Source organism: Sphingobacterium lumbrici, assembly GCF_006476045.1.
Taxonomy (GTDB): Bacteria; Bacteroidota; Bacteroidia; order Sphingobacteriales; family Sphingobacteriaceae; genus Sphingobacterium; species Sphingobacterium lumbrici.
Genome location: NZ_SRZY01000011.1, coordinates 575722 through 633392 on the forward strand (window position 1 = coordinate 575722; position 57671 = coordinate 633392).

Genomic DNA, 57671 nt, shown 5'->3' on the forward strand with positions numbered 1-57671 from the left:
CTAAAGTTTGGATCGCGCATAAGTCTCAGGTGCAAAGGAATAGTGGTCTTTACGCCTTCAATAACAAACTCGCTGAGTGCACGTTCCATCGTATTGATCGCCTCTTCACGTGTTTGTGCAACACAGATCAGTTTCGCAATCATAGAATCGTAATTCGAGGGGATAGTATATCCTGCATATACGTGGGTATCTATACGTACACCATGTCCGCCAGGCGAGTGGAAATTTGTAATTTTACCCGGAGAAGGGCGGAAATTGTTAAATGGATCTTCGGCATTGATACGGCACTCAATCGCATGCATGGTAGGCTCATAGCTTTTTCCTGAAATAGGAATACCAGCAGCGACTTTAATCTGTTCTTTGATTAAATCGAAGTTGATGACTTCTTCTGTAACGGGATGCTCTACTTGAATACGTGTATTCATTTCCATAAAGTAGAAGTTACGGTGCTTATCTACCAAAAATTCGATAGTACCGGCGCCTTCGTAATTTACGGCTTGTGCTCCTTTTATAGCAGCCTCTCCCATACGTGCACGTAAATCTGGCGTGATGAAAGGGGAAGGGGCTTCTTCAACAAGCTTTTGATGGCGACGTTGGATAGAACAATCTCTTTCAGATAGATGACACACTTTGCCATATTGATCTCCAATTACCTGTATTTCAATGTGACGTGGATCTTCAACGAATTTTTCGAGGTAAATTCCATCGTTTCCAAATGCTGCTCCTGCTTCTTGACGAGCCGAATCCCAAGCGGGTTCAAATTCTTCATCTTTCCATACGATACGCATGCCACGTCCACCACCTCCGGCAGTAGCTTTTAGAATTACGGGGTATCCGATTTCATTTGCAGTAATAATACCAGTCTTTACGTCAGGAACTAACCCTTCCGATCCTGGGATGGTAGGTACTCCTGCTAACTTCATGGTCTCCTTTGCAGAAGATTTATCACCCATTCTTTCAATCTGTTCAGCGGTAGCACCAATGAACTTAATGCCATATTCGGCACAGATAGCAGAAAATTTAGCATTTTCAGATAAAAATCCGTAGCCTGGATGGATTGCATCTGCATTTGTTAATTCTGCAGCTGCAATAATATTGGGGATATTTAGATAAGAATCTTTACTCGCTGGAGGGCCGATACATACGGCTTCATCCGCGAAGCGAACATGAAGACTGTCTCTATCGGCAGTGGAATATACCGCTACACTTTTGATACCCATCTCGCGGCAGGTGCGGATGATACGTAGGGCAATTTCTCCTCTATTAGCTATTAATATTTTTTTAAACATAAGGAATAAATGAGGTAACCTATTGACGAATTACTTCGTGTAACTAAATTTAGTTGATAATAAATGCAACTAATATTATCTTGGATCAACTAAAAATAAAGGTTGATCGTATTCAACAGGTTCTGCATCGTTGATTAAAATCTTGACGATTTTTCCAGAAACTTCAGATTCAATTTCGTTAAATAACTTCATTGCTTCTACAATGCACAACACTTTACCCGGCGAAATTTCGTCACCTACGTTCACAAAAACTCCTTTATCTGGTCCTGGTGAACGATAAAATGTACCAATCATTGGAGACTTTATGGTAATAAAGTTTGCTTCTTCATTAACGGCTGTTGCCGCTGTTGGAGCTGGAGCACTAACAGCCGTTGGTGCTGCTGCTACGGGCGGTGCCGCTACAACGGGAGCTGCGGTCGGAATTGAAGCCGTTACATACGTAGGCTCTTGATTGGTTTTTATTGTTATCTTGAAATCCTTTTCTTCAATTGATACTTCATTCACACCTGATTTTGATACAAATTTGATCAGGTCTTGAATTTGTTTGATATCCATACTCATATTGGAAGGGTTTGATTTAATGTTTTCTATAAAATTAGCTCTTAAACTTAGATAAATTTGTTTTTATATACAAATTATTCATCAATGTTCGTTTTTATGGCATGAATGAGCGCTAGGCGGTTTATCGCTTTACCTTCGGCGAGCTCGCAGGCTCGGTTCTTCTCTGCCTTTAAAAAATAAATTATTGAGGAAATATAATAAAAAAGATTGGCTTAATAAGCCCATTTTAAATAAACTGATCCCCAGGTGAATCCTCCACCAAAAGCAGCTAATATTAAATTGTCTCCTTTTTTTAATTTATCTTCCCATTCCCATAAACACATGGGAATAGTGGCACTTGTTGTATTTCCGTATTTATGGATATTTACCATTACTTTTTCTTCAGGTAAACCGGCACGCTCTGCCGTCGCATCAATGATGCGTTTATTTGCTTGATGTGGTACTAACCAAGCTACATCTTCAGAAGTTAAGTTGTTTCGTTCCATTACTTCGGCAGCAACATCGGCCATATTTGTAACAGCGAACTTGAATACGGTACGACCTTCTTGGTAGGCATAGTGCAGTCCGGCTTCAACGGTTTGATGTGAGGCAGGGTATAACGAGCCTCCGCCTTTTATGTTAAGAAACTGTCCGCCGGAACCATCTGTTTTTAAAAGTGAATCTTGAAAGCCATTACCTTCGGTATCTGGTTCCAATAGCACGACACCACAGCCATCCCCAAATAAAATGCAGGTATTACGGTCCGTATAATTTACAACGGAAGACATTTTATCAGCACCTACCACAAGGACCTTCTTATGTTTACCCGATTCGATGAATTGTGCTCCTGTAGTTAATCCGAATAGAAAACCAGAACAGGCTGCTTGCAAATCGTAGCCCCAGGCATTTTTTGCACCTATTTTGTCGGCTAAAATATTGGCTGTAGCAGGGAAAAGCATGTCGGGAGTACTGGTGCAGAAAATGATTAATTCAATCTCTTCTGCTGAGATCCCTCTTTTTTCCAACAATCCTTTTACTGCCGGAACAGCTAAATCAGAGGTGGCTAAGCCTTCTCCTTTTAAAATACGACGTTCTTTGATGCCTGTGCGACTGACAATCCATTCGTCATTCGTTTCTACCATTGATTCCAACTCTTTGTTGGTCAGGATATAATCAGGTACATAACCATTTACAGCGGTAATAGCCGCATGAACTTTAGACATATATTTTTAATTGAATGCAGACTTGATCTTATCAATAAATTTTGATACAATCATGTCTTTTGATAGTAATACCATATTTTTAATAGCCTCAGGAGTAGAGATGCCGTGCCCTATTATTACGGGTGCATTTACACCTAATACCGGGCTTCCCCCATATTGCTCATAGTTGAACCTATCAAAAAAATCATCTTTAATTCCCTTTTTTAAGGTCACTACATAAAATGATTCAGCAAGTTTTAAAACGACATTGCCTGTATAGCCATCACATACATAAACATCTGCATGATCGGTAAAGAGGTCTCTACCTTCTGCATTGCCTATGAAATTGATTTTGGAATTTGTTTTAAGTAGTGGATAGGTTGAAATTGTTAAATTGTTGCCTTTTTCTTCTTCTTCACCAATGTTTAGAAGACCTACTTTTGGATTTTGCACACCGTACACATATTCGGAGTAAAGACTTCCCAGAATGGCAAATTGATTTAACATTTCGGGTTTGCAATCTGCATTGGCTCCTACATCAAGTAAAATGCCGAAACCGCTTTTTAATTTTGGTACATTCGTCGCAATAGCAGGACGCATTACTCCGGGTATAGTTTTTATACTGAACATTGATCCAACGAGCATCGCACCGGTATTACCGGCTGAGGCAAAGGAATCTATCTTACCTTCTTTCAGGTACTCAAAGCCTCTTGATATGCTTGAATTTGGCTTCTGCGAGATTGCTTTTGTAGGATGTTCGTGCATGGAGATGACCTCCGGAGCGTGTACATAATCAAATAAAGATGAATCTGCTCCAGTCTCTTCAATACGCTTTTTGATGTCAGCCTCGTCGCCGAACAACACAATATGTTGGTCTTTATCGAGTGATTTTTGCGCTTCTATAGCGCCTAATATTGTAGCATTAGGGGCATAATCTCCTCCTAATACGTCTAAACCAATCCTCATTCGTTATTATTTATCTAAATCAATAATACGCAAAAAACATCCCAAAGTAAAGCATAAAATTCAAATTTTACGTTTATTTGGGATGTTTAATTTTTAAAGATATACTTTAGACAACTGCAGTATTTTCAATAATTAATTTACCGTTGTAGTATAAATTGCCATCTACAGTATACGCACGGTGAGGTAAGTGAACTGCTCCAGTTTCTTTACACACTGTTAATGTAGGTGCTTCTGCCTTATAATGTGTTCTTCTCTTGTCTCTTCTCGATTTCGAAGTCTTACGCTTTGGATGTGCCATCTCGTATTTTGTTTTTTAATTGTTCTTAATATTCTTTAATGCTGCCCAACGTGGGTCTATTTTCTCTTCTTCACTTGATGATTCTTCTTCCTGTTGGTTGCTGTTGTTGATTTTTGACAACATTTCTGCATCACAAGTAAGATTTATGCTTTGCTCACTACACTTCGCGTAATAGGGGACCCTGACATTAATGTATTCGTATAAAAGACCTGCAATATCCAATTCATAATCTGTCTTAGATAGTACAAGTACTTCCTCCGTGTCGTTATCCCATTCTTCATTTACAAACTTGACTATCAAACGCTCGTTAAATTGTAGCGGAGAGTCAAACTCATTAAGGCAAACATCACATGTTAGTTTTATCGTTCCCTCGATACTAAAGGTGACTATTAACATGGTTTCCTGTTTCTGTAATTGAACCAGGGCTTTTAACTTGCCATTTTTTACTAATGAATGCGCGTAGCAGTCAAAGAACTTATCATCTATTTCAAACTCAAAATCGTGCTTTCCCGCAGTCAAGCCTGAAAAAGGTATTCTATATTGTTTTAGATACTTCACAATCTTGTATTTGAGCCTGCAAAATTAATCTTTTTAACTATACTTTGCAATTTTTTATGAAAATACTTTTTTAGCCTTCTTCACCATAGTATTTGGTGCCCAATTCTATTTTCTCCCGGCCATTTGCCATTCGCCATTTATTGGTGTCGCGGAGCGAGTAGGCACAGCCGCAATACTCCTGCATGTAAAACTTCTCCCTTTTGCTAATCTCCAGCATGCGTGCAGCCCCCCCTTTTTTGCGCCAGTTGAATGTCCAGTAATCCATATTAGGATACTGGGATGCTGCGCGAAGCCCACAATCATTGATCTGTTCCATGTTTTTCCAACGTGAAATGCCCAACGAACTCGATATGACATCGAATCCATTCGCTGCCGCATACTCCGCTGTTTTCTCAAAACGCATATCAAAGCACATGGTGCAACGAATGCCTCGCTCAGGCTCGTGCTCCATGCCCTTCGCTAGATCAAACCAATTGTCTACATCATAATCTGCATCAATGAATGGAATATTATGTTTTTCTGCAAAGCGAATGTTTTCATCTTTACGGATATCATATTCTTTACGCGGATGGATATTTGGATTGTAAAAATAGATTGTAAAATCAATATTCGAGGAAATCAATGCTTCCATTACTTCTCCTGCACAAGGGGCGCAACAGGAGTGTAAAAGTAGTTTTTTGCCAGCATTTGGGAGACTTAGTGTTTCCCGTGTCAGTTCGTTATTGCTATCCATGGTTTTTATTTCAGATGTTACAATTTTAAGTAAATACGATGATATTTTAAAACATAATATAAACTTGTGGCGTTATTATTGCTTTTTTCGTTTAAATCGCATGTACATAAAACTAAATTACGAATTGTGTTTTTTTTGCTATTCGGTTTTAGTGAATGCAAAGCATTTTATCTAAGTTTGTAACACTAATAAATACGAATCATTATAATGAATAGATATATATATGTAATAGTATTATTGATCTCCCTGATTTGTGTCAGCAGCTGTCAACGTGACGATGACGAACCAATTAAGGCCCTTAAGCCTATTTCAAGGTTATATGTTTCTACCTCTGAATATGAGGATAACTCGACCACGACTGCGTTGAGTAATGTTTTCGTTGTGACACCTGCCGATTCAGCGGATTTTAAAGTAGACCCACTATCTACTTTTTCGTCTGCGGCTAAAGGAGGAAGAATAATACATTTTAGCCCCTTTGCTAGGAGTATTTTCCAGAGCAGTATGAATTCGTCTGCATATCAGGATACGTCGATTTATGTGATGAATGTAAGTGATAAGGGGGTGATATCAAATGGTAACGTAATTGGGAATCGGAGATTCAATAATGTGCGGGGATTGTGGTATTATGTTCATACTGTCGCCGGAAATACAACAGGAGTCACTGATAATTATTTGTTGATAACCAATTTAGGCGCGGACACGATAAGTCTGTTTGTCATTGATCAGCCTAAAAATAAAAGAAACTTTACGCTACCGAAGTATGAACTAAGATTAGACTATCGCCCATGGGGTATTCAAATGGAGTCCTCAGATCTGTTGCTTGCAAAAACCGGAAATAATGGGGGAGTAGTTGTTTATAAGGATTTTCCTTCATCATTTGGTGTGGATACCTTGTTGAATGTCAACCCCTCTTACGAATTAAGCGTTAGCGGAGCGAATAATATTAGGGGAATATCGTATTCTAAACATAAGGATATATTAGCACTTACGGATTACACGGGTAATTCTGTGGGCGATGGTCGTATTTTTATCTTTGAAAATTTCTCGCAGTATACCAGTTCGGGAACAATCGTACCAACGCGTATCATTACAGGGGTTAACACGAAGCTTCAACAGCCACTAGACGTTGCAATAGATACACGTGAGGGTGATAGTGATGACAATTTGTTTATTTATGTAGTGGATGCCGGCCCTGATACGAAAAATGTCTTACGGTTTAAGTTGCAGGATCAGGGGAATGTCGCTCCGGATCAAATACTCGAAGGGCTGGGAGGGAAGACGCCGCGATCTATTTCGCTTGATGCCCGAGGAGTGAACCGGCTTTAATTTTCTTCTAGGATTTGAAGCAAAAGGCTTATCTCGTCTTTTTTTTCTGTATTCCCTTGATTCTCATAGGCAGTCATTAAATTACGTAAGAATCGTTTTACGATGGCTAAGTTGGAACATGGCAAGATATAGTCATCTGATGGGGGAAGGTTGAGTTGTTTAAGGAAAGAAAAGATGTCTTCCTGTTTCATGATTTGTCCCCTATTGAAGACGTTGATATAAAACAGCGGTATGTTTTCAGTGTCATTATCGACGTACGCAACCACAAAATGTTTAGGTAGATTTATTCCGTAAATCGGAATATCTAGCTTCTGAGCAACGATCGCATAAATGCAGGATAATGTGATTGGATTGCCCCTCTTGGATTCTAATACTTTATGGATAAAAGAGTTTTGTGGATCGTGGTAATTCGTTGTATTGCCGGATAGTCCAAACTCCCTAAATAAGATGTTATTTAATAGTTTTACTTTCTCAATTGGGCTCATATCATACATGAGATGGTACCAGGCATTTCTGCGCAATTCCGCAATCTGAAAGTGTACGATGTCTTCATCAAGAGCGGGGTATTGATATCGGTTGATGATAAGTAATCCTTCTAATAAATCATCACTGTTACTTATTTTCCATAGTTGGAGTTCATGTTTTATCTGATCAAATTGAATCCGATGTATAATGTTCTCGATCCGCGTTTGTGACAGCACGTCAAACGATGCTTCCCAGGATTCTTCCAAAAGAGGTATAACTTCCGGGCCACAAGTCACAAGATGCTGCTCAACCTGACTGAATATTTCACTGTCAGGATCGTCTAGTAAAGAAATCAACGCCTTTAGTTCCTTCTCCTTCATAGTCGAATTTAACGAAAAATTATTTAGATAACAAGTTGTCGCTTGAATTGTGTTGATTTTGGTGCTTTAAAGGTCGGTTTCCAATGAAGGTAAGGGAAGTGTGTTTGTTTTGCAATTTTGAGATAGTAGACGAGACATCGTGTTCGGCTTATAGTCGTTATATGTTCGGGAAAGAGTCATGGCCTCTTCGTAGCAGATAGAAGATGTGTCCGTGCTAACTCCGTAGTGAGTCCGTGCTGAGTCCGAGTCTAGCACGGATTCGAAGTGGTTTTAGTGTGCTCGCATAGTTGATATACTTGCTGTATGGTGCGAAGAAAGGATATCTCAGGTGCTAAGCGGTATCAAATAGGTGCTAATACACGGACTCAGGGTATTAAAACAGACACATCGTAAATTCTTTGGAAAACAATAATTAAGTTTGTCGCGATGTTATTTTTCTTTCGGTCGATATTGCATTTTATATTGTCTAATAGTAGACACGGTACACATTCCCCTTTTGTTTATAGGTTGGCAGATGAGGTGATTTACGCATCAGCTAAACAGAAAGCTACAGGGGGTAGTAAATCTGATCTTCTTATTGAAGAAATTGCAGCATATTATGGAGTAGCAATAAAACAGGATCAATCTGTATGGAGTGGAGCGCTTGATGTTTCCATTGAAAAGCTAGATTTAGAGGAGGTTGTGGACCTACAGCATCATTTTACATTTCTGTTTTTAAGGGATATACATAAGAACGCGTCTACCACAAAAATGTGGAATCTGCTAAGTAAAGAAGATTCCATTACCATTACGATAGATCTGTTCTATTTTGGAATAGTGTGTCATCGGGAAGGGCAGCGTAAGGAGCATTTTAAGCTCCGTTTCCCGTTTTGGAAATACTAAAAGGCTTCACTGATGCTTAGGTAAAAGCCAGACTGTCTTTTTTCTCCCGATCTCTTTTCTCCATGTGCATAATCCAGTCGGATCGTGCTGTTGTGCTCTAAACTAAAGAAATAACGTATCCCTCCGCCAAATGAAGGTACTAGCCGTAGGTTGTGCTGAGGGGAGAACGTGCTTCCTGTACCACCAAAGACAACAGCTCCGAGTCTTGGAATTATTCTATAGCGTAGTTCTGCCTGTGTAGCCGTGTAACTCTTGTCTTTATAACGTCCCAGATAATACCCTCTCATCGTCATGTCACCTCCTAGATCTCTAAAGGCGTAGAAAGGTATGTCTTTGCCGAAGGAAGTTCTGTATAGTGTCTGGATAGCGGTTGTTAATTTGGGCGTGAGGGGATAGAAGTATCTGACATCCAATTCGATTTGACTGCCTGTGAAATTATCTCCGTCCCAGAAGTTGGGAGCATAAGCATATTTTATTCGGCTGTAAAGGCCCGATGTGGAGTAAGTTGTGTTATTCCGGGTGTCGAATAATGCAGATGCCCCTAATGCGATGTATTTTCCACCTGTTTTGCCTAACACTTCATTTGATTCGAAAATGCCTCCAGGCTCTTCATCCGTAAAGGAGAAATGTTCAAAATTCGCATTTACTCCAAGGTAGAGCTTTGGCGATATTTTCTTTTCGATATCGAACTTCGCTCTGAAGAGTTCTTGGTCGATATAGTCTTCATCTATGAGTAATGTTTTGTTGCCAATACCGTAAAAATTGAACGGCCAATCTCTAAATCTTAATTCGGAAATAATATGATAGTCGTTGTTTTTCGTCCAGATATCTGATGTTAGTTTGATGTTTTTCTGTTGCTTGGTGGTCATGGTTGCCATCAGTGTCAGATTAGATGTGCGGCTGTTTAAATCCGATTTGTCGGTATAAAAATTATAGGTAGAAGCGAATCCGTATTCAAATCCTGATTCTTGTGCGTAGCCTATAGCGGGTAAAGCGATGAAACTTGCTCCTCTGGAGGAATCTTTTTTAGATGATAAAAACTGTTTGATAGTCCTTTTTATAAAATTATTGTTTTCTTGGGCGACTAAGGGGAGGGATAATAAAGTGCAAAGACAAAAAATAAAATTTCGTTTCATGTAGTTTTGATATCATTTTTACGTGTTTCAAACTTAGATAAAATGCTTTGCATTCACGAACCGAATGTAATGAGTTCATTGATGCCATTGAAAGCAAATATAAATAAATAACCGCGAAGCGCTCATGTCTGCTTTTAAAGGCAGACACAAATGAATAATGCTTAATAAAAAAGTACTAATGAAATATAATCCAAATATTTCGGAATAAGAAGATGGAATTGGGATTGAAAATTATTTCGTTGCATATCAGTGCAATGAAAAGAATGAGTGTGTTTTTTTTGGAAAATAATTTTGTAAAGTCCTTTTAGTGCCTATCTTTGCGTCATCGAAAACAAAATAAGGGTTATACTTGAATTCGTTTTTGAATCGTTCTTTTAAAGAAAAAACTTTTTTTAAAATACTCTTGCAAAAGTGAAATTAAATTTTGATTTTTGCACTCGCTGTTCGAGAGAACAGATTGTTCTTAGAGATTATATTAAAAGAAGAAAATATTAGCCTCCTTAGCTCAGCTGGTAGAGCAACTGACTTGTAATCAGTAGGTCATTGGTTCGATCCCGATAGGAGGCTCTAAAGCGACGTAAGTTGCTGGTCTGGAGGGGTTCCAGAGCGGTCAAATGGGACGGACTGTAAATCCGTTGCTTCGGCTTCGAAGGTTCGAATCCTTCTCCCTCCACACTAAATAGTTTGCGGATTGTTGCAGGTGAAAATCTTGCTACAATTACGCGAACGCAAGCGGAAGTAGCTCAGTTGGTAGAGCGATAGCCTTCCAAGCTATAGGTCGCGAGTTCGAACCTCGTCTTCCGCTCTTTAATATCAAGATTTTAAGTCTCTATCTTTCATGATAATCATGTAATGTAAGGTGGAGGCAATAATCTGTAAATAAGCTTTTGATAAGAAGCCGAAGTAGCTCAGGGGTAGAGCACTTCCTTGGTAAGGAAGAGGTCGTGGGTTCAAATCCCATCTTTGGCTCGAATAATTTAAGTTTGTTGACTTTGTAAAGAATTTAATAAAGAAATATTTAATAATTACTAATTCGCATAAACATGGCAAAAGAGAAATTTGACCGTAGTAAACCACACTTAAACATTGGTACAATCGGTCACGTTGACCACGGTAAAACTACTACAACTGCAGCTATCACTAAAGTATTGGCTGATAAAGGTTTATCAGAAGCTCGTTCATTTGATTCAATTGACTCTGCTCCTGAAGAAAAAGAACGTGGTATTACAATTAATACAGCGCACGTTGAGTATTCAACAGCTAACCGTCACTACGCACACGTTGACTGTCCAGGTCACGCGGATTACGTGAAAAACATGGTTACTGGTGCTGCTCAAATGGATGGTGCGATCATCGTAGTAGCTGCTACTGACGGTCCTATGCCTCAAACTCGTGAGCACATCTTATTGGCTCGCCAGGTAGGTGTTCCTGCATTAGTTGTTTTCATGAACAAAACTGACTTAGTTGATGACGAAGAGTTGTTAGACTTAGTTGAAATGGAAGTTCGTGAATTATTATCATTCTACGAATACCCAGGTGATGATATTCCTGTAATCAAAGGTTCTGCTTTAGGTGCATTGAATGGTGAGCCTGAGTGGGTTGAAAAAATCATGGAATTAATGGATGCTGTAGATAACTACATTCCAATTCCTCCACGTTTGACTGAGCTTCCTTTCTTGATGCCAGTAGAAGATGTTTTCTCTATCACAGGTCGTGGTACTGTAGCAACAGGTCGTATCGAAAGAGGTGTAATCAACTCTGGTGATCCAGTTGAGATCTTAGGTATGGGTGCTGAAAACTTAAAATCTACAGTAACAGGTGTGGAGATGTTCCGTAAAATATTAGATTACGGTGAAGCTGGTGATAACGTAGGTTTATTGTTGCGTGGTATTGAGAAAACTGATATCCGTCGTGGTATGGTTATCTGTAAACCAGGTTCTGTAACTCCTCACGATCACTTCAAAGCTGAAGTTTACGTATTGTCAAAAGCTGAAGGTGGACGTCATACTCCATTCTTTAACAAATACCGTCCTCAATTCTATTTCCGTACAACAGACGTTACTGGTGAGATTTCACTAGCTGAAGGTACTGAGATGGTTATGCCAGGTGATAACGTTACAATCACAGTTAAGTTGATTTCTCCTATCGCTATGGAAAAAGGTCTACGTTTCGCTATCCGTGAGGGTGGTCGTACAGTAGGTGCTGGTCAGGTAACTGAAATTTTATAGTCTTTATAGATTATACTAAATATAAAAATAAGCTAATTGGCTGATGCTGATTAGCTTATTTTTTCTAAGAGATCTGGGGTCGCTTAGCACTAAAAAAAAGTAAATAATATTTGCTGTAATGTATCGTAAACACTATATTTGCAGCATTGAAATAATAACTACACGGGCATAGTTCAATGGTAGAATAGAGGTCTCCAAAACCTTCGATCAGGGTTCGAATCCTTGTGCCCGTGCTAACATAACTTAAGTAACTACTAATGGCTAAAGTACTTGATTTTTTTAAAGACTCTTATGTTGAGATTACGGAGAAGGTAACTTGGCCTACTTGGTCTCAGTTGCAAAATCATGCAGTTGTTGTACTTGTTGCATCTGTTTTAATCGCACTGATTATTTTTGTGATGGATAAAGCTTCAAGTAACGTGTTAGAGGTGTTGTACGGTACAGCTTCTTAATTTTATCAATCAAATATCTATGGCTGATCAAAGTTTGAAATGGTACGTAGTGCGTGCTGTAAGTGGTAAGGAAAAAAAAGTAAAGCAATATATAGAGGCTGAAGTAAGTCGTCTTGGTATTCAGCATTTGGTTCCTCAGGTTTTAATACCTATGGAAAAATACTATCAAATGCGTGATGGTAAAAAGGTGGCTAAAGAGCGTAATTACTATCCTGGATATGTGCTTATCGAAGCTGCTTTAGATGGTGAGATCGAGCACGTAATCAAGAATTTGAATAGCGTAATCGGTTTCTTAGGAGATAAAGCTGGTAATGCTATTCCACTTCGCCAAGCTGAAATAAACCGTATTTTGGGTAAAGTGGATGAGATGGCTGAGCAAGGGGAGACTATTAATGTTGCCTATTACGTAGGAGAAGCTGTGAAAGTGGTAGACGGTCCATTTAATGGCTTTACTGGTGAAATTGAAGAAGTTCACGAAGATAAAAAGAAACTAACGGTAATGGTTAAAGTTTTTGGTCGTAAAACTCCATTGGAACTTAACTATATGCAAGTAGAAAAGGAATAAGATATTTTTTGTATAAAGAGAGCCCTTCTGAAAAATCAGAAGGGCTCTCTTTATATATAATGGGATAAGAAATATTTGTATATTAATTTGTTTGTGATTAATATATTGTATATCTTTGCACCTCATTTGGTTGCAAAACCATGTTTTAAGATCAGATGAATAAATGTTACGTTATTTGCTTCCAACTTACTAACAAACATTTAACACATTAAATTTATAACAAAATGGCAAAAGAAGTCAGTGCGTTAGTAAAATTACAAGTTAAGGGCGGTGCAGCCAATCCATCTCCTCCAGTAGGACCTGCTTTAGGTGCTAAAGGTGTGAATATTATGGATTTCTGTAAGCAGTTCAATGCTCGTACGCAAGACAAACCCGGTCAGGTTTTACCTGTTGTCATTACTGTTTATGCAGACAAATCATTTGATTTTATCATCAAAACTCCACCGGTAGCTATTCAATTGAAAGATGCTGCTAAATTAAAAAGTGGATCTGGTGAGCCTAACCGTAAAAAAGTTGCTTCGGTAACTTGGGAACAGGTTGAGGTTATCGCTAAAGATAAAATGCCGGATTTGAATGCATTTACTGTAGAGTCAGCTATGAAAATGGTAGCTGGAACGGCGCGTAGTATGGGTATCACTGTTTCAGGTGACGCTCCTTGGAAAAATTAATTAACGAAATCAGTTTAAGAAAGTGGCTAGATTAACAAAAAATCAAAAAGCGGCACTATCCAAAATTGAAGCTGGTAAGGCGTATTCTTTACAAGAAGCTGCGGCTTTAGTAAAAGATATTACGACAACTAAATTTGATGCTTCAGTGGATATCGACGTTCGTTTAGGCGTAGATCCACGTAAAGCGAATCAAATGGTTCGTGGTATTGCGACATTACCTCACGGAACCGGTAAAACTGTGCGTGTTTTAGTATTATGTACTCCTGATAAGGAGGAAGAGGCTAAAGCTGCTGGTGCGGATTACGTAGGTCTTGACGACTATATCAGCAAAATCGAAGGTGGTTGGACTGACGTTGACATCATTATTACCATGCCTAGTGTAATGGCAAAAGTGGGTAAATTGGGGCGTATTTTAGGCCCGAGAAACTTAATGCCAAATCCTAAAACTGGTACAGTAACTACAGAGGTAGGTAAAGCTGTAACAGATGTAAAAGGCGGTAAGATCGATTTCAAAGTTGACAAAACCGGTATCATCCACACTTCAGTTGGAAAAGTGTCTTTCCCTGCGGAGAAGATTTATGATAATGCTTTAGAGGTATTACAAACTATTGCAAAATTAAAACCTTCGGCAGCTAAGGGAACATACTTCAAGAGTATCCATATCTCATCAACAATGAGTCCCGGTATTCATATCGAAACTAAATCAGTAGCTGGAATTTAATCATGAGAAAAGAAGAAAAACAAGAAATTGTTCAAGCTTTGGCCGAACAGATTAAATCTTTTGGTAATTTTTATATTACTGACACAGCTGATTTAACTGTTGACAAGATCAATGGAATTCGTCGCAAGTGTTACGAGCAAGGGATCATCATCCAAGTGGCTAAAAACTCATTAATTGAGAAGGCGCTTGTTGAAGCAGGGATCGATTCAGAAGAATTGCGTAGTGTACTCAAAGGTGCTTCTACATTGTTGTTCTCTGAAGTAGGAAATGCGCCTGCGAAGTTGATTAAAGAATTGCGCAAATCAGGTGACAAGCCTGTATTAAAAGCAGCATATATTCAAGAAACAGCTTTCGTAGGTGACGATCAATTGAATGCATTAGTTACCCTTAAATCTAAGGATGAGCTTGTTGCAGACATTATCGCAGCGCTTCAATCACCAGCGAAGAATGTTATTTCTGCACTTCAATCGGGCGGAAATACTATTTCAGGTTTAGTAAAAGCTTTAGAACAAAGAGGATAACGAACGCCTCAATAAATTAAAAGTTCGTAATATTAATTAACAACATTTATTAAGTAAATTCAAAAAATCAAAATAAAATGGCAGATTTAAAACAACTTGCTGAACAGTTAGTAAACTTAACAGTAAAAGAAGTTAAGGAATTAGCTGATATCCTAAAAGACGAATATGGTATCGAGCCTGCTGCTGCTGCTGTTGCAGTTGCTGCTGCTCCTGCTGAAGGTGGTGCTGCTGCGGCTGAAGAGAAAACATCTTTCGATGTAATCTTGAAAGAAGCTGGTGGTCAAAAATTAGCAGTAGTTAAATTAGTTAAAGATTTAGCTGGTCTAGGTTTGAAAGAAGCTAAAGATTTAGTTGACGGCGCTCCTAAAGAATTAAAAGCTGGTGTTTCTAAAGACGAAGCAGAAGCTTTGAAAAAACAATTAGAAGAAGCTGGAGCTGTTGTTGAGATTAAGTAATCTCACATAGAGCCCTAAAAGGTTAGACTCTGATAGACTATCTATCAGAGTCTATTCCTGTTTTATACTATAAGTCTTGTGAAGAGGTAGTGCTGGCTTCTTTACATTTACAACAGAACAGCACAGTTAAGCTCAGTTTTTTTAAACTAAAATCTTATTCCCTTGGCAAACAGTAATATTCAAAAAGAAAGAGTAAATTTTGCTACAAGTAAGAAGGTAATTGATTACCCCGATTTCTTGGATGTGCAATTGCAGTCTTTCAAGGAGTTTTTTCAATTAGAAACTACTTCTGATAATCGCCATCAGGAAGGGTTGTACAAGGTTTTCGCGGAAAACTTCCCTATTTCTGATTCAAGAAACATTTTTGTGCTCGAGTTTTTGGATTATTTCATTGATCCACCTCGCTATGATATCCAAGAGTGTATCGAGCGTGGTCTGACGTACAGCGTGCCGTTGAAGGCAAAATTAAAATTATCTTGTAATGATGAAGAACACGAAGATTTCGAAACGATCGTACAAGATGTATATTTAGGTACAATTCCTTACATGACTCCCAAAGGTACATTTGTTATCAATGGTGCTGAACGTGTTATTGTATCTCAATTACACCGCTCTCCTGGTGTATTCTTTGGTCAGAGTAGACACACAAATGGTACTAAACTTTATTCTGCTAGGGTAATTCCTTTTAAAGGTTCTTGGATCGAATTTGCGACAGATGTGAACAACGTCATGTACGCCTATATCGATCGTAAGAAGAAATTCCCAGTTACAACTTTATTACGTGCAATCGGTTTTGATTCGGATAAAGATATCTTAGAATTGTTTGACCTTGCAGATGAAGTAAAAGTTAGTAAATCTGGTTTAAAGAAATATGTTGGTCGTCGTTTGGCGGCTAGGGTATTAAAAAAATGGATTGAAGATTTCGTGGATGAAGATACAGGTGAAGTTGTATCTATCGATCGTAACGAAATTATACTTGAACGCGAAACTGTCCTAGAAGAAGATCACATTGACTTGATCATCGATGCCGGTGTAAAATCTATTATTTTGGCTAAAGATGATGATTCAAACAATGCAGACTATTCTATTATATATAATACCTTACAGAAAGATACGTCAAATTCTGAAAAGGAAGCGGTAGAGCATATCTATCGTCAATTGCGTAATGCGGAACCACCTGATGAAGAAACTGCTCGTGGTATCATCGACCGTTTATTCTTTTCTGATAAACGTTATGATTTAGGAGATGTAGGTCGTTACCGGATCAACCGCAAGCTTCAATTGGATACGGCTGCCGAAACGAAAGTATTGACACGTCAAGATATTATCGCGATCGTGAAATACTTAATTAACCTGATCAATTCTAAAGCTGAGGTAGATGATATCGATCACTTGTCAAATCGTCGTGTACGTACGGTAGGTGAACAGTTATATGCTCAATTTGGAGTTGGTTTAGCTCGTATGGCGCGTACAATCCGTGAGCGTATGAATATCCGCGACAACGAGGTGTTTACACCTACGGATTTGATTAATGCACGTACACTGTCGTCGGTGATTAATTCGTTCTTCGGAACGAATCAGCTTTCTCAGTTTATGGATCAAACAAATCCGTTAGCCGAGATAACACACAAACGTCGTTTGTCAGCTTTAGGTCCAGGTGGTCTGTCGCGCGAACGTGCCGGTTTTGAGGTGCGTGACGTTCACTATACACACTACGGTCGTCTTTGTACGATTGAAACTCCAGAGGGACCAAATATCGGTTTGATTTCTTCTCTATCTGTACATGCTAAGATTAACAACTTAGGTTTCATCGAAACTCCTTACCGTATTGTAAGAGATGGTAAAGTTGTTGTGGATGAACCAGTGGTATATTTATCTGCGGAAGATGAAGACGGTAAAACTATTGCGCAAGCAAATGCACAATACGATGATAACGGTAACTATTTAGAAGCTAAAGTAAAAGCGAGGTATGAGGGTGATTTCCCGATTATCGTGCCTGAGAAATTAGACTATATGGATGTTGCCCCTAATCAGATTACATCTATTGCGGCGTCTTTGATTCCTTTCTTGGAGCATGATGATGCCAACCGTGCCTTGATGGGATCTAACATGCAACGTCAAGCTGTTCCATTGTTACGTCCTCAAGCTCCTATTGTAGGAACCGGATTAGAAGGCCGCGTGGCTTCAGATTCTCGGACATTAATTAACGCAGAAGGAAACGGTGTCGTAGAATACGTAGATGCACAAGAAATAAAAATTCGTTACGAACGTAACGAAGATGATCGTCTAGTTTCATTTGACGATGATATTAGAACATATCGATTGATCAAATTCAAGAAAACCAATCAGAATACTTGTATCAACTTAAAACCTATCGTTAGAAAAGGGCAAAAAGTTACTAAAGGTCAAGTGCTTTGTGAAGGTTATGCGACTGAAGATGGTGAATTGGCATTAGGACGTAACTTAAAAGTAGCATTCATGCCTTGGCAGGGATACAACTTTGAGGATGCGATCGTAATTTCTGAACGTGTGGTATCTCAGGATATTTTCACTTCATTACACATTGAAGAATTCGAATTAGAGGTTCGTGATACAAAACGTGGTGAAGAAGAATTGACGGCGGATATTCCTAACGTATCGGAAGAAGCTACTAAAGATCTGGATGAGAATGGTATCATTCGTATCGGAGCGGAAGTAGGTGAGGGTGATATTTTGATCGGTAAGATTACACCTAAAGGTGAATCAGATCCTTCTCCGGAAGAAAAATTATTACGTGCTATATTCGGTGATAAGGCGGGCGATGTTAAAGATGCCTCTTTAAAAACTCCTCCTTCGATTAAAGGTGTTGTAATTGATACTAAATTATTCTCACGTGCTAAGAAGATGTCTAAAGAAGTCGAAAGAAAAGCTTTAGAGAAATTGGAAGTAGCACACGATAAGAACCTAAGATCACTAAAAGAGCGCTTGGTAGACAAACTATTTACTATTGTAAACGGTAAAACCAGTCAAGGTGTTTATAATTCTTATCGCGAATTATTGGTAGCAAAGGGTGCGAAATTTACGCAGAAAATCCTAACGGATTTGGATTATGCACACATCAATCCAACAGGTTGGACTACTGATGATGAAAAGAATGAGATGATTAAAATGTCTCTTCATAACTACAATATTAAGTATAACGAAGAGTTAGGAGCTTTCAAACGCGATAAATTCGCGATCTCGGTAGGGGATGAACTTCCATCAGGTATTGTTCAAATGGCTAAAGTTTACGTGGCAAAGAAACGTAAATTGAAAGTAGGAGATAAGATGGCTGGTCGTCACGGTAATAAAGGTATTGTCGCACGTATCGTACGTGATGAAGATATGCCTTTCTTAGAAGACGGAACGCCGGTAGATATCGTATTGAATCCATTAGGTGTACCTTCTCGTATGAACTTAGGTCAGATTTATGAAACGGTTCTTGGATGGGCAGGTCAAAAATTAGGAATGAAGTTCGCTACGCCAATCTTCGATGGTGCTGAAATGGGCCAAGTAGAGGAGTGGGTAGCAAAAGCGGAATTGCCTAAATCAGGCCGTACCTATCTTTACAACGGGTTAACGGGAGAGCGTTTTGATCAACCTACTACTGTCGGCGTGATTTACATGTTGAAATTAGGTCACATGGTAGATGATAAAATGCACGCACGTTCGATCGGACCTTATTCATTGATTACACAACAACCATTGGGTGGTAAAGCACAATTTGGTGGTCAGCGTTTCGGTGAGATGGAGGTTTGGGCATTGGAGGCATTCGGTGCATCTAATATCCTTCAGGAGATCTTGACTGTGAAATCCGATGATGTAGTAGGTCGTGCTAAAACTTACGAAGCAATCGTGAAGGGTAACAATTTGCCAACTCCATCGGTACCAGAATCGTTCAACGTATTGGTACATGAGTTGCGTGGATTAGGTTTAGATATCACATTAGATTAATCAAGCAAATAGGGCTTAACGGATGGAACCATCTGTTAAGCTTCTTTAAAGCTTTAACTTTTGAATAAGTATGTCTTACAAAAAAGATAATAAAATTAAAAGCAACTTTACATCGATCACGATCAGCTTAGCGTCTCCGGAGACAATTTTGGAACGTTCAAGTGGTGAAGTTGTAAAACCAGAAACGATCAACTACCGTACGTACAAACCGGAGCGTGATGGTCTATTCTGTGAGCGTATCTTCGGTCCGGTAAAGGATTACGAATGTCACTGTGGTAAATACAAACGTATCCGTTATAAGGGTATTGTATGTGACCGTTGTGGTGTTGAAGTTACAGAGAAAAAAGTGCGTCGTGAGCGTATGGGGCACATCTCTTTGGTGGTTCCTGTTGCACATATTTGGTACTTTCGTTCTCTTCCCAACAAAATTGGTTACTTATTAGGTCTTCCTACTAAGAAGCTAGACATGATCATCTATTACGAGCGATACGTGGTAATCCAAGCAGGTATCAAAGAAGATGATGGTATTTCTTATATGGATTTCTTAACAGAAGAAGAGTATTTAGATATTTTAGATACTTTACCAAAAGAGAACCAATACCTGGATGACAACGATCCTCAAAAGTTCGTTGCGAAAATGGGTGCTGAAGCATTGGAAGAGTTATTGAAACGCATTGATCTTGATCGATTGTCATACGATTTACGTCATCAGGCAGCTAATGAAACTTCTCAGCAACGTAAAAATGAAGCGTTAAAACGTCTTCATGTTGTGGAGGCATTCCGTGGTTCAAGAGATCGTATTGAAAATCGTCCGGAATGGATGATCGTAAAAATCGTTCCTATTATTCCACCGGAATTACGTCCTTTAGTTCCTTTGGATGGTGGCCGTTTTGCGACTTCGGATTTGAATGACTTATACCGTCGTGTGATTATCCGTAATAATCGTTTGAAACGTTTGATCGAAATCAAAGCTCCTGAAGTAATTTTACGTAACGAAAAGCGTATGCTTCAAGAAGCTGTTGACTCGTTGTTTGACAACTCACGTAAAGTGAATGCTGTTAAGACAGAAGGTAACCGTGCCTTGAAATCGTTATCAGATATCTTGAAAGGTAAACAAGGCCGTTTCCGTCAAAACTTATTAGGTAAACGTGTCGATTATTCGGCTCGTTCGGTAATTGTGGTTGGTCCTCATTTGAAATTACACGAGTGTGGTCTTCCTAAAGATATGGCTGCAGAGCTTTACAAACCATTTATCATCCGTAAGATGATTGAAAGAGGTATTGTAAAAACCGTAAAATCAGCTAAAAAAATCGTAGATCGTAAAGATCCGGTTGTATGGGATATCCTTGAAAATGTATTGAAAGGACACCCTGTATTATTAAACCGTGCACCTACGCTTCACCGTTTGGGTATTCAGGCTTTTCAACCGACTTTAGTAGAGGGTAAAGCCATTCAATTGCACCCGTTAGTGTGTACAGCGTTCAACGCCGATTTTGACGGTGACCAAATGGCAGTCCACTTACCATTAGGTAATGCTGCAATTTTGGAAGCCCAAATCTTAATGTTGGCGGCACATAATATTCTTAACCCTGCTAACGGTTCTCCGGTTACTGTACCGTCTCAAGATATGGTATTGGGTCTTTATTATATTACTAAAGGCCGTAAATCGGATGAAAACCGTAAGATGAGAGGTGAAGGAAGTATATTCTATTCTCCAGAAGAAGTTATTATCGCTTTAAATGAGGAACAGGTAGATCTTCACTCGTGGATTAAAGTTAAGACTCAGGTTAAACTAGGTGAAGATCAGTATGGTCAACAAATCATTGAAACGACTGTAGGGCGGGTAATCTTTAATCAGATTGTTCCTCACGAGGTAGGTTATATCAATGAGATCTTGACGAAGAAATCACTTCGTAATGTCATTGGAGAGATCGTGAAAAATACGGGTATGGCTCGTGCAGCGAAATTCTTGGATGATATGAAAGAGTTAGGATTCCAAACAGCCTTTAAAGGTGGTTTGTCATTCAACTTGCAAGATTTGAATATTCCGGATGCTAAAGCTGACTTGATTGCTCAAGCTACTAATGAGGTAGAAGAGGTAATGGGTAACTATAACATGGGTTTCATTACGAACAATGAGCGTTACAACCAAATCATCGATATCTGGACGCGTATCAACAACAGGTTGACTGCGCACGTGATGGATATCTTATCAAATGACAACCAAGGTTTCAACTCTGTATATATGATGTTGGATTCTGGGGCGCGTGGTTCAAAAGAACAAATTCGTCAGTTGTGCGGTATGCGTGGTTTGATGGCTAAACCTCAGAAATCTGGTAATTCAGGTGGTGAAATTATTGAAAACCCGATTTTATCAAACTTTAAAGAAGGTCTTTCCGTATTAGAGTACTTTATTTCTACACACGGTGCGCGTAAGGGTCTTGCCGATACGGCATTGAAAACGGCCGATGCGGGTTACTTAACGCGTCGTCTGCATGACGTTGCTCAAGATATGATTGTCGTAGATCACGATTGTGGAGGTTTACGTGGTATCTATACTACTGCATTGAAAGATAACGATGATATCGTTGAACCATTATACGATCGTATCTTAGGTCGTACACCACTTCATGATGTTTATCATCCAGAAACGAACGAATTGATCGTAGCTGCGAACGATGATATTACCGAAGAAGTTGGGTATGCAATAGAAGAGGCTGGTATTGAAGGTGTTGAAATTCGTTCGGTATTAACTTGTGAATCTAAACGCGGAGTATGTGCTTGTTGTTATGGCCGTAACTTAGCTTCCGGTAAACGTGTACAAATGGGTGAAGCTGTCGGTGTAATTGCCGCACAGTCTATTGGTGAGCCGGGTACGCAGTTAACACTTCGTACGTTCCACGTGGGTGGTACAGCATCTAACATTGCCAACGAGTCAACTATCATTGCTAAATACGAAGGTATTGTTGAATTCGAGAATGTTCGTACCGTTGAGAAGCAAGGTGAAGATGGTCCATATCAAGTTGTATTGGGACGTTCAGGTGAGATTAAAATCGTTAGTGGTGAAAACAACAAAGTTCTCTATCAACAAATCATTCCTTACGGTTCGAACTTGTTCGTAAAAGAAGGAGACAAAGTTGAAAAAGGAGCCAAACTTGTTGACTGGGATCCATATAATGCGGTAATCATTTCCGAGTTTGCGGGTAAAGTGGAGTTTGATGCCATTATCGAAGGTGTTACTTTCCGTGAAGAATCCGATGAGCAAACAGGTCACAAAGAAAAAGTAATCATTGAAACTCGTGATAAGACGAAAAACCCTACTATCAAAGTTGTTGATTTGAAAGGCGAAGTAATCCGCTCGTACAACATCCCTGTAGGAGCTCACGTTTCGGTATCTCATGGTCAAAAAGTAAAAGAAGGAGCTATCTTAGTTAAGATCCCTCGTTCTACCGGTAAGACGCGAGATATTACGGGTGGTCTTCCACGTGTAACGGAGTTATTCGAAGCGCGTAACCCATCTAACCCAGCGGTAGTTACTGAAATCGATGGTGTTGTATCATTAGGAGGTGTTAAGCGTGGTAACCGTGAGATTTCGATCGAATCCCGTGATGGACAAGTGAAGAAATATTTGGTTCCGCTTTCGAAACATATTCTGGTACAAGATAATGATTTTATTAAAGCAGGTATGCCTTTGTCAGACGGTCAGATTTCTCCTGGAGATATCTTATCTATCAAAGGGCCGGCAGCCGTTCAGGAGTATATCGTAAATGGTATTCAAGAGGTTTACCGTCTTCAAGGTGTAAAAATCAATGATAAGCACTTTGAAACGATCGTTCACCAAATGATGCAAAAAGTTCATATTGAAGATCCGGGAGATACACGTTTCTTAGAGAAAGAAGCTGTAAACAAATGGGATTTCATGTTGGAAAACGATTCATTGTACGATAAAAAGGTTATTGTTGAGTCAGGTGATTCTTCGACTTTACGTGCGGGTCAAATCGTTACGTTGCGTAAACTTCGTGAAGAAAACTCTAGCTTGAAACGTCAAGACTTGAAATTGGTGGAAGTACGTGATGCAATTCCTGCTACTTCAAGCCCATTGTTACAAGGTATTACAAGAGCTTCATTAGGAACCAAATCGTTCATTTCAGCAGCGTCCTTCCAGGAAACTACGAAAGTATTGAACGAGGCAGCTATTGCAGGTAAACGTGATAATTTATTAGGTTTGAAAGAAAACGTAATTGTTGGTCACTTAATTCCTTCTGGTACCGGTCTGCGTAAATACAGTAATATTATCGTAGGTTCACGTGAGGAATACGATCAATTATTGGCATCGAAAGAAGAAGATTAATATTCTCTTTTTAATATAAATATAAAGGCTAGCAAATTTTGCTAGCCTTTATTATTTCCGTTTATATGCAGAATGTTTTATTGTTTGATCCAGCTAAACAATTGCTTACTTCGTTCAGCTAACCACGAATAATCTGTTGCCCCCTCTGGTTCTTGAAATAATTTGGAACCCAGACCAACGGAGTATACTCCGGCTTCAAACCATCCCTGAATATTTTTCTCTTCTACGTCAACACCGCCTGTCGGCATGAATTTAACCTTTGGAAACAGCGGTTTGATTGCTTTTAAAAATTTCGGACCAAGTGTATCTCCCGGAAATAGTTTAACAAGTGGTGCTCCCAATTTTTCGGCAACGGCGATTTCAGAAGGTGTCATACAACCCGGAATCCATAAAATACCTTTATCTAATGTTTCTTTAGCAATACTTGGTTCAATAATAGGACTTACGATAAATTCTGCGCCAACTGCTAAAAAGCTTTTCGCCTGTTCAACATCTTTTATTGTTCCAATACCCAATACCAATCCGGGGAGATGCAAATTTTTGTAATCCAATAATATTTTGAAATTTTCCAATGCTTTTTCACCTCGATTTACAAATTCGAAAACGCGAATTCCTCCTTCATAAGCGGCCTTAACGATTTCAATGCATTTCGCACTGTCATCATGATAATAAACAGGTATTACTGGGTATTTATTGATTGTTTCTAATATATTGTTCATGATTATTTAAATTTTCCGTTTCCAAAATCGCCTTCTACAAATAGTTTTTGATATCCAGCCCCTGTCGCTATTTCAATTATTTCCCGAGGATCAGCCGTGTTTTTTAATGCATGAATAAATCCTGCCATAAATGCATCGCCACTTCCTATGCGATCAATTACCGCATTCGTTTCAAATATTTGCGAGATGCTATTTTTTTCTCTCGAATGATAGGTTCCGTAGAATAGATTGTGTGTGGGATTGTCCATAAAGCGATAGGTATTGGCGATATGTTTCGTTTTGGGGAACTTATTGAATATCTCCTTCGCTGATTTTATTGCATATTCATAATATGTTTGAATCTCGGTTTCCCGATTTAGGGATTCATCAATAGATGTGCCCAGCATTTTATTCGCGGCCCATATATTGCCCATTACTACATCACAGTATTCAACCAATTGAGGCATTATTTCAATAGGTTGTTTGCCGTATTGCCACAGCTTGCTTCTGTAATTCAAGTCTACCGAAATTGTGATATTTCTCGCACTCGCTTCGTTCAATAATTGCTCGGTTAATGAGGCCATCTGTTCATTAAGGGCAGGTGTAAGCGCAGTCCAATGCAGCCAATCTACATTTCCCAGTAATGACTCATAATCGATATCTTCCGGACGAAGCTGGCTAAAGCTTGAGTACTTCCGGTCATATATTACCTCTCCTTTGGTAAGGCCATTGGCCGATAGGAGAATATATGATCCGATTCTATCGCCGATTTTGGATACTTTAGAAGTGTCGACATTAGATTCGTGGAGTATGGCGATAATTTCGGCGGATAGTGGATTGTCGGGGAAAGCACTGTAGTAAGAAGTTTTTGTTCCCATTTGTGCCAGCGATACAGCTACATTTGCTTCTGAACCTCCAGGGTACAATCTGGACAAATTATTGCCTTTTTCAAAAAAGGAATTGCCTACAGCTTGTTGTCGGATCAATATTTCTCCAAAAGATAAGACGCTTTTCATTAGAATGGTTTTGATTAATACGCTAAAAATACGATTTAACTGTGATAAATAAGAGTCAGTTAATGTATAAATTTATCGCAATCGTTATCGTATTTTACGTTCATTTATTGTTGTTTTTTTTGGTATCTTGCTTTGATAAAATTATAAACAATTGTTAAATGAATGTTTTAGAAAAATTTTCCTTAAAAGGGAAAGTAATAATTGTTACTGGAGGAACAGGTGTTTTAGGGAAATCCTTTGTGAAGGCACTTGCAGAAGCCAAGGCTAGAGTTTGTATTATTGGTCGTGATCAAGAGCGTGCTGACGAGCGTGTACGATTAGTAGAGACTTTCGGTAGTGAGGGACTTGCTATTGTGGGCGATGTAATGAGTGAGCAATCAATGATTGCAGCCCGAGAGCAGATACTGGCCAAATGGGGAACGATAGACGGATTGGTAAATGCAGCAGGGGGTAATATTCAAGGCGCAACAATTGCGCCCGAACAGGATATCTTCAGCGCAAATGTACAAGATACAATCAAAGCTATTGAATTGAATCTCTTTGGAACGATAATTCCAACTCATGTTTTTGGGAAGGTACTTGCAGAAAATGGCAAAGGTTCGATTATCAATATAGGTTCGTTGTCATCAAGTCAGGCTATTACACGTGTATTGGGTTACACCGTAGCCAAAAATGGTGTTATTGGATTTACAAAATGGATGGCCACTGAATTGGCATTACGTTATGGTGACAGAATTAGAGTAAATGCGATAGCCCCAGGTGTATTTTTAACAGAACAAAATAGGGCTTTACTCACTAATACGGATGGCACATATACTGCTCGCGCCCAAAAATTTATTAATGGAACACCTTTTTCAAGATTAGGAGATCCTTCTGAGTTGGAGGGTACATTGGTTTATCTATTGAGTGACGCATCATCTTTCGTTTCGGGAGAGACTGTGTACGTTGATGGTGGATTTAACGCGTGGAGTGGAGTTTAATTATAAATAATTTATTTGAATGAGAAATAGATTTGAACAAACTTGGAGATGGTATGGGCCTAATGATTCGGTCAGTCTACAAGATGTAAAACAAGCCGGAGCCACGGGGATTGTTACCGCATTACACCATATAGCCCACGGAGATGTTTGGCCTTTAGAAGATATACAAGAACGCAAAAGGATCATCGAAGAATCAGGATTGAAATGGTCCGTAGTTGAAAGTGTTCCGGTACACGAAGCTATCAAAACCAGAAGAAGTGACGCCGCACAGTATATCGAAAATTATAAACAATCCTTACGTAATCTTGCATCGTGTGGCATACACATCGTAACATATAATTTCATGCCTGTCCTTGACTGGACAAGGACGAAGCTAGATCTGGAACTAGAGAATGGTGCAAAAGCGCTTTATTTTAATTGGACTGACTTGGCAGCATTTGATCTTTTTGTGTTGAAAAGAGAGCAGGCAGAAAAAGATTATCCTCAAGAAATAGTTACAGCGGCAAAAAAACGTTTCGACGGATTTACCCCGGCTGATATTGAAGACTTGAATAGAGTTATCCTGATGGGAATTCCAAGCGAGAAGGATATAAGTTTAGAAGATCTGCACACAAGTCTTGAAATATATAAAGAGATTGGATTCGAGGGGTTACTTAATAATCTTCTTTGGTTTTTGAATGAAATCGCTGAGGTATGTGAGGAAAGCAATATCAAGATGGCTCTCCACCCGGACGATCCTCCTTATCCGATATTAGGGTTACCTAGAATAGCTTCTAATCAACAAGATTACCTCAATATTATTAACGGATTAGATAAAGATTTTAATGGCGTTTGTTTTTGTACAGGCTCATTAGGAGCAGGGGTAAATAATAATATTCCTGAGATTGCAGAGGCATTAAAGCACCGTGTACATTTTGCACATTTCCGTAACGTGAAGAAAGATGAACAGGGTAATTTCTATGAAGCCGATCATTTGGATGGCGATGTAGATATGGCAGCTGTGTTACGAATCTTTATAGCCGAGAATCAGCGAAGAGAGCAACCTATTCCATTTAGGCCTGATCATGGTCATCAAATGTTGGATGATTTGAAAAAGGTAACGAATCCCGGATATTCAGCAATCGGCCGATTAAAGGGGTTGGCTGAAATTCGCGGACTGGAATTAGGATTAATTAGTGCAAAACCTTAACTTTAAAATTTACTAAACCTTGTTATATAAACTTTATGAAGTCTAATTCAATGAGCAAGTACAGGTGGTCAATTTGCGCCTTACTTTTTTTTGCTACTACTATTAACTATTTAGATCGACAAGTACTATCCTTAACCTGGAAAGATTTTATCGCTCCGGAATTTCATTGGACAAACAATGATTATGGTAATATCACCGCTTTGTTTTCTATTTTTTATGCTGTAAGCATGCTTTTTGCTGGTCGATTCGTCGATTGGATGGATACAAAGAAGGGATTCTTATGGGCAATAGGCGTGTGGTCGATAGGAGCTGTCCTACATGCTTTTTGTGGGATTGCAACGTCGGGTATTATTACTGGAGAGTGGTTTGTAGGATTTGAGGGAGCAAAAGAGGCTATTGGCCGGGTACATGATGTTGGTCGAATAATTAATGTGAGTGTGGTTCTGTTTATTTTTGCACGTTTAATTCTAGCAATTGGTGAGGCTGGTAACTTTCCAGCCGCTATTAAAGCTACTGCAGAATATTTTCCTAAAAAGGATAGAGCATATTCTACAAGCATATTCAATGCGGGAGCGACTGTAGGGGCTTTAGTTGCTCCTTTGAGTATCCCACTGATTGCGAAATTATGGGGATGGGAAATGTCCTTTATTATAATTGGTGCATTGGGTTTTGTGTGGATGGGTTTCTGGGTTTTCATGTATGATAAGCCCGAAGGTAATCCTAAAGTAAACGAGGAGGAGCTAAACTATATTCAACAAGATAATACATTAGAAGAAAATGCAGATTTAAATGCTAGGAAGAAAATGGAGAAGGTCTCGATTTTATCCTGTTTGAAATATAGACAAACATGGGCCTTCGCTTTCGGTAAATTTATGACAGATGGTGTGTGGTGGTTCTTCCTGTTTTGGATGCCGGCCTATTTGAGTTCTGTATATGATATTAAATCTTCTGATTTTGAAGGTCAGCTTGCAGTTTTTGTACTCTATGCAATTACGCTATTGTCTATCATCGGTGGTTGGTTACCAAGCTATTTCGTAGATAAATTGGGGATGAATCCTTATGCAGGGCGCATGAAAGCAATGTTAATTTTTGCCTTTCTTCCGCTCGTGGTGATGTTGGCTCAGCCTTTAGGATATCTGAGTTACTGGTTCCCTGTGGTCTTAATTGGTATAGGAGGTGCAGCGCATCAAGCATGGTCTGCGAATATCTTCTCTACAGTAGGTGATATGTTTCCTAAGAAAGCAATTGCTACCGTAACCGGGATTGGCGGACTTGCCGGAGGTGTTGGAGCCTTTATAATCAACAAGTCGTCAGGTGTGCTTTTTGACTTTGCAGGACGCACTAATATGCAGTTTATGGGTTTTCAGGGTGAAGAAGCAGGATATTTTATTATATTCTCAATCTGTGGGGTAGCCTATCTGATAGCGTGGACAGTAATGAAAACTTTAGTGCCCAAGATGAAATTAGTACAGATGTAGGTCTAAGAATCTATATCTGTTGATTTTCGAAGTTGAATAGATGAATCAAGTTTAAATTCTTGGAAATCTATTTGACTTCGATTTTTTTTTGTAGTTATGAGTTTAATAAGCATTTCGACCGATAGGGCTGCAATTTCTGCTGTAGGTTGTCTGATCGTCGATAATGCAGGATTAAGACTGTTTGCTATTTCTGTATTTGCAAATCCTATTACGGCTAATTCACTAGGTACTTGAATTTCTAAATCTGCCAATATTCCCAATACACGGGTCGTCAAAGTATCGGTAGTGCCAAAAATAGCATCTGGTGCAGTGGATGGATCCTCCATTAACGCGGCTATTTTTTCCTTCAGATCGTGGTCAAACTCTTCAAAGCTATTATTATAATTACAATACACGATATAATCCTGATTTACTTCAATGCCATTTCTCTTAAGTGCTACTTCGTAGCCGGCAAGCCTTTGCTTTGTAACACCGATGTTTTTTCCACAAAGAATGACGATTTTTCTTCGCCCTATTTTTATTAATTCGGCTGTAGCATCCAACCCGCTTTGAAAATTATTAACACCTATTTTGTAAGTATTGAGATCGTAATTGATTCGATCAAATATAATAACAGGGCAGGTACTTTCATGGATCTTTTTTAATAACTCTATGTTAGATGTCTCATGGGCGGGAGAAATAATGATACCATCGATCCCTTGATTTAAAAGTGTTTGTATTGCTTTTGTCTCTATTTCTTCAGAATCTTTGCTCTGCATAATGATTAAGTTGAAATTATGCAGGCTAGCGTAATTGTGCAGACTCTCAATTACCTGACCATGGAAAGGGTTACCAATAGAGGGGAGTATTACACCAATACTATTAGATCTGCCCAGTTTCAAGTATTTGGCCAAAGGATTTGGTTGATAGTTACGTTCTTTTGCAAATTTCTTTACGATTTCCTTCGTCGCATCGCTTATTTCATGGCTGTCGTTTAAAGCTTTGGATACTGTAGATACAGACATGTTCAAAACTTTAGCCAATTCCTTAAGTGTTACCTTGCTCATTCTTCAAAATCTAATTTCTTAACGATACCAAAACACAACTTAATTTAGATTGAGTTAATTACCTCAGGTCTACGACTTCGAAATTCGGATAGTTCTTCTTATTGAATACAAATTGTGAACTTGGGATTTGATGATTGACATACAATTTCCGGATCGTATAAGTGTATTTAGAACCCGATTTGTCATAAATACTGACATCATGGATATGCTTGTTTGTATTTATACGTATCTTAATTTTGAAATAGTTCTTTTTTGTATCCAGAGGAGCCATTTCAATTACGGATAATGTACTTGATCCGATTTTTTCATCAGATAACCCTATGTATTTGAAGCCGGTTCTATAAAAAGTAAAAAGATTATTTGGGCCGATAGCATCTGTGCTATTATCTGCATCGGTTATTTGAACTTCTTTTTCTTCTTTTAAGATTGTCCATACTGACTGACCGTCCGAAATAAGTTGTTGATCTTTAAGTTGGATCTGATATTGATTTTTAACCTTGTTCAGGTATAAAGTGCCTTGATCCGAATAAGACTCGTTTTCAGCATCAGTAGCTACGAATCCGAAGTCAGCTTGCGCAGTTTTATAGCTGTCATATTTCTTTGCCACTTCATCCAATATTTTCTTTGCACCGGTATCTGACTGCGCATTCGTAACAAGAGTCGCAAAACCAAGTAATAATGTTAAAATGTAATTTTTTTTCATTATCTAATTTTGATTTCTTAGTGTTTCTAAATATTGCTCTAAGGAATATTCATCCGGATAAAGCACTTCTCTGGCTTTACTTCCTTCAAATGGGCCTACGATTCCGGCAGACTCCAATTGATCGATGATGCGTCCTGCTCTATTGTATCCCAACTTCAGCTTACGCTGAATTAAAGACGTAGAGCCTTGTTGATGCATAACGATAAGACGAGCAGCTTCTTCAAAAAGCTGATCTCTATCGGATAGGTCAAAATCCATGGAGCCACTTCCTTCTCCGGATTCATCGACATATTCCGGAAGCATAAAGGCGGAAGGATATCCTCTTTGGCTGCCGATGAAATCAGAGATTCCCTCAACTTCGGGGGTATCTACAAAAGCACATTGGATACGGATTAAATCAGATCCGGTTGATAATAACATATCTCCACGTCCAATAAGCTGATCGGCTCCTCCTGAATCTAGGATCGTTCGTGAGTCGACCTTAGACAATACACGAAAAGCCAAACGTGCAGGAAAGTTGGCTTTAATTGTACCAGTAATAATATTCACTGAGGGGCGTTGTGTTGCAATAACCAAGTGAATACCCACTGCACGAGCCAATTGCGCCAATCGTGCGATTGGAGTTTCAACCTCTTTTCCTGCCGTCATCATCAAATCCGCAAATTCATCAACAATAAGAACTATAAAAGGTAAGAATCGATGCCCCTCTTCAGGGTTTAATCTACGATTGATAAATTTTACATTATATTCTTTTAAATTTCGTACTTGACCATTTTTCAGTAGGTCATAACGCTGATCCATTTCGATGCAAAGGGAGTTAAGCGTATTGATAACCTTTTTTGTGTCGGTAATAATCGCATCCTCCTCTCCCGGAAGTTTAGCCAGAAAATGGCGTTCTATTTTTTTGAAAAGGGATAGTTCCACTTTTTTTGGATCTACCAATACAAATTTTAGTTCCGACGGATGTTTTTTATACAATAGAGAAGTTAAAATTGCATTTATACCAACAGATTTACCTTGCCCGGTAGCTCCCGCTACCAATAAGTGAGGCATCTTGGCCAAATCGGCTATATAGACTTCATTAGAAATGGTCTTTCCTAATGCTATAGGCAGATCCATATCTGTTTTTTGAAACTTTTCTGTTGCTAAGACCGAACGCATGGAAACCATTTCAGGGTTACTATTAGGAACTTCAATACCAATCGTTCCTTTTCCGGGCATCGGAGCAATAATACGAATTCCTAAAGCAGCCAGACTCAAAGCGATATCGTCTTCCAGATTTTTTATCTTTGAAATACGGACTCCTGGTTTTGGGATTATTTCGTATAATGTCACTGTTGGGCCGATAGTGGCTTTAATGTGTTCAATTTCAATGCTGTAGTTTCGTAATGTGTCTACAATTTTATTTTTATTCGCTTCTAATTCGTATTGGTTGATTGTTATTTTACCGCTTCCATATTCTTTTAATAATTCAAGAGTTGGGTATTGGTAGCCTGAAAGATCAAGTTTTGGGTCGTACTCCCCAAATTCGGCTACAAGGTCATTTGCTGTTATCGCTTTTTCTTCTTTTACTTCGGCAACACTCAAAACAGGTTCGTCCGGTTGATTTGGAGTCTCAATTTCTAAAGGAGTGTCTACCGACAGTTCGATCTCTTGGCGATCTGTATCCGTACTCTTAGTTTTGTTTTGGGCAAATGACGGTTTGGTGTCGAAATGTGTGCTATTTGTAATTTCATCGTCATCCAACTCTTCTTCTTCGTAATTATTGTGTTCAAAACTTACATTGGGTGTAATTGCTGTATTGGAAGATGATACGACGGGGGCAGTTTCGTCTCCGTATTTAGAAGCCTTTTTGCTCGTTTTTTCTTTTTGAAATGAAAATTTAAGATCAAAATTATAAATCAAAATCAGGATCGTAAGGTAAGCAAATATCAGTAACCCGGCGACGCCAAATTTTCCGATCTGTGCATTTAACAATTGATTGCTCCAATAGCCGAATTTTCCTTCGAGAATATGAGGTGTCTCTGCAATGTAATCTTGAATAAAACCTAAGGTAACCGACAGGTAAATAATCCCTAAACAGGAATACAGTAGTGTTTTCCAAATAGGAAGTATGGATTTACGGTATATTAACTTATATCCTACTACAAAGAGCATCAAGATAAACAAGAAGGAAGCAATTCCAAACCATTCGTATATAAATTGATTGGATAACAGGGCACCCAGTTTACCTAATTTATTTTGTACAGCGATTGCGTCTATCGTGTCATCTGTTATTTCTTTACTCGTGCTGAATAAGGTGTTCCAACCTCCATTACTGGTTGCGATATAACTTTGATCTTCTTTCCAGGTAAATAAGTATGAAACAAAAGATACCGCAAAAGCAAAAGCTGTTAACAACAGTAGTAAACCAAGTATCTTTAAAACTTTTCGTTGACCTTCTGAAAAATCTATATTGTCAAATGATTTAACAAAAGAATCTCTTTTTTTATAGGTGATTTTAGTAGAATCCTTACCTTCTTTGGAATTTCTAGATTGGCTACTATTTTTGAATGTATTTCCTTTATATGCCATGAAAATGTGATAATCTTCCCCATACAAACTTAAAAAAAATAGCTATAAAAGTGCGGTGTTAAAATGTATTTCTATTAACTTGTAGCAATTAGTCGAGTTACAACGTTTTTTGTTCAATATGCAAATAATTATTTCATGAGCTCACCTGCCTTCGGAAAATTGAAACTTATGGTATCTAGGGTATTGTTTTTTTTGTGGGTTATCCTATCTGTGACTTTGTTTGCTTGTAACAAGGCAGATATAGATGAGATGTACGATCACGTAGTTAATCTATCTTCTGTAGCTGTTGTAAATGCAGTGCCTGGATCGATTGGCATGGATGTCTTTGTGCATCAACATCGAATGAATAATACGTCTGAAAAATTAATTTTTGGAGAGTATTTTCCGTATAGAAATACATATTCGGGGGAGGTAGAATTTTCGTTAACCAGTTATTTCGGGGCTAAACAAGAGACCTATAAAGAGAAGCTGACATTTCAACCGAATAAGATCTATAGTGTATTTGTTTATAGAGAGGGTAGCTTGAAGCTGTTACAATCTGAAGATAATATATTGTTGCCGACTAAAGGCCAGGCAAAATTCCGTGTCGTCCATCTAGGTGGAAATGTATCGTCTTTGAAGATTTCTTCATCTGAGAAGGAGGTTAATTTTCAGAGCGTTAAATATAAAGATGTGTCATCCTTTATCAATATAGCTATTAATAAAAGATATAATTTTGAAATTACAGACGGCAATGCGGACGTTAAACTAGAACTGAATTTTGAACCGCAAAATCAAGGAATCTACACCTTGTTAATTAAAGGGGAAAAAAAAGGCGGTGTTGGAGAAATGGGGATAGATGCCAATATTATAAAACATTAAAGGGTGCACCTACCGTGGGGCACCCTTTAATGTTTTATTCAGCTATGATTAAGAAGTAATTCTTTTTCCCTTTTTGAACGATTAGGTATCTACTGCTTATTAAGTTCGACGATGTAACGATCTGATCGATGTCATCTAACTTTTCTTTATTCAAGGATACTCCTCCACCTTGTAGCATTTTCCGAGCTTCACCTTTAGAAGGAAATACATGGGTGTCGTTGGCTAATAAATCAAGGATATTGATTCCCTTTTCTAAATCAGCCTTATTTACGGTGTATTGAGGAACACCTTCAAACACCTCTAAGACATTTTCATAATCTAAATGATCTAAAAACTCTAACGAACCATTTCCAAATAAAAATTCAGTAGTTTTTAATGCTGTTTCGTAATCTTTTTCAGAATGCGTGCGGATTGTTATATCTTTTGCTAACGCCTTTTGAACCGTTCTTGTGTGAGGAGCCAGATCATGTTCTGCTATGATACGATCAATCTCTTCTTTTGACTTTAATGTGAAGATTTTAATCCAGTTTTTAGCGTCATCATCTGAGGTGTTCAACCAAAATTGGTAGTATTTAAATGGAGAAGTTTTTTTAGGATCTAACCACACAGCTCCAGATTCTGTTTTGCCGAATTTTTGTCCGTCTGCTTTTTTTATCAGTTGTGTAGTAATAGCATAGGCTGTTCCCTGATCTTGACGTCTGATCATTTCACTTCCGGTCACAATATTTCCCCATTGATCCGATCCTCCCATCTGCACTTTACAATTGTGGTGTTTCCACAAATAATAAAAGTCATATCCCTGAATCAATTGATAAGTAAATTCCGTAAAAGATAGGCCATTATCTCCTTCCAGACGCTTCTTTACAGAATCTTTCGCCATCATGTAATTGACAGTGATTAATTTCCCGACATCACGAATAAATGCGAGAAAGCTGAAGTCCTTAAACCAATCGTAATTGTTGACCATTTTTGCATCATTGTCTCCTTCTCCAAATTCCAGAAATTTAGACAGCTGGTTCTTTAAACAGGTTACATTATATTGTAATGTCTCTTCGTCCAAAAGATTTCTTTCCGCAGATTTAAAAGACGGATCTCCGATCATTCCGGTCGCTCCACCAACTAATGCCACCGGTTTGTGTCCTGCATTTTGGAAGTGAATCAATGTCATGATCTGTGTTAAGTGACCGACATGTAATGAATCCCCCGTTGGATCAAAACCAATATACCCTGCGACTTTCTCTTTATTTAATAATTCTTCTGTACCGGGCATGATGTCTTGAAGCATGCCTCTCCAACGTAATTCTTCTACAAAACTCATGTGAAATGATTTAGAATTTTTTATTAAGATTGCAAATATACAAGATTAAGCCGTATCTTACGATACGTAATATTACATAACTTTGCGCGGTGAATTTTTTATCTCATTTTTATTTTGAACGGTTTGCATCGGATGCTGAAAAAGTACTCGGTGCAATGCTACCCGACTTACTTAAAAATGCAGATAAAAGCTATTCTTTTCAAATTCATAAATACGAAGATCAACTTTACTTTCATCCGAAAAGTATTGCACTATATGAAGGATGGAGCCGACACGTAGCGGTAGATAAATTGTTTCATAGTTCAGATTTTTTCTATACGCATACACATAACCTGCGTAAGCAAATTCAGCATACTGTGCAGGATCTGCCTATCCGAGCTTCTTTTCTTGCTCATATCGGTTTAGAGCTGTTGTTAGATCATTTACTCATTAAGCATAACATCTTAAATGTGAATAGATTATACGAGCATTTAGCTTCAATAGATCGCTCTGTTTTAGCCTTATTTCTAAAGGTGTTGGGCGATGTGGATATTGATCGTTTTTTTTTGTATTATGATGGCTTTATCGCATCGAAGTACATTATGCAATATGATGATATCAATAATATTTCATACGCACTTTTCAATATTTGTCGACGAATCTGGGATTTTGAAGAAAGCGAACAGCATGTCTCTGAATTGACCAATCATTTAAGAAATTATGAGATCAATTATTTGAAACGTTACAAAGAAATCTTTTTAGTAATTCAAGATAAAATAGAATAACTGATGTTATTTTATCATTTTTGTTGACAACAAAAATTTTAATCAATTATGGCAAACAGACTTTTCAGGAAGAAAAGCGTAGAACAAATCTTGTCCGATTCGGAATCTCAGGGGTCGGGTTTAGCAAAAATTTTAGGCGTAAGAGACTTGGTGTCTTTAGGGATTGCTGCTATCGTTGGCGCAGGTATATTCAGTACAATTGGTTTAGCTTCATATAATGGAGGTCCTGCTGTTTCTTTGCTCTTTGTTTTTGTCGCGTTTGCCTGTGTTTTTACTGCATTATCTTATGCGCAATTTGCGAGTACTGTGCCCGTTTCAGGAAGTGCATATACGTATGCTTATGTAGCATTTGGCGAATTGTTTGCATGGATAATTGGATGGGCACTTGTGTTGGAATATGCAGTTTCAAATATGGTAGTCGCGATTTCCTGGTCTCAATATTTTGTTTCGATGTGTGAAGGGTTTGGGGTCCATATCCCTCGGTGGTTGACCATGGCACCGGCCTATGCGTCTGAAGCACATGCTAAAATGTTGGAAGTAGGTGCAGAAAACCTAAGTGGTATCGATAAAATTGGGCTGCAGGCGTTTGAAGCAGCTCCCCGTATAGTGGGTTTTCCCATAATTTTCGATCTGCCTGCCGGATTGATTACCGTTTTTGTGACTTGGCTGGTTTATATTGGAATTAAAGAATCCAGACGTGCCAGCAATATTATGGTTGTCATTAAGATAGGCGTTATTCTCGCTGTTATTTTTGGCGGGTTATTTTTTGTAAAGCCCGAAAACTGGACACCTTTTGCGCCGAACGGCATGGGAGGTGTATTAAGTGGTGTCGCGGCGGTATTCTTTGCCTTTATAGGCTTTGATTCCATTTCGACAACAGCGGAAGAATGTAAAAATCCGCAGCGTGATCTGCCCAAAGCTATGATTTACTGTCTTGTAATATGCGCTGTTTTGTATGTTGCCATTACGCTGGTGCTGACGGGGATGGTTAATTATTCTGAGCTAAATGTGAAAGATCCATTGGCCTATGTTTTTCATTACGTAGGATTCGATCAAATGGCGGGCATTATATCGGTTACATCCGTCATAGCCATTACATCTGCATTATTGGTTTTTCAATTAGCGCAACCACGTATTTGGATGACGATGAGCAGAGATGGATTGTTAAGCAAAAAGTTTTCTAAAATACACCCTAAATATAAAACACCTTCCTATGCAACGATTGTCACCGGCTTTGTCGTTGCTGTTCCCGCTTTGTTTATGAAAATGGATTTTTTTGTTGATTTGACAAGTGTAGGGACTTTCTTTGCGTTTATATTGGTATGTGGAGGTGTGTTGTATATGGATCATTCAGGACTTTCCAAAAAATCCAAATTTAAGGTGCCTTATGTTAATGGTAAATATATCGTAGGGATAGGATTTATAATTGGTCTGGTATTACTGTATTTATATGGTCAGGAGGGCTTTTCTGAATGGAGAACATTAGGTACAAAACAAGTAATACTTCACAAGTCGCTCGTGGTCGTATTCTGGGGCACTTGGTTTTTGATGAGCATCTTCAGTTTTAAGTACAATTTCTCTCTCCTGCCTGTTATGGGGATATTAATCAATCTATATTTGATGAGTGAGCTCGGTGCGAGCAATTGGTTGATATTTATCATCTGGCTTATCATTGGGTTGGTCATTTACTTTATGTACGGATACCGTCATTCGAAACTCAATAGCGTGAAAGGATAAAAGAGGGAGCTCCCTTCTTTTATCCTTTCACTCTTTTCAATTGGATATTATCTGTGTTGGGAATGTTGAGCGGCACACGTTCCAGTGTGACAAAGCTGCTATCCAGTCCAAACCCTTTTTCTTCACTCAAACTGAAATGTTTGAGTAATTTGTATATCTCCATGATGATTCTGTTCCCCCAGTTAAGATCTGAGGTTTTACTGAATATTTTTTCGAGTACAACGAAGTTAAAGTCACCGGTAATTTTATATTTATTTAACGTCTTATAATGACTGGTAATGTCAATTTCGCCCTTATTTACCATATCTTCCACCACTTTACGGAAAAGAAGGCTAATGCGCTGTTCTTCTCTAAACCCTAATTTGAAGTCAATTCTAACTAATTTTCCCGGAATTAGCTGTGTAACTACATAGTCTCTTGCATGCGGTGTATCCATTACATCCACATGCACAAGCCAATAGACATCGGCACGTTTTGGTTTTTTATTGATGATCGAGTACATCACTTTTGCTTCTATTTCCTCTTTATTGTTGGCACTTGTCAGGTACACCAATTGAGATGCGAATGTCGGAACGGATATATCATCGCTTAGTTCCGCTATAAGCGGATAATACTGTTTAATGTCGACAAAGCGCACGTATCGGTTTTTGATTTTGCGGGCACCGTACCAACAGAACATGACAATGAAAATAGAAGAAGCCAACAGCAGTGTAAGCCAACCGCCATGTTCTATCTTGATCATGTTTCCTAATAGAAATGTAATTTCGATGGTAAAGAAAACAAGTGCAAATAGAATGATCCAAATTTTATTAATATGCTTTCGAAGCATAAAGAAACACATCAATATCGTAGTGGTGATAAAGGTCAAATTGATCGCTAGACCATACGCGGCTTCCATATTACTGGACTCTCTGAAAACAAAGATAATAAGCATACAACCTGCGAATAAAATTAAGTTGATAGAAGGAACATACAATTGACCTTTTTGATCTGAAGGGTACCGGATGGCTACTTTAGGCCAGATATTAAGTCTTACTGCTTCTGATATGAGTGTGAATGATCCGGAAATCATGGCCTGACTTGCAATTACGGCCGCGACAGTGGCAATCGTTACGCCATAAATGACAAACCAATCAGGCATAATTGCAAAAAATGGATTGGTTTCGCCAATCTGATTACCCTCATGTAGTAGCAACCAAGCCCCCTGACCGAAATAATTTAAGATCAGCGATAGCTTTACAAAGATCCAACTGATACGGATATTTGTCTTTCCACAATGTCCCATATCCGAGTACAAGGCTTCAGCGCCCGTAGTACATAAGAAAATAGCTCCAATTATAAAAAGTGCGTTGGGGTAATTTATTAATGTTTCAATTGCATAATAAGGATTTATGGCTTTCAATACCTGTGGCGCATCATCAATATATCTAAACCCAAGAAAAGCGATCGTTGAAAACCAAATAAACATGAGAGGGCCGAAGATCCTGCCTACGATGGATGTGCCAAATCGCTGAATTAAAAATAATAAAGAAATAATAGCTATCACTACGGGGACGGTTGGGAAGCCGGGGTTTTGAATCGCTAAACCCTCCACGGCAGAAGAAATGGTAATCGCAGGTGTGATCATACCGTCGGCGAGTAGAGTAGAGGCGCCAATGATAGCAGGAATGATCAACCATTTTGCTTTTCTTTTCACCAGTGAATAGAGGGAGAGGATACCCCCTTCTCCTTTATTGTCGGCATTAAGTGTGATAATTACATATTTAACTGTTGTTTGGAGCGTTAATGTCCAAAAAACACAAGATATACTACCAATGACGAGGTTACTATCGATTGTTCCTTTGTTAAATATTGCTTTAAAAACGTAGAGGGGAGAAGTGCCTATATCTCCGAAAATAATACCTAGCGCTATTAACAAACCACCTGCGCTGAGGCGATTTAAGGAATGTTGAGGGTCTGTTGCCATTTTAAATTTTGTGTAAAAATATCGCTTAAAAATTATGCCAATTTAGTGCTAAATATTTGAACAACGTTTATGATTGTTAAAAATTGTTAAAAGTGGTCTTTTTTTTGAGAAATCGTAAAATTATATAGACAATAGACTACTTTTGTATTAGGATTTTCGGATTGAAAATCATAGCTTTGATTAAACCAAATATCTGCTTAATTGTCTTAAACTATAATGAAATTTAGTGTCCACAAAATAGTAAAATTAGGAGTTTTCAATATATTGCTATTGATCTCTGTTACTACAGCATCTGCTCGTGGAGCTAGTTTCTATTTCGGTACTTCGCTAATTTCATATCATGCGTTGTCATTTGTTAATGAAGAAGAGCACGAGAAGAATATCAATAATGTCAAAGTGTTTTATAGCCCTGTATCTCAACAAATCAATGTTTCCTTTAAATTAACGAAGCAAGGTACGGTGAGTATTAAATTAATGGATGCGTTGGGAAATGAGGTTTTGAATTTGTTGAACTCTACTTTAGAAAGAGGCAATCAATCTTTTGCTTTCGATACCAATGACAAAATAACACCGGGCTTTTATTTTCTTCGTGTAGTTGCCGGTGGAGAGGCTGTAGTAAAAAGAATGTCTATACGATAAAATTTTATTGGCTAAAATATATAATTTATAAAAGTGGGCGCGTTCTAATTAGGATGCGCCCACTTTTATTCTGCATCGATCCATAGTCCATCATTTTTTATGATGCCTATAAGTTCGTCTAAGGCATTTGCTGAGCTCACGTTTCTTTTTACAACTTCCTTTCCTCTATAAAGCGTTATTTTGTCTGGACCTGCACCTACATAACCATAGTCGGCATCAGCCATTTCTCCGGGGCCATTTACAATACATCCCATGATTCCGATTTTTAAACCCTTCAAATGATTTGTACGGCTCCGTATCATCTGCGTTGTTTCTTGAAGGTCGAATAATGTACGTCCACAACTTGGACAAGATATATACTCCGTTTTAGATATGCGTGAACGCGTCGCTTGCAGTATTCCGAAAGATAAGGAACTTAAATTATTTAATGGTGTAGCAGGAGAGTCAATCCATATACCTGACCCTAAACCATCAATCAAAAGTGCACCGAGATCCGTAGCCGCATATACCTGGATTTTGGAGATAGGTTCTTCAGGATTCATGATATCACCAACAGGACCATTGAATTCGTCCGAAGGATAAGACCGTTTAATAATAACGGGAACATCTAATCCTATCTCCTGTATGTTGGCAAAAAATTGGCGTTGATCCGCCATTCCATGAATATGGTCGGTTTCTAATAAAAAAACAATAGTTTTGTCTATCTGAAGGTTTGCAAATTCGTCAGATGCCAAGCGTGCATTTGATATATAGACGATATTCAGTACCGGATCTTTTTCGGTAGCCCTATTAAATTCATCTAATTGATATATCGGATGAATGTTACTTCTTGATTTTAAACTACTCCAGATTTTATAATCATATAATTGCTTGAGATTACCAGGCATTGTAAAAGATGGGAGCTGATCGGCTAAATAAACAAAATCCACTGATTGCTCTCCCATGTGATACTTGTCCAACAATGCATCATATTTATAACCAACTGCATGAAGGGCAAAAGGATCTTTTAAGTTCTCTTTGGAGATATCCACAATAATACGTGGAACTATTGACCCGCCGACAAAAGTATTTACTTCGGAAGATCGATACACTTTGGTTTCAGCAGACGGAGAAAGATTCAAAATAGGAAGGTGTTCATTTTTGTTCAATGCCGCTGCCCGTTTGGTATATCTGTTTACCAGAGCTATAGCTACGGGAGCTTCTTTTTCAGGCTCTTCTGTTAAAGAAACACGTACGGTATCTCCCAGTCCATCCTCCAGCAAAGTTCCAATCCCTACAGCAGATTTTATACGGCCATCCTCACCATCACCTGCTTCCGTTACACCAAGGTGGAGTGGATAATTCATATTTTCTATAACCATTTTTTCCACAAGGAGTCGGTAGGCTTGTACCATTACCTGCGGATTGGATGATTTCATGGATACCACGAGGTTGTAATAGTTTAAATCTTCGCAGATACGTATAAATTCCAATGCAGATTCTACCATGCCTTCAGGAGTATCTCCATATCTGCTCATGATGCGGTCGGAAAGAGAACCATGATTTGTACCTATACGCATGGCTGTACCGTATTCTTTACAAATACGTACTAAGGGAGCAAATTTTTTGTAGATACGATCCAATTCTGCCTGGTAAGCAGCATCTGTATAATCTATTTCATCAAATTTCTTTTTATCAGCATAGTTTCCCGGGTTTATCCTTACTTTTTCTACGATTCTTGCGGCGACTTCCGCTGCATTGGGCGTAAAGTGTATATCGGCTACCAAAGGCACGTTATAGCCTCTGAGACGAAGTTCGTTTTTTATATTGGCCAGGTTTTCAGCTTCTTTAATACTTGGAGCCGTGATGCGGACATATTCGCACCCTGCATCTACCATCTTGATGACCTGTTCTACCGACCCCATGGTGTTCATGGTGTCTACCGTGGTCATACTTTGTATACGGATAGGATTGTCTCCACCCATAGGGATATTTCCTATAAAAGCCTCTCTTGTTTTATATCTAGAATAGGTGTTTTTAGAATTGCAATATTTTCCGGGTAATATCAATGCGTTTGTTGTCTCCATATTGGAAACAAAGTTAGCTATTTATAACTTAAAACCTATTTATTGAGAGCGAATTGGCTGCTCCCGAAATTTTAATAATATACTTGTTTTGTGCGGTGTCAAAATCTAGCGTTTTATGCCTGTTGTCCTCTTTGATGTCCAAGCCTTTGAATTTTTTACCCGACAAAAAGCTGTCATTTTCGATCATACATGCCGCATTTTTTGGCAGATTGATTTTACAACTAGAAGCAGCCGTATTTATCTCAATGGTAGTAACGCTTAATTGGGGCTGTCCTAATGTTAGGTCTATATTCGTTGCTCCCGAATTAATCGATAAATTTGCCAATTTATAACCCGATAGATCTCCTTTGAAAGAGGATGCCCCCATGTTAAACTCCATGTTCCAAATCGGATTTTTGTTCAGTGCAAAGTGGATGCTGTTACCCGAGGGATTATCCTTTTTTATTTTACTGATAAGTTCAATCTTTTTTAATTTTTCTTCGTCCGTTACCTTAAGCTTAAGTCCCATATTATCATTAGGACTTGAGGCTTTGATAAGTTCTTCGGATGACTGGCTGTCAAGAAAAAGGGAGGTAGCACCGACATTTATTTCAAGGTTGATTTCTTGTATATCATCTGTAAAAGGAAGAGATACGACTTGTTTTAAGCCGAGTGTATCTTTTCTATTTTCGATATTAATATTTCCAAATTTGTTGAAGGAAAATTTTTCTGATGAGGTTAGACCGATGACCATCAAAAATATACATATCGTGACGTTGATAATAGACGTAATAATCGTTCCAAACTTTCTGTTTTGAAGAATCAGGTTTGTCCCAATGGCTATTATGATAAGTGGCCAATATTTAAAAAGAGCGTAAAAATTGAAATTGACTACTCCAAAGTTGTGAAGTAGAATAATAATCCCAAAGAAGATAAACCAAATGCCTGTAGTGATTTTACTGTTCATATCCGATTGTTAAAGATAGCATTTTTAGTTGTTTTATTGACAACAAAAATAGCGCTATATGTACGGTTATTCTATTCGAATTAGGCTATTCGAATCAGATTTTCGGTAAAGAGAATGGTTTTCTCGGTAAGTGAATTAAGGAGGCAAAGGAACAAATCCTCAAAAAATTGGGGTATACTATTATTAAATATGTATTTTAGCATAAACCGTAAAGAAGTTATATGTTTTTTTATCATTTTGGTGAATATTTGCTACTGCTAAAGAAGGTTTTCAAGAAACCGGAGAAGTGGAAAATTTATTGGAAAGAGATCTTACATGAGATGAATGAAATCGGTGTTGGATCTCTTGGCTTGATTGTCATTATATCTACCTTTATCGGAGCCGTAATGACGATGCAGATTGCCTTTCAATTGGTCTCGGATTTAATCCCTAATTCAATTATCGGGCAGATTAACCGTGACTCCAATATTCTGGAACTGGGACCAACGATTTCTGCTTTGGTTCTCATGGGAAAAGTAGGGTCGTCAATTTCTTCCCAAATCGGATCCATGCGGGTCACCGAACAAATTGATGCCTTGGAAATCATGGGAATCAATGCCGCCGGATACCTCATTCTTCCTAAAATAATAGCCGGGGTAGTGATGATGCCTGTTTTAGTTATTATTGCCATTTTTTGTGCCCTGGTAGGTGGGTTGCTTGGTGGTTCATTGACAGGAGCAGTCAGTGCCGGCGACTACATTATTGGAATCAGAGAATCCTTTCAGGGTTTTACAATGGTGGTAGCGATGGTTAAAGCGTTTATTTATGGTTTTATCATTACTTCTGTACCTGCTCACAAGGGGTTTCACGTGCGGGGGGGGGCTTTGGAAGTGGGGCAAGCAGGTACAAGAGCAGTAGTTATAGGGTGCATCACTATCCTTGCAAGTGACTATGTCATTACTGCTTTACTTTTATAAAAGCAGGGTACATTCCATCTGGATGGTGAATTAAAATTATTTACGGATGAAATTATGATTGAGATACAGAATATACATAAAGCTTTTGGTGATAATCGAGTATTGAATGGAATAGATGCGGTATATGAACCCGGTAAAGTGAGTATGATTATCGGAGGATCGGGGTCAGGTAAAAGTACACTTCTCAAATGTATAGTAGGTTTGCATCAGCCGGATCAGGGGAAAGTTTTTTTTGGTAAGCACGAGTTTACAAAGATGGATTTTGAGCAGAAAGTGCCTATTCGGAAGGAAATTGGGATGCTTTTTCAAAACTCGGCACTATTTGACTCTATGACAGTGGAGCAAAACATTGTGTTTACATTGGACATGTTTACCAAAATGAGTCTTGCTGAAAAAATAGATAGGGCGAATTTTTGTTTGGAGCGGGTTAACTTAGCCGGTAAGAATAACCTGTTTCCTGCAGAATTATCGGGGGGGATGAAAAAACGCGTAGGCATTGCGCGTGCCATTAGCATGAGTCCAAAATATTTGTTTTGTGATGAACCCAATTCGGGATTAGATCCCGCCACTTCAATATTAATAGATGAGTTAATTCAGGATTTGACGGAAGAGTATCAGTCTACGACTATTGTGGTGACACATGATATGAACTCTGTTATGGGCATAGGCGAATATGTAATGTTTCTTCATCAAGGTGAAAAATTTTGGGAAGGATCTAATAAAGACATGCTCAAATCAGATGTGAAAGAACTTAATGACTTTGTATTCGCAAGTCCGTTGATGAAAGCTGCCCGGGAAACGATGAAATAAATAATAAATAATCATATCTAACATCTATCTTTGCACAAAAAAAACAATTACTTTGTCTGAAATTACAACTATTCAATTGCTTACTCCGCAGCACTGGAAGGATTATGAACTAATCGACTGTGGAGATTTTGAAAAATTAGAGCGGTTTGGTGACCTAATCTTAATTCGTCCGGAACCTCAAGCCGTATGGCCAAAGACGTTGGGCGATGTAGAATGGAATAAAAGATACCATATCAAATTCAAAGGAAGATCAGCGACTAGTGGCGAATGGTTAAAGAAAAATCCGAAAACGGCAGATCGCTGGCATATTGAATATAAAAATAAGGACGTTGCGATCAAATTTCGCTTGGGATTGACTTCTTTTAAGCATGTGGGCATCTTTCCCGAACAAGCTGTTAATTGGGATTATATATCCGAAAGTGTAAAATCGTTTGAAACATCCCAGCCTAAGGTGTTAAATCTTTTTGCGTATACAGGAGGAGCTTCGTTAATAGCCAAAGCTGCAGGAGCAGATACGACACATGTGGATTCGATAAAGCAGGTCGTGACTTGGGCGAATGAGAACCAAGAACTTTCTGGCGTGGATAATATACGTTGGGTTGTCGAAGATGCACTGAAATTTGTAAAGCGAGAACTCAAAAGGGGTAATAAATATAACGGTATTATCTTGGATCCTCCCGCTTATGGTCATGGTCCTAAAGGAGAGAAGTGGAAATTGGAAGACCATATCATGGAAATGATGCAGGATGTCGTTCAGCTGTTGGATCCGGAAGAGCATTTCCTTATTTTGAATACCTATTCACTTGGGTTTTCATCGGTCATTGTAGAGAATTTGATTCGGACTTCGTTCCCTCAGGTAGCCAATCTGGAAATAGGGGAGTTGTATCTGCAGGCTACAGCAGGTCCTAAATTGCCATTAGGTGTATTTGGGAAATTCCGAAAAACAAAGAAGAAATAAAGAGGCTGCCTCCTACATTTGCATGCTACAAACATAGGAGGCAGCCCAGCCCGTTTATTAATAAATATTATTTTCGCTGAGTTCTTTTGTTGAAATAAATTCAATGGATTTCAATTGCTTTTCCGCTTCAGCTAGTTGCGTCAAAAGATCTTGTTTCACATTATTCGACAATGCGGAAATCTTGTCCTTAAGATTTTTATAGTAGTCGATGCCTTCATGCAATTGCTGCTTAAATTTAGTGAGGTATTTCTCTTTTTTATCATTAACATCATTGAGGTTGGTTTCTACATAAGTACGTATATAATCCACGTAAAGATTTAGCTCATTGATAAAAAGCGACGGACGTTTCACCCCTGCCAATAAATCCCGGCGTCCGTAAATGTGGTCAACCATTTCAAATAATGAGTAAGGACCTTTGAAATAAGCCGTATTTGGTCCCGGGCAGATTGCCACCGCTTTGTTTTCTTTTGGTTTAGTGATGTTGTATTTTAAGTAAGCCGAAGAAGCTAATCCTTCACACAAGCATACCTTTTCAGTTATCTTGTTGTATTCTTTTGTATAGATTTCGGTATCTAGGTTTTTCAATTTGAGTTCCTTTAGCTTCTTGTGTTGATAAGCCCGGGAGGCGCTACAAATAGGCTCATCTGTAAATTCCGTGTTAGATATCAGGTATTTTTTGGTACAGGGGCTTCCGGGGCGATTATCTGCGATGCGCTGTAATCGTTGTTGTTCTGCTGTACTTTTTCGAAAATTGTTGAATGGAACACCGAGCGGCGATGCACCACTAATGTAGAAATCATCCTTTTCCGCTGTACTTAATGTATTTAAGGTATGTGTATCTACAGTAGTAGCCTCAGGAACCAATAGAAATGGTGATCCCCAACCAGTACGGTCTAAACCATAATAGTCTAAAAGGAAACTTTGCTCAGCTGCGGTTCCAATACCACCCTGCACGGTGAATTTTACCTCAGGTATTTGATCGATTTGGATCCCTTTTTCTGCGAGCGCATGCTGATAGATTGGGAATAGTTCTTGCGTGAGGTTGTTTCGTTGCGCTTTAAATTCTTCCAGGATAGGGCCTAGCAGGAAGCCATCGGTCGCAAATGCATGGCCACCACAGTTCAAACCCGATTCGATTCGGAATTCCGAGATCCAGATTCCCTTTTTTGCCAAAAATTTAGCTTGAATAAAAGCAGATCTGTAATCACTAACTTTTAACGTAATCTTCTTGAGAAATTTACCGACATTGTCTGGGCGAAACTGTTCCAATTCGGCTAAATAACTGTATAATCTAGGGTTCATTCCCGCAGACAGTATCACAGATGAAGATAATTTACTGTTTGCGAATCCTCTTAGAGCGGCCGAAGCATCGGAGTATTGTTCTTCTAATGTATTCCCCTTATTGTCCACATTGATTTTATCTACCTTGGACATGATATTGACATCGATATCCCCAATGACCATTTTCTGTTTTAAGCAGCGTGTTTTATCTTTTCTGTTTTCATCATATTTTTCTTTTTTTATAGCCAGGTACAGTGTTTTTGTTTCACTGTTATCCGGCAGAAGTTCAAAATATTGATTTAATTCCTGGTCTTGATCTAATTCTGCAGACTGTAGTCTGTCTACCTGTTCGTCTACTAAATCCTGTACAAGATCTAAGTAAGAAGTAATACGGCGTGCACGCGCATCATCTTCTGTTTTAAAAATTGGGGTGTAAGGTTTGTCGTGTAATTCGGAATAATACTTACGGATGCGCTCAATTAGTTCATCATCAACAATCGAAATGACGGAAGAAATGCCAAATTTAGCCACTTTAATAGGGCTATCTATAGAGAAAGCTAAGCCCAGAACCGGAATATGAAAAGAGTGTCCCATTAAATTTTAATTATGGGACGCAAATACCCTAAAATTTTGCGATTAAAAAATAACTGCAAAAGCTTATAAAGGTGATTGACATCACTTTTCCATGATACCTGTCGGAGTTTAAGCCTTGAAAACGATCGTTTTATTCCCGTTAAGCATCACTCTGTCTTCGGTAAGAAGTTGAATTGCTCTGCTTAAAACGGCTTTTTCAATTTCTTTACCTGCGGTTTTCATTCTGTGCAGGTCGTAACTGTGATCAATGGTTTTCGTATTCTGAACGATAATCGGTCCTTCATCCAGATCATCTGTCACAAAATGTGCTGTAGCTCCGATGATCTTAACGCCTCTGTCGTGTGCCTGCTTATATGGATTAGCCCCGATGAATGCCGGCAAAAAGGAATGATGAATATTAATGAGCTTACCTTTGAATTGCTTCACAAAACCGGGTGATAATATGCGCATAAACTTGGCAAGTATGATGTAGTCTGCCTGATAGGGATTTAAAATTTCTGCTAATTTGCCCTCGAATTCCTCTTTGGAGCTATTCTCATGAGACAAGTAATGATAGGGAATGTCAAACTTTTCGGTAAATTCTTTTAGCGTTTCATAATTACCTACCACCGCCAAGACTTCTGCCTGTAAGGTGTTAAAATAGTTTCGGACTAAAATGTCGGCAAGGCAATGGTGCTCTTTGGTAACAAGTACAACTATTTTTTTGCGTTGAGCCGGAGAAAGTGATATCGTTGAATTTTTGGGTAATTGTAACATCAAGTCCTGCATCAACGTTGCCTCAGAGCTTAACATACCGGAGCATACCACCCGTACGAAAAACTTATTACTTTCTTCGTCTACGTATTCACGCATGGTGATGATATTTAATTCATGTTTGGCGACTACATTGGCAATACCGGCTACTAATCCGACGGCATCCCTGCACTGGATAAGAATTAAAGTTTGGTTTTGCATGGTTTTAGGTTGTCTGTTCTCCTTGCTTTTAACTGGATATAATTGTTAACTCGCTTGTTGAGCAGCTTTTGCTAAGGCCAGTTCCTCTTCAAGGTCTAATTCTACACGTAAATTATTTACAATATGTTTTTGCCTGTCTGGTGTATTTTTACCCATGTAATATTCCAACAATTGTTGAAGTTTATTTTCCTTAGATAAGATGACAGGCTCTAACCGGATGTCGTCGCCGATAAATAAACCAAACTCGGAAGGTGAGATTTCGCCTAATCCTTTGAAGCGTGTGATCTCCGGTTTTCCACCAAGTTTAGAAATTGCCCGTTGTCTTTCCTCGTCAGAATAACAATAGATAGTTTCTTTTTTGTTACGGACTCTAAATAGAGGTGTTTGTAAAATCGATACATGCCCTGCTTTTACCAGATCAGGGAAAAACTGAAGGAAGAATGTCATCATCAGCAGCCGAATGTGCATGCCATCGACATCGGCATCTGTAGCGATTACGATATTGTTATAGCGTAATCCATCCAAGCCATCTTCAATATTTAGGGCATGTTGTAGGAGGTTGAATTCTTCGTTTTCGTAAACAATTTTTTTGGTTAATCCGAAGCAGTTTAACGGCTTTCCTTTTAAGCTGAATACAGCCTGGGTTTGTACATCGCGTGATTTGGTAATCGACCCACTCGCAGAATCTCCCTCTGTAATAAAGAGTGTCGTATCTTGTGTCCGTTCATGCTTGTCACCGAAATGTACTTTACAGTCACGTAGTTTTCTATTGTGTAAAGAAGCTTTCTTTGCCCGCTCGTTCGCTAATTTTTTAATGCCGGCTATATCCTTACGTTCCCTTTCAGATTGGAGGATACGTTTTTGTAAGGCTTCAGCCGTTGCCGAGTTTTTACGTAAATAGTCGTCCAAAGCCTTCTTTACGAAATCGTTTATGAACGTTCTGACAGTAGGGCCATCAGGGCCTATGCTTTGGGAACCTAATTTTGTTTTTGTTTGTGATTCAAAAACGGGCTCTTGTACTTTGATGGCTATTGCAGCTATGATAGATGCCCTGATATCGGAGGCATCGTATTCCTTTTTGTAAAATTCACGAATTGTTTTTACGACCGCTTCACGGAAGGCAGCTTGATGTGTACCGCCTTGGGTCGTATGCTGACCATTTACAAATGAATAGTATTCCTCACCATATTGCTGACCGTGCGTCATCGCAATCTCAATATCTTCCCCTTTCAGGTGGATAATCGGATAACGCATGGAATCTGTTTCTACGTTTCGTTCTAACAGATCCCTTAATCCATTTTCAGAAATGAATTTTTGGCCGTTAAAATTGATCGTTAACCCTGAGTTCAAGAAAACATAGTTCCAGATCATATTCTCAACATACTCAACTCTGTATTTGTAATGTTTGAATATACTGTCGTCCGGATAGAACGTTACAGCTGTTCCGTTACGTTGTGTCGTTTCTTTCTGTTCATCGTCGACCAGTTCTCCTTTGCTGAACTGTGCAATACGAGTTACACCCTGGCGATAAGACTGTACTGTAAATTGGGATGAAAGCGCATTTACGGCTTTTGTACCTACACCATTTAAACCTACTGATTTCTGGAACGCTTTGCTGTCGTATTTACCTCCGGTATTTATCTTAGATACTACGTCTACTACTGATCCAATAGGAATACCACGGCCAAAGTCGCGCACGGTAACTTTATTGTCATTGACCGTTATGTCAATAGTCCTACCTGCTCCCATCACAAATTCATCAATGGAATTGTCTACTACCTCTTTTAAAAGCACATAGATACCATCATCATAGGCAGATCCATCTCCAAGTTTACCAATATACATTCCCGGTCGTAAGCGAATATGCTCTTTCCAGTCGAGTGATCGGATACTATCTTCGTTATATGTAGTCATTTGTTAACACAATTAAGAACCTGACAAAAATATAAAAAAATAGATGATAAACTGTATGCTATTCTGTTAAAGAATAGATCTTATTTAACTGTAGAAATAGTCTATGAACAAGAAACAGGGATACGAAGTAGCCGTTAACATGAGCTATCTAAATCGGTACCCGATTGATAGTCCCATGGTCAGGCCAAAAATAGGACCGTTTGGTCTTACTTCAACAATTCGCTCATCAACATGGTAATCAAATTTGTAAACCGGAATGTCGTCTAGCTGTTGTAGTGTTCTGCTTATATCATCCTGAATATTTTGGGATAGAGGTTGAGAAGCAGTTCCGGAGACCTTGCCAAAAGCATATCCGTAATGATTGCCGACAATTTGCCAATCCAGATAAAAAGCTTTAAAAATGTTATATTGTAAACCAATCCCATAGCCGGCGCTGATGGTGTTGATTGGCCCTTTAATTGGAACAACTATATCTGATAGGTTATTGGTGTTGTCGATATAGTCGTAATTTAGCTGAAAAGAAGGCATGTATCTCGAATATTTAAGATACGGTGCAAAATAAAACTTCGTGAATGTATTATTGTTGCCAAAATAAAAACGTACTTCGGGCTGAATAGAGAAGCGGTTCACCTTAGCTTCCTCAAGGGTTTTTCTGCCATTTTCGTCCTCAATTCTGTCTATATATAAATCTTGAAACGGCAGACTTCTGTTTGGCGTGAAAGAAAAGCTTAACCCTATAGAAGTTTTAGGCTTAACAGATCTTTCGTACTGGAGTTGAAATGTTTTAAAGGGAAGGGTAAGGAAATTGGTTTTGATAAGTTGAGGAGCATACACATTCTCACCGTAGCAGTATAGCTGGCCGTAAGAATCAAAAACCATAAATATGAAAATCAAAACTGCTGTCGTTTTTACAAATTTCTGTTTAATCATTAATAAATAGTAGTTATAGCAGTGAAAATTTGCATTTATTTATGGTTTTTGATGTTGGGATTTTGCGTGAGCAACTATCTGCCAAAATCGTCTTGCACACGTACAATGTCGCTTTCATCAGAAGGGTTAGACGCATCTGTATGTTGCCAGATTTCGGCAACGACACCGAATTCACCTAATCCCACTAAGCGATGACGCTCACCTTGGCTGAGGCGTATAGTATCACCTTCCTTGAGTATTTTAAGTTCGTGTTCATCATCATTGGGACTGGTTACTACACCCACTTCGCCACGTATTACACGCCAAATTTCGGCCCGGCGATGATGATATTGCCAGGAGAGGCGTTTGTTTGGGCCTACGATTAAAATTTTTGGACTTAACTTTCCTGATATTCTTAGATCTTGTATATCTAAACCCTCAAAATATTCATTTGCAAATTGCTGTGCTTGATCTTCGTTGATCACAAAGAATCCACCCCATGGTCTATTTTGATCGGTATTTTCGATAGCAAATCCCTGATCAGTGATTTTTTTTTCAATTTGGCTGAATAGTTCGCCTTTATCTATATATGTCATGGCTAATTGATTTATAGTGACGATGAAGATAATACATTCTTTGAAAATTTCATAATCAAAAATAAAACTGGGGCATAAATAGTGATAAAATCTCATTATTCGCTTAGATACCTGAAATCCGGAAAACATCAATCCTACCGGAGGGGATGAATCTCGAAAAATCGTACCTTCGTAGGTGAATATGGAATCTATTAATTACGATCATAGCAATATAGTATTTAAGCAAGCTGTAGCTTTTGTCAATCAGACAAATCAGAGCCTTTTCCTGACGGGTAAAGCCGGAACAGGTAAGACTACTTTTTTAAAATATATTCGTGAGCACTGTTATAAAAAAATGGCCATTACAGCACCCACAGGTGTAGCCGCAATGAATGCCGGAGGTACAACTTTGCATGCTTTATTTTGGTTGCCATTTGGTATTTTTATAGCAGATTATCCGTTAAAGTGGGATGATGCCGATCATCACATCTACAATAAGAACCGACTTTTTAGCACGATTAAATTAACCAAACAACGTAGGGCCATTCTTCAGGAATTGGAACTTTTGGTCATTGACGAGGTTTCGATGGTGCGTGCGGATACATTAGATGCTATTGATGTCATATTGAAATCTGTCCGTAGAGATATGCGTCCATTTGGAGGAGTACAAGTTCTATTTATAGGAGATCTCTATCAGTTGCCCCCTGTGGTCAGAGATAATGAATGGCATGTACTTCGTGACCACTACACGAGTCCGTTTTTCTTTGATGCAAAGGTGTTGCGGGGCAATCCGTTGGTGATGTTAGAATTGCAGCAAATCTACCGTCAGAATGATGATGAATTTATTTCCATATTGAATAATATTCGAAACAATATATGTTCGGGTGACGATTTAGTCGCATTAAACGGACACTATAAAGAAGACTTTAAACCTTCTCACGATGAGCAGTATATCACCCTAACTTCTCATAACAGGTTGGCAGATCAGATTAATCAAGAAGAACTGCTGAAATTGTCGGGCAAAATGCACAATGTAAAGGCTATTGTTAAGGATGATTTTCAGCAAGGGGCGTATCCGACAGAAGAAACCCTTGCCCTAAAAGAGGGAGCTCAGGTGATGTTCATCAAAAATGATGTTGGAGAGGATCGGAAATTCTTTAATGGAAAAATAGGCTTTGTCAAAGAATTGAAGTTGGATAAGCATCAAGTTATTGTAGGATTCAAGGACGGTTCGGAAGATGTTGTGGTTCGTCGTGAAACCTGGGAAAACATAAAATACAAATACAACAAAGGCGAAGACAAAATAGAAGAAGAAGTACTAGGTACCTTCTCGCAGTTTCCACTACGGCTAGCTTGGGCCATAACGATTCACAAGAGCCAAGGTTTGACCTTTGAAAAGGCAATTATCGATGCAGGAACTTCTTTTGCCGCAGGACAAGTTTATGTTGCTTTAAGTAGATTGACGGGGCTTGAAGGTTTGGTGCTGCGGTCTAAGATATCACCCCATTCCATACGGACAGATTATCAAGTGGTTGATTTTATGAAGCGTTTGATGAAGGAAGATGACATCGTGGACGTATTGAAGCAATGTCAACGTGGATATCTTGGTCAAATACTTCTTCAGAGTTTCCGGTTTAATACGCTGACGGAAGCAACCATAGAACTGTCTGATAGTTTGGTCGAACGAAATGTGGACAATAAAGCCGGGGCAGTACAGTTTTTTGAAGAGCTGACCTTGAAGATCAAAGGACAGGAGCAGGTGGCCCATAAATTCGTTACGCAATTGTATAACATGTTGTCAGATACTGAAGCCTTGGATTATGATAAAATATGTGAGCGGACACAATCGGCGGTCAACTGGTTTTTGCCCAAGATGGAGGTAGATCTTATCCACGCTACTCAAAAGCATATTGAAGACTGGCAAATCCGTAAGCGGACGAAGAAATATGTTCAGGAGTTGAAAGCACTTTTGTTGGATTTTAAGCGTAAACATGAAGTTTTGAAACATTGTCTCACCATTGCACAAGCCTTGACACAGGATGGAGATCTGGAAGAAGTACCTCTGAAAATAGAAAAAGTCAAAGATGATTCTGTCTCTATCAATGAAGAAGTTGCTGAAAAAGATACGGATACAAAGCAAGTCTCACTGGATATGTATCTCGACGGATTTGATATTAAACAGATTGCGGATAAACGTGGTATGGTAGAGGGAACTATCTATGGGCATTTAATTAATTTTGTTGGAAAAGAGATCGATGCCGAGGATCTCATTGCGCAGGATAAATTGGAAAAAATACTAGATGTCCTGCAAAAAAATGAAGGTAAATCTTCTTCTGAAATCAAGATGCTGTTAGGAGATGATTTTTCGTATCCGGAGATTAAAATAGGTCAAAAAATTTTAGAGTTAAAAGCAGGCGAGTAAGTAAATGGTTAGTTGCATGTTGTATGTTAAATAGTTATGATGAGAATAATATTTTTGCACTTTTTTGTTTTGCTATCTTTTCAATTTGTGGTTGCACAGGAAAAGAGTTCTAAATACCCTTTGGTCGACTGTGTACGGCCCCAAATCGATACACATAAGTCGCGATGGTTCTATTTTTCGTCCGCATCACGGCCATTTGGAATGGTGAGCCTTAGTCCGGATATGTCAGTCAGAGGATCATGGAATTCCGGGTATCAATATGATTCGACAGAAGTCAGAAGCTTTAGCCATGTACACTGTTGGCAATTATCCGGTATACCGGTCCTTCCAACGACAGGAGAAATATTGGGACATAAAGGCATGGAAGTGTACAAGTCCAAATATACACATGAAACAGAAATCGTTAAACCCGGGTATCATAAGATAGTGTTAGATCGCTATGAAATTGATGCAGAGCTGACTTCAACTTCAAGGGTAGGGATGCACCGTTACACCTATCCAAAAGGTCAAAAGGCCAATATTTTATTTGATATAGGAGCATTCCTTGCGCACGGATCTGTAGATATGGCATCCATAAACCAGATTTCAAATCGTGAGGTGAGCGGTTATGCCGTGATGTCAGCGACTGGCAGAAGGCGAAAGCCGATTACGGTATATTTTGTAGCGCAGTTTGATCAATCTTTCAGTGAGTTTGGGGGCTGGGAAAAGGTTAATGGTCAGAAAGTTTTAGTAAAAAAGAAAGTGATTGAAGGTAAAGATATCGGTGGGTATGTTACATTCGGACATCTTAAGGCCGGTACCGTGTTGATGAAGGTCGGTATTTCGTATGTCAGCGTCGAACAGGCACATCTCAATCTGAGTACAGAGCTGGCGCATTGGCGATTTGATGACATTGTACAAGACTCGTACAGGGAGTGGGAAAATGAACTTGGTAAGATCAGCGTCGAAGGAGGAACAGAGCAAGAAAGGATTAAGTTTTACACCGATCTCTGGCATTCCTTACTTGGGCGGCATACTTTTTCTGATGTAAATGGCAAGTATGTTGACAATACCGGGGAGCAATCCATTATCAGGCAAGTGCCGTTGTCAAATGGCAAACCACTGCGAAATACCTACAATTCAGATGCTTTTTGGGGAGCGGAGTTTAATTTAAATATCCTGTGGTCGCTGGCCTATCCCAAAGTAATGAGTGAATTTGTGTCTACGCTGGTTGATTATTATCATAATGGGGGCTTAATAGCTCGAGGTCCCAGCGGTGGCAATTATACTTATGTCATGGTTGGAGATCAAGCTATCCCCTTGATTGCGGCAGCATATAATAAAGGTATACGGGATTTTGATGTAGCAGGGGCTTATGCCGGAAGTATTAAGAATTCGGAACCAGGAGGTATTCGCGATTACGTAGGCTATGCGACAAAACCTAATAATTATATGCAACACTATATTGATAAAGGCTTTGTTCCCGAAGGTATCCTGCCCAAGATTATGCACAGTGAAGGCGCAGCCTTGACACTTTACTTTGCTTATCAAGATTGGTGTATGGCCCAATTTGCAAAAACAATGGGCAAAGAAACAGACTATAAGAAATATTTAGCCCGATCATTCAACTATCGTTACCTCTTTGATCCAAGTCAAGGGTGGATGCGGCCCCGCACGCTAGATGGTTCCTGGTTAAAAGATTTTTCACCCGTTGGCAAAGGGTTTAATATGCCTGGGTTTGTAGAAAGCAATTCGGCTATTTTTACGTACTATGTACCGCACAATATGGGTGGGTTGATCGCTCTTTTGGGCGGTAATGAAGCTTTCGTGCAAAAGTTGAATACGCAATTTGAGCTTGCTTCTTCAACTAATTTTATTACCGATCACGGCAAGCATGCCGAGAATTGGGTTGACTATGAAAATCAGCCCTCCCTTCATCTGGCACACTTGTTCAGCCATGCGGGAGCGCCCTGGCTTACGCAATATTGGGTACGAAGGATAAAGAAAGAAGTCTTCGGAGATATAAGTCCTTATGGAGGCTACAACGGCGATGAAGATCAAGGGCAAATGGGCGCATTAGGGGTACTGATGGCTATCGGCTTGTTTGACGTACAAGGGGGAGCCTCTTCAGATCCCCATTATGAGATTACTTCACCTATTTTCGATAAGGTACGCATTAAACTCGACAGTCGTTATTATTCAGGGAAGGAATTTGTAATTGAAACTAAGTATAATGCTCCGGATAATGTGTATATTCAGAAGGTAACTTTCAATGGAGCTGATTATCGATCGTTCAAGATTCCACATACAGAAGTAGTAAAGGGAGGACATTTAATCATTGAATTAGGCAATAAGCCAAATAAAGAATGGGGAAATAGTCAGTTGTAATTTATATTGACAAATGTATGTTTAAAATAACTATATTTGCTACTTATTTTGAGGAGGCAATCAACTTGATGTTTTGAAAACGAAAACACCAGATAAAAAAGTCAATAAATGGTTAGTTTTTGCCAGTATGCCTGTGCAGATGGGGGTGACTATTTATGCTTTTTATTGGTTGGGTACCTGGTTGGATGGTAGGTGTCAAGTTGAAGGAAACTGGGGGATGAAAGGACTTACGATGTTGGGGG

The 57671-nt window shown here is 38.8% G+C and carries 47 protein-coding genes and 5 tRNA genes (2 of these 52 only partly in view); 29 read left to right on the forward strand and 23 right to left on the reverse strand.

Annotated features, from left to right (window positions below; genetic code table 11):
* The 7 genes from accC to E4F24_RS04750 form a co-directional block, all read right to left on the reverse strand.
* Positions 1–1289 carry the 5' portion of an acetyl-CoA carboxylase biotin carboxylase subunit gene (gene accC / locus E4F24_RS04720; protein ID WP_140937513.1) on the reverse strand. The gene continues 67 nt to the left of window position 1, outside the view, so the window shows 1289 of its 1356 coding nt (coding positions 1–1289); its start codon is at positions 1287–1289; the stop codon falls past the left edge of the window.
* A gap of 75 nt (positions 1290–1364) precedes the next feature.
* Positions 1365–1850, reverse strand: coding sequence for an acetyl-CoA carboxylase biotin carboxyl carrier protein (accB, locus tag E4F24_RS04725; RefSeq protein ID WP_140937514.1), 486 nt, complete (start codon positions 1848–1850; stop codon positions 1365–1367).
* A gap of 212 nt (positions 1851–2062) precedes the next feature.
* Positions 2063–3052, reverse strand: coding sequence for a beta-ketoacyl-ACP synthase III (locus tag E4F24_RS04730; RefSeq protein ID WP_140937515.1), 990 nt, complete (start codon positions 3050–3052; stop codon positions 2063–2065).
* Positions 3053–3058: 6 nt separating this feature from the next.
* Positions 3059–3997 (reverse strand): phosphate acyltransferase PlsX, encoded by a 939-nt coding sequence (plsX, locus tag E4F24_RS04735; RefSeq protein WP_140937516.1) that lies wholly within the window; start codon positions 3995–3997, stop codon positions 3059–3061.
* A gap of 106 nt (positions 3998–4103) precedes the next feature.
* Positions 4104–4295 (reverse strand): 50S ribosomal protein L32, encoded by a 192-nt coding sequence (gene rpmF, locus E4F24_RS04740; RefSeq protein WP_136819611.1) that lies wholly within the window; start codon positions 4293–4295, stop codon positions 4104–4106.
* A 15-nt stretch (positions 4296–4310) separates the two neighbouring features.
* Positions 4311–4853 (reverse strand): YceD family protein, encoded by a 543-nt coding sequence (locus E4F24_RS04745; protein WP_140937517.1) that lies wholly within the window; start codon positions 4851–4853, stop codon positions 4311–4313.
* A 70-nt stretch (positions 4854–4923) separates the two neighbouring features.
* The gene (locus E4F24_RS04750) at positions 4924–5586 is read right to left on the reverse strand and encodes an epoxyqueuosine reductase QueH (protein WP_140937518.1); all 663 of its coding nucleotides are present in this window, start codon (positions 5584–5586) and stop codon (positions 4924–4926) included.
* 207 nt (positions 5587–5793) lie between these two features.
* Here E4F24_RS04750 and E4F24_RS04755 point away from each other — a divergent pair, with 207 nt between their 5' ends.
* On the forward strand, positions 5794–6912 hold the full coding sequence (locus E4F24_RS04755) for a hypothetical protein (protein ID WP_140937519.1): 1119 nt from the start codon (positions 5794–5796) through the stop codon (positions 6910–6912).
* Here the strand turns inward: E4F24_RS04755 and E4F24_RS04760 are convergent.
* Positions 6909–7757, reverse strand: a complete 849-nt coding sequence (locus E4F24_RS04760; protein ID WP_140937520.1) for a transglutaminase-like domain-containing protein — start codon at positions 7755–7757, stop codon at positions 6909–6911. The genes E4F24_RS04755 and E4F24_RS04760 overlap by 4 nt on opposite strands.
* A gap of 462 nt (positions 7758–8219) precedes the next feature.
* Between E4F24_RS04760 and E4F24_RS04765 the strand changes: the two genes are divergently transcribed.
* The gene (locus E4F24_RS04765) at positions 8220–8639 is read left to right on the forward strand and encodes a hypothetical protein (protein WP_140937521.1); all 420 of its coding nucleotides are present in this window, start codon (positions 8220–8222) and stop codon (positions 8637–8639) included.
* On the opposite strand, the gene E4F24_RS04770 is transcribed toward E4F24_RS04765, so the two are convergent.
* The gene (locus tag E4F24_RS04770; RefSeq protein WP_140937522.1) at positions 8636–9775 is read right to left on the reverse strand and encodes a BamA/TamA family outer membrane protein; all 1140 of its coding nucleotides are present in this window, start codon (positions 9773–9775) and stop codon (positions 8636–8638) included. The two genes, E4F24_RS04765 and E4F24_RS04770, sit on opposite strands and share 4 nt — an antisense overlap.
* A 494-nt stretch (positions 9776–10269) precedes the next feature.
* On the opposite strand from E4F24_RS04770, the gene E4F24_RS04775 reads away from it, so the two are divergent.
* The 14 genes from E4F24_RS04775 to rpoC all read left to right on the forward strand — a co-directional run bounded on the left by E4F24_RS04775 (position 10270) and on the right by rpoC (position 23708).
* Positions 10270–10342 (forward strand) — tRNA-Thr (locus E4F24_RS04775).
* Positions 10343–10367: 25 nt separating this feature from the next.
* Positions 10368–10448: transfer RNA gene (locus E4F24_RS04780), tRNA-Tyr, on the forward strand.
* 59 nt (positions 10449–10507) lie between these two features.
* A tRNA-Gly gene (locus tag E4F24_RS04785) sits at positions 10508–10580 on the forward strand.
* 92 nt (positions 10581–10672) lie between these two features.
* Positions 10673–10744: transfer RNA gene (locus E4F24_RS04790), tRNA-Thr, on the forward strand.
* Positions 10745–10818: 74 nt separating this feature from the next.
* Positions 10819–12003: an elongation factor Tu gene (gene tuf / locus E4F24_RS04795; RefSeq protein ID WP_140937523.1), complete on the forward strand. Its 1185-nt coding sequence runs from the start codon at positions 10819–10821 to the stop codon at positions 12001–12003.
* A gap of 162 nt (positions 12004–12165) precedes the next feature.
* A tRNA-Trp gene (locus tag E4F24_RS04800) sits at positions 12166–12236 on the forward strand.
* A 24-nt stretch (positions 12237–12260) separates the two neighbouring features.
* A complete protein-coding gene (gene secE / locus E4F24_RS04805; protein WP_136900959.1) occupies positions 12261–12455 on the forward strand; it encodes a preprotein translocase subunit SecE in 195 nt (64 codons plus the stop codon).
* A 19-nt stretch (positions 12456–12474) separates the two neighbouring features.
* Positions 12475–13020, forward strand: a complete 546-nt coding sequence (gene nusG, locus E4F24_RS04810) for a transcription termination/antitermination protein NusG (RefSeq protein WP_140937524.1) — start codon at positions 12475–12477, stop codon at positions 13018–13020.
* 224 nt (positions 13021–13244) lie between these two features.
* Positions 13245–13688 carry a 50S ribosomal protein L11 gene (gene rplK, locus E4F24_RS04815; RefSeq protein WP_136900961.1) on the forward strand — a complete coding sequence of 148 codons (444 nt, stop codon included), beginning with the start codon at positions 13245–13247 and terminating at the stop codon, positions 13686–13688.
* Between the two features lie 22 nt (positions 13689–13710).
* Positions 13711–14409 carry a 50S ribosomal protein L1 gene (gene rplA / locus E4F24_RS04820; RefSeq protein ID WP_136900962.1) on the forward strand — a complete coding sequence of 233 codons (699 nt, stop codon included), beginning with the start codon at positions 13711–13713 and terminating at the stop codon, positions 14407–14409.
* Positions 14410–14411: 2 nt separating this feature from the next.
* Complete coding sequence (gene rplJ, locus E4F24_RS04825; protein ID WP_140937525.1) at positions 14412–14930, forward strand: 50S ribosomal protein L10; 519 nt, start codon at positions 14412–14414, stop codon at positions 14928–14930.
* Between the two features lie 77 nt (positions 14931–15007).
* Positions 15008–15385: a 50S ribosomal protein L7/L12 gene (gene rplL / locus E4F24_RS04830; RefSeq protein WP_002992785.1), complete on the forward strand. Its 378-nt coding sequence runs from the start codon at positions 15008–15010 to the stop codon at positions 15383–15385.
* 162 nt (positions 15386–15547) lie between these two features.
* Positions 15548–19357, forward strand: coding sequence for a DNA-directed RNA polymerase subunit beta (gene rpoB, locus E4F24_RS04835; RefSeq protein WP_140937526.1), 3810 nt, complete (start codon positions 15548–15550; stop codon positions 19355–19357).
* A 70-nt stretch (positions 19358–19427) separates the two neighbouring features.
* Positions 19428–23708, forward strand: coding sequence for a DNA-directed RNA polymerase subunit beta' (rpoC, locus tag E4F24_RS04840; RefSeq protein ID WP_140937527.1), 4281 nt, complete (start codon positions 19428–19430; stop codon positions 23706–23708).
* Positions 23709–23785: 77 nt separating this feature from the next.
* Here the strand turns inward: rpoC and E4F24_RS04845 are convergent, their stop codons facing one another.
* Both E4F24_RS04845 and E4F24_RS04850 read right to left on the reverse strand, forming a co-directional pair.
* Entirely contained in the window at positions 23786–24427 is a 642-nt protein-coding gene (locus E4F24_RS04845) for a bifunctional 4-hydroxy-2-oxoglutarate aldolase/2-dehydro-3-deoxy-phosphogluconate aldolase (RefSeq protein WP_140937528.1), read from the reverse strand.
* 2 nt (positions 24428–24429) lie between these two features.
* The gene (locus E4F24_RS04850) at positions 24430–25422 is read right to left on the reverse strand and encodes a sugar kinase (protein WP_181182364.1); all 993 of its coding nucleotides are present in this window, start codon (positions 25420–25422) and stop codon (positions 24430–24432) included.
* 158 nt (positions 25423–25580) lie between these two features.
* On the opposite strand from E4F24_RS04850, the gene E4F24_RS04855 reads away from it, so the two are divergent.
* Genes E4F24_RS04855 through E4F24_RS04865 form a run of 3 tightly spaced genes read left to right on the forward strand, consistent with a single transcriptional unit; the run spans position 25581 to position 29069 of the window.
* A complete protein-coding gene (locus tag E4F24_RS04855) occupies positions 25581–26402 on the forward strand; it encodes an SDR family oxidoreductase (protein ID WP_140937530.1) in 822 nt (273 codons plus the stop codon).
* A gap of 19 nt (positions 26403–26421) precedes the next feature.
* Positions 26422–27591, forward strand: a complete 1170-nt coding sequence (gene uxuA, locus E4F24_RS04860; protein ID WP_140937531.1) for a mannonate dehydratase — start codon at positions 26422–26424, stop codon at positions 27589–27591.
* A 35-nt stretch (positions 27592–27626) separates the two neighbouring features.
* Complete coding sequence (locus E4F24_RS04865; protein WP_140937532.1) at positions 27627–29069, forward strand: MFS transporter; 1443 nt, start codon at positions 27627–27629, stop codon at positions 29067–29069.
* A 2-nt stretch (positions 29070–29071) separates the two neighbouring features.
* On the opposite strand, the gene E4F24_RS04870 is transcribed toward E4F24_RS04865, so the two are convergent.
* The 3 genes from E4F24_RS04870 to E4F24_RS04880 are packed head-to-tail and all read right to left on the reverse strand — an operon-like array spanning position 29072 to position 33392.
* Positions 29072–30115: a LacI family DNA-binding transcriptional regulator gene (locus tag E4F24_RS04870; RefSeq protein ID WP_140937533.1), complete on the reverse strand. Its 1044-nt coding sequence runs from the start codon at positions 30113–30115 to the stop codon at positions 29072–29074.
* A gap of 58 nt (positions 30116–30173) precedes the next feature.
* Positions 30174–30818 carry an outer membrane lipoprotein periplasmic chaperone LolA1 gene (locus E4F24_RS04875; protein WP_140937534.1) on the reverse strand — a complete coding sequence of 215 codons (645 nt, stop codon included), beginning with the start codon at positions 30816–30818 and terminating at the stop codon, positions 30174–30176.
* A 3-nt stretch (positions 30819–30821) separates the two neighbouring features.
* On the reverse strand, positions 30822–33392 hold the full coding sequence (locus E4F24_RS04880; RefSeq protein ID WP_140937535.1) for an FtsK/SpoIIIE family DNA translocase: 2571 nt from the start codon (positions 33390–33392) through the stop codon (positions 30822–30824).
* Between the two features lie 249 nt (positions 33393–33641).
* On the opposite strand from E4F24_RS04880, the gene E4F24_RS04885 reads away from it, so the two are divergent.
* Positions 33642–34253, forward strand: coding sequence for a DUF4397 domain-containing protein (locus tag E4F24_RS04885; RefSeq protein ID WP_181182365.1), 612 nt, complete (start codon positions 33642–33644; stop codon positions 34251–34253).
* A 34-nt stretch (positions 34254–34287) separates the two neighbouring features.
* Here the strand turns inward: E4F24_RS04885 and tyrS are convergent, their stop codons facing one another.
* Positions 34288–35571 (reverse strand): tyrosine--tRNA ligase, encoded by a 1284-nt coding sequence (gene tyrS / locus E4F24_RS04890; protein WP_140937537.1) that lies wholly within the window; start codon positions 35569–35571, stop codon positions 34288–34290.
* A gap of 89 nt (positions 35572–35660) precedes the next feature.
* Here tyrS and E4F24_RS04895 point away from each other — a divergent pair, with 89 nt between their 5' ends.
* Both E4F24_RS04895 and E4F24_RS04900 read left to right on the forward strand, forming a co-directional pair.
* Positions 35661–36335 (forward strand): hypothetical protein, encoded by a 675-nt coding sequence (locus E4F24_RS04895; protein WP_140937538.1) that lies wholly within the window; start codon positions 35661–35663, stop codon positions 36333–36335.
* A 48-nt stretch (positions 36336–36383) separates the two neighbouring features.
* Positions 36384–38072, forward strand: a complete 1689-nt coding sequence (locus E4F24_RS04900; protein WP_140937539.1) for an amino acid permease — start codon at positions 36384–36386, stop codon at positions 38070–38072.
* Positions 38073–38091: 19 nt separating this feature from the next.
* Here the strand turns inward: E4F24_RS04900 and E4F24_RS04905 are convergent, their stop codons facing one another.
* Positions 38092–40038 carry a KUP/HAK/KT family potassium transporter gene (locus tag E4F24_RS04905; RefSeq protein ID WP_140937540.1) on the reverse strand — a complete coding sequence of 649 codons (1947 nt, stop codon included), beginning with the start codon at positions 40036–40038 and terminating at the stop codon, positions 38092–38094.
* Between the two features lie 216 nt (positions 40039–40254).
* Between E4F24_RS04905 and E4F24_RS04910 the strand changes: the two genes are divergently transcribed.
* Entirely contained in the window at positions 40255–40677 is a 423-nt protein-coding gene (locus tag E4F24_RS04910; RefSeq protein WP_140937541.1) for a T9SS type A sorting domain-containing protein, read from the forward strand.
* A 65-nt stretch (positions 40678–40742) separates the two neighbouring features.
* Here E4F24_RS04910 and ispG read toward each other — a convergent pair whose 3' ends face one another.
* Positions 40743–42743, reverse strand: coding sequence for a (E)-4-hydroxy-3-methylbut-2-enyl-diphosphate synthase (gene ispG / locus E4F24_RS04915; RefSeq protein ID WP_140937542.1), 2001 nt, complete (start codon positions 42741–42743; stop codon positions 40743–40745).
* A gap of 28 nt (positions 42744–42771) precedes the next feature.
* Entirely contained in the window at positions 42772–43689 is a 918-nt protein-coding gene (locus E4F24_RS04920; RefSeq protein ID WP_140937543.1) for a LiaI-LiaF-like domain-containing protein, read from the reverse strand.
* Positions 43690–43910: 221 nt separating this feature from the next.
* Here E4F24_RS04920 and E4F24_RS04925 point away from each other — a divergent pair, with 221 nt between their 5' ends.
* Genes E4F24_RS04925 through E4F24_RS04935 form a run of 3 tightly spaced genes read left to right on the forward strand, consistent with a single transcriptional unit; the run spans position 43911 to position 46413 of the window.
* Positions 43911–44645 carry an MlaE family ABC transporter permease gene (locus E4F24_RS04925; protein WP_140937544.1) on the forward strand — a complete coding sequence of 245 codons (735 nt, stop codon included), beginning with the start codon at positions 43911–43913 and terminating at the stop codon, positions 44643–44645.
* Between the two features lie 54 nt (positions 44646–44699).
* Entirely contained in the window at positions 44700–45455 is a 756-nt protein-coding gene (locus tag E4F24_RS04930) for an ABC transporter ATP-binding protein (protein ID WP_140937545.1), read from the forward strand.
* Between the two features lie 52 nt (positions 45456–45507).
* Entirely contained in the window at positions 45508–46413 is a 906-nt protein-coding gene (locus tag E4F24_RS04935; RefSeq protein WP_140937546.1) for a class I SAM-dependent methyltransferase, read from the forward strand.
* A 57-nt stretch (positions 46414–46470) separates the two neighbouring features.
* Here the strand turns inward: E4F24_RS04935 and E4F24_RS04940 are convergent, their stop codons facing one another.
* The 5 genes from E4F24_RS04940 to E4F24_RS04960 all read right to left on the reverse strand — a co-directional run bounded on the left by E4F24_RS04940 (position 46471) and on the right by E4F24_RS04960 (position 52661).
* Complete coding sequence (locus E4F24_RS04940) at positions 46471–48288, reverse strand: hypothetical protein (protein WP_140937547.1); 1818 nt, start codon at positions 48286–48288, stop codon at positions 46471–46473.
* Between the two features lie 108 nt (positions 48289–48396).
* Positions 48397–49242, reverse strand: coding sequence for a formyltetrahydrofolate deformylase (gene purU / locus E4F24_RS04945; RefSeq protein WP_140937548.1), 846 nt, complete (start codon positions 49240–49242; stop codon positions 48397–48399).
* 45 nt (positions 49243–49287) lie between these two features.
* Positions 49288–51156, reverse strand: a complete 1869-nt coding sequence (locus E4F24_RS04950) for a DNA topoisomerase IV subunit B (protein WP_140937549.1) — start codon at positions 51154–51156, stop codon at positions 49288–49290.
* Between the two features lie 144 nt (positions 51157–51300).
* Positions 51301–52086 carry a DUF3575 domain-containing protein gene (locus E4F24_RS04955; RefSeq protein ID WP_140937550.1) on the reverse strand — a complete coding sequence of 262 codons (786 nt, stop codon included), beginning with the start codon at positions 52084–52086 and terminating at the stop codon, positions 51301–51303.
* A 74-nt stretch (positions 52087–52160) separates the two neighbouring features.
* Positions 52161–52661: a cupin domain-containing protein gene (locus E4F24_RS04960; protein WP_140937551.1), complete on the reverse strand. Its 501-nt coding sequence runs from the start codon at positions 52659–52661 to the stop codon at positions 52161–52163.
* Positions 52662–52842: 181 nt separating this feature from the next.
* Here E4F24_RS04960 and E4F24_RS04965 point away from each other — a divergent pair, with 181 nt between their 5' ends.
* The 3 genes from E4F24_RS04965 to E4F24_RS04975 form a co-directional block, all read left to right on the forward strand.
* A complete protein-coding gene (locus E4F24_RS04965; RefSeq protein ID WP_140937552.1) occupies positions 52843–55062 on the forward strand; it encodes a helix-turn-helix domain-containing protein in 2220 nt (739 codons plus the stop codon).
* A 36-nt stretch (positions 55063–55098) separates the two neighbouring features.
* Entirely contained in the window at positions 55099–57429 is a 2331-nt protein-coding gene (locus tag E4F24_RS04970) for a GH92 family glycosyl hydrolase (RefSeq protein WP_140937553.1), read from the forward strand.
* Between the two features lie 73 nt (positions 57430–57502).
* On the forward strand, positions 57503–57671 hold the 5' portion of the coding sequence (locus tag E4F24_RS04975) for an AtpZ/AtpI family protein (protein ID WP_216629128.1). Its footprint extends 59 nt past the window's final position; the window shows 169 of its 228 coding nt (coding positions 1–169); its start codon is at positions 57503–57505; its stop codon lies beyond the right edge, outside the window.

Coding starts and splice junctions, on each gene's coding strand:
- accB (WP_140937514.1), bottom strand. CDS start 1,850: ATGAGTATGGATATCAAACAAATTCAAGACCTGATCAAATTTGTATCA.
- E4F24_RS04730 (WP_140937515.1), bottom strand. CDS start 3,052: ATGTCTAAAGTTCATGCGGCTATTACCGCTGTAAATGGTTATGTACCT.
- plsX (WP_140937516.1), bottom strand. CDS start 3,997: ATGAGGATTGGTTTAGACGTATTAGGAGGAGATTATGCCCCTAATGCT.
- rpmF (WP_136819611.1), bottom strand. CDS start 4,295: ATGGCACATCCAAAGCGTAAGACTTCGAAATCGAGAAGAGACAAGAGA.
- E4F24_RS04750 (WP_140937518.1), bottom strand. CDS start 5,586: ATGGATAGCAATAACGAACTGACACGGGAAACACTAAGTCTCCCAAAT.
- E4F24_RS04755 (WP_140937519.1), top strand. CDS start 5,794: ATGAATAGATATATATATGTAATAGTATTATTGATCTCCCTGATTTGT.
- E4F24_RS04760 (WP_140937520.1), bottom strand. CDS start 7,757: ATGAAGGAGAAGGAACTAAAGGCGTTGATTTCTTTACTAGACGATCCT.
- E4F24_RS04770 (WP_140937522.1), bottom strand. CDS start 9,775: ATGAAACGAAATTTTATTTTTTGTCTTTGCACTTTATTATCCCTCCCC.
- tuf (WP_140937523.1), top strand. CDS start 10,819: ATGGCAAAAGAGAAATTTGACCGTAGTAAACCACACTTAAACATTGGT.
- secE (WP_136900959.1), top strand. CDS start 12,261: ATGGCTAAAGTACTTGATTTTTTTAAAGACTCTTATGTTGAGATTACG.
- nusG (WP_140937524.1), top strand. CDS start 12,475: ATGGCTGATCAAAGTTTGAAATGGTACGTAGTGCGTGCTGTAAGTGGT.
- rplK (WP_136900961.1), top strand. CDS start 13,245: ATGGCAAAAGAAGTCAGTGCGTTAGTAAAATTACAAGTTAAGGGCGGT.
- rplJ (WP_140937525.1), top strand. CDS start 14,412: ATGAGAAAAGAAGAAAAACAAGAAATTGTTCAAGCTTTGGCCGAACAG.
- rplL (WP_002992785.1), top strand. CDS start 15,008: ATGGCAGATTTAAAACAACTTGCTGAACAGTTAGTAAACTTAACAGTA.
- rpoC (WP_140937527.1), top strand. CDS start 19,428: ATGTCTTACAAAAAAGATAATAAAATTAAAAGCAACTTTACATCGATC.
- E4F24_RS04845 (WP_140937528.1), bottom strand. CDS start 24,427: ATGAACAATATATTAGAAACAATCAATAAATACCCAGTAATACCTGTT.
- E4F24_RS04850 (WP_181182364.1), bottom strand. CDS start 25,422: ATGAAAAGCGTCTTATCTTTTGGAGAAATATTGATCCGACAACAAGCT.
- E4F24_RS04855 (WP_140937530.1), top strand. CDS start 25,581: ATGAATGTTTTAGAAAAATTTTCCTTAAAAGGGAAAGTAATAATTGTT.
- uxuA (WP_140937531.1), top strand. CDS start 26,422: ATGAGAAATAGATTTGAACAAACTTGGAGATGGTATGGGCCTAATGAT.
- E4F24_RS04865 (WP_140937532.1), top strand. CDS start 27,627: ATGAAGTCTAATTCAATGAGCAAGTACAGGTGGTCAATTTGCGCCTTA.
- E4F24_RS04870 (WP_140937533.1), bottom strand. CDS start 30,115: ATGAGCAAGGTAACACTTAAGGAATTGGCTAAAGTTTTGAACATGTCT.
- E4F24_RS04875 (WP_140937534.1), bottom strand. CDS start 30,818: ATGAAAAAAAATTACATTTTAACATTATTACTTGGTTTTGCGACTCTT.
- E4F24_RS04880 (WP_140937535.1), bottom strand. CDS start 33,392: ATGGCATATAAAGGAAATACATTCAAAAATAGTAGCCAATCTAGAAAT.
- E4F24_RS04885 (WP_181182365.1), top strand. CDS start 33,642: ATGTACGATCACGTAGTTAATCTATCTTCTGTAGCTGTTGTAAATGCA.
- tyrS (WP_140937537.1), bottom strand. CDS start 35,571: ATGAGTTTTGTAGAAGAATTACGTTGGAGAGGCATGCTTCAAGACATC.
- E4F24_RS04900 (WP_140937539.1), top strand. CDS start 36,384: ATGGCAAACAGACTTTTCAGGAAGAAAAGCGTAGAACAAATCTTGTCC.
- E4F24_RS04905 (WP_140937540.1), bottom strand. CDS start 40,038: ATGGCAACAGACCCTCAACATTCCTTAAATCGCCTCAGCGCAGGTGGT.
- E4F24_RS04910 (WP_140937541.1), top strand. CDS start 40,255: ATGAAATTTAGTGTCCACAAAATAGTAAAATTAGGAGTTTTCAATATA.
- ispG (WP_140937542.1), bottom strand. CDS start 42,743: ATGGAGACAACAAACGCATTGATATTACCCGGAAAATATTGCAATTCT.
- E4F24_RS04920 (WP_140937543.1), bottom strand. CDS start 43,689: ATGAACAGTAAAATCACTACAGGCATTTGGTTTATCTTCTTTGGGATT.
- E4F24_RS04925 (WP_140937544.1), top strand. CDS start 43,911: ATGTTTTTTTATCATTTTGGTGAATATTTGCTACTGCTAAAGAAGGTT.
- E4F24_RS04930 (WP_140937545.1), top strand. CDS start 44,700: ATGATTGAGATACAGAATATACATAAAGCTTTTGGTGATAATCGAGTA.
- E4F24_RS04940 (WP_140937547.1), bottom strand. CDS start 48,288: ATGGGACACTCTTTTCATATTCCGGTTCTGGGCTTAGCTTTCTCTATA.
- purU (WP_140937548.1), bottom strand. CDS start 49,242: ATGCAAAACCAAACTTTAATTCTTATCCAGTGCAGGGATGCCGTCGGA.
- E4F24_RS04950 (WP_140937549.1), bottom strand. CDS start 51,156: ATGACTACATATAACGAAGATAGTATCCGATCACTCGACTGGAAAGAG.
- E4F24_RS04955 (WP_140937550.1), bottom strand. CDS start 52,086: ATGATTAAACAGAAATTTGTAAAAACGACAGCAGTTTTGATTTTCATA.
- E4F24_RS04960 (WP_140937551.1), bottom strand. CDS start 52,661: ATGACATATATAGATAAAGGCGAACTATTCAGCCAAATTGAAAAAAAA.
- E4F24_RS04965 (WP_140937552.1), top strand. CDS start 52,843: ATGGAATCTATTAATTACGATCATAGCAATATAGTATTTAAGCAAGCT.
- E4F24_RS04970 (WP_140937553.1), top strand. CDS start 55,099: ATGATGAGAATAATATTTTTGCACTTTTTTGTTTTGCTATCTTTTCAA.